This is a genomic window from Streptomyces sp. 4N509B (genome assembly GCF_052245655.1).
Taxonomy (GTDB): domain Bacteria; phylum Actinomycetota; class Actinomycetes; order Streptomycetales; family Streptomycetaceae; genus Streptomyces.
In genome coordinates this window covers 114,938-172,608 of the sequence record NZ_JBQQBZ010000012.1, presented here as the reverse complement: position 1 = coordinate 172,608, position 57,671 = coordinate 114,938, and the positions used below count along the sequence as shown (strand labels likewise).

43 protein-coding genes and 1 pseudogene (1 of these 44 cut by a window edge) are annotated in these 57,671 nt (G+C 74.0%); 10 read left to right on the top strand and 34 right to left on the bottom strand.

The features are described from left to right. On the bottom strand, positions 1-1,910 hold the 5' portion of the coding sequence (locus ACTWP5_RS14470) for a nitrate- and nitrite sensing domain-containing protein (RefSeq protein ID WP_443221319.1). 1,480 nt of this gene lie to the left of the window's left edge; the window shows 1,910 of its 3,390 coding nt (coding positions 1-1,910); the start codon lies at positions 1,908-1,910; its stop codon lies beyond the left edge, outside the window. Positions 1,911-2,480: 570 nt separating this feature from the next. Between ACTWP5_RS14470 and ACTWP5_RS14465 the strand changes: the two genes are divergently transcribed. Further along, positions 2,481-2,684, top strand: coding sequence for a hypothetical protein (locus ACTWP5_RS14465; RefSeq protein WP_443221318.1), 204 nt, complete (start codon positions 2,481-2,483; stop codon positions 2,682-2,684). A 178-nt stretch (positions 2,685-2,862) separates the two neighbouring features. On the opposite strand, the gene ACTWP5_RS14460 is transcribed toward ACTWP5_RS14465, so the two are convergent. The 6 genes from ACTWP5_RS14460 to ACTWP5_RS14435 form a co-directional block, all read right to left on the bottom strand. Continuing rightward, complete coding sequence (locus ACTWP5_RS14460; RefSeq protein WP_443221317.1) at positions 2,863-3,072, bottom strand: acyl-CoA carboxylase subunit epsilon; 210 nt, start codon at positions 3,070-3,072, stop codon at positions 2,863-2,865. Positions 3,073-3,163: 91 nt separating this feature from the next. After that, on the bottom strand, positions 3,164-4,771 hold the full coding sequence (locus tag ACTWP5_RS14455) for an acyl-CoA carboxylase subunit beta (RefSeq protein WP_443221316.1): 1,608 nt from the start codon (positions 4,769-4,771) through the stop codon (positions 3,164-3,166). A gap of 229 nt (positions 4,772-5,000) precedes the next feature. Further along, positions 5,001-6,653 carry a citramalate synthase gene (cimA, locus tag ACTWP5_RS14450; RefSeq protein WP_443221315.1) on the bottom strand — a complete coding sequence of 551 codons (1,653 nt, stop codon included), beginning with the start codon at positions 6,651-6,653 and terminating at the stop codon, positions 5,001-5,003. 265 nt (positions 6,654-6,918) lie between these two features. Then, the gene (locus ACTWP5_RS14445) at positions 6,919-8,031 is read right to left on the bottom strand and encodes a branched-chain amino acid aminotransferase (protein WP_443221314.1); all 1,113 of its coding nucleotides are present in this window, start codon (positions 8,029-8,031) and stop codon (positions 6,919-6,921) included. A 346-nt stretch (positions 8,032-8,377) separates the two neighbouring features. Continuing rightward, the gene (locus ACTWP5_RS14440) at positions 8,378-9,421 is read right to left on the bottom strand and encodes a 3-isopropylmalate dehydrogenase (protein WP_443221313.1); all 1,044 of its coding nucleotides are present in this window, start codon (positions 9,419-9,421) and stop codon (positions 8,378-8,380) included. Between the two features lie 97 nt (positions 9,422-9,518). Then, positions 9,519-9,794: a hypothetical protein gene (locus ACTWP5_RS14435; RefSeq protein WP_443221335.1), complete on the bottom strand. Its 276-nt coding sequence runs from the start codon at positions 9,792-9,794 to the stop codon at positions 9,519-9,521. A 414-nt stretch (positions 9,795-10,208) separates the two neighbouring features. Between ACTWP5_RS14435 and ACTWP5_RS14430 the strand changes: the two genes are divergently transcribed. Next, positions 10,209-11,582, top strand: coding sequence for a rhodanese-like domain-containing protein (locus ACTWP5_RS14430; protein WP_443221312.1), 1,374 nt, complete (start codon positions 10,209-10,211; stop codon positions 11,580-11,582). 338 nt (positions 11,583-11,920) lie between these two features. Here ACTWP5_RS14430 and ACTWP5_RS14425 read toward each other — a convergent pair whose 3' ends face one another. Next, complete coding sequence (locus ACTWP5_RS14425) at positions 11,921-12,199, bottom strand: metal-sensitive transcriptional regulator (protein WP_443221311.1); 279 nt, start codon at positions 12,197-12,199, stop codon at positions 11,921-11,923. A 72-nt stretch (positions 12,200-12,271) separates the two neighbouring features. On the opposite strand from ACTWP5_RS14425, the gene ACTWP5_RS14420 reads away from it, so the two are divergent. Next, on the top strand, positions 12,272-12,844 hold the full coding sequence (locus tag ACTWP5_RS14420) for a rhodanese-like domain-containing protein (protein WP_443221310.1): 573 nt from the start codon (positions 12,272-12,274) through the stop codon (positions 12,842-12,844). A gap of 49 nt (positions 12,845-12,893) precedes the next feature. On the opposite strand, the gene pruA is transcribed toward ACTWP5_RS14420, so the two are convergent. Beyond that, the gene (gene pruA, locus ACTWP5_RS14415; RefSeq protein WP_443221309.1) at positions 12,894-14,540 is read right to left on the bottom strand and encodes an L-glutamate gamma-semialdehyde dehydrogenase; all 1,647 of its coding nucleotides are present in this window, start codon (positions 14,538-14,540) and stop codon (positions 12,894-12,896) included. Positions 14,541-14,596: 56 nt separating this feature from the next. Beyond that, the gene (locus tag ACTWP5_RS14410) at positions 14,597-15,553 is read right to left on the bottom strand and encodes a proline dehydrogenase family protein (RefSeq protein WP_443221332.1); all 957 of its coding nucleotides are present in this window, start codon (positions 15,551-15,553) and stop codon (positions 14,597-14,599) included. A 241-nt stretch (positions 15,554-15,794) separates the two neighbouring features. Between ACTWP5_RS14410 and ACTWP5_RS14405 the strand changes: the two genes are divergently transcribed. Then, complete coding sequence (locus ACTWP5_RS14405) at positions 15,795-17,027, top strand: PucR family transcriptional regulator (protein WP_443221308.1); 1,233 nt, start codon at positions 15,795-15,797, stop codon at positions 17,025-17,027. Positions 17,028-17,270: 243 nt separating this feature from the next. Further along, positions 17,271-18,248 (top strand): glycoside hydrolase family 6 protein, encoded by a 978-nt coding sequence (locus ACTWP5_RS14400; protein ID WP_443221307.1) that lies wholly within the window; start codon positions 17,271-17,273, stop codon positions 18,246-18,248. Between the two features lie 148 nt (positions 18,249-18,396). Here the strand turns inward: ACTWP5_RS14400 and serA are convergent, their stop codons facing one another. From serA to ACTWP5_RS14370, 6 genes are all read right to left on the bottom strand, one after another. Next, positions 18,397-19,995 carry a phosphoglycerate dehydrogenase gene (gene serA, locus ACTWP5_RS14395; RefSeq protein WP_443221306.1) on the bottom strand — a complete coding sequence of 533 codons (1,599 nt, stop codon included), beginning with the start codon at positions 19,993-19,995 and terminating at the stop codon, positions 18,397-18,399. Positions 19,996-20,208: 213 nt separating this feature from the next. Continuing rightward, on the bottom strand, positions 20,209-21,207 hold the full coding sequence (gene ilvC / locus ACTWP5_RS14390) for a ketol-acid reductoisomerase (RefSeq protein ID WP_443221305.1): 999 nt from the start codon (positions 21,205-21,207) through the stop codon (positions 20,209-20,211). Between the two features lie 100 nt (positions 21,208-21,307). Further along, positions 21,308-21,832, bottom strand: coding sequence for an acetolactate synthase small subunit (ilvN, locus tag ACTWP5_RS14385; protein WP_443221304.1), 525 nt, complete (start codon positions 21,830-21,832; stop codon positions 21,308-21,310). Positions 21,833-21,883: 51 nt separating this feature from the next. Further along, a complete protein-coding gene (locus tag ACTWP5_RS14380) occupies positions 21,884-23,728 on the bottom strand; it encodes an acetolactate synthase large subunit (RefSeq protein WP_443221303.1) in 1,845 nt (614 codons plus the stop codon). 288 nt (positions 23,729-24,016) lie between these two features. Continuing rightward, a complete protein-coding gene (locus tag ACTWP5_RS14375) occupies positions 24,017-27,199 on the bottom strand; it encodes a diguanylate cyclase domain-containing protein (protein WP_443221302.1) in 3,183 nt (1,060 codons plus the stop codon). A gap of 240 nt (positions 27,200-27,439) precedes the next feature. After that, a complete protein-coding gene (locus ACTWP5_RS14370) occupies positions 27,440-28,420 on the bottom strand; it encodes a 2-hydroxyacid dehydrogenase (protein WP_443221301.1) in 981 nt (326 codons plus the stop codon). 243 nt (positions 28,421-28,663) lie between these two features. Between ACTWP5_RS14370 and ACTWP5_RS14365 the strand changes: the two genes are divergently transcribed. Further along, positions 28,664-29,866: a PQQ-dependent sugar dehydrogenase gene (locus ACTWP5_RS14365; protein ID WP_443221300.1), complete on the top strand. Its 1,203-nt coding sequence runs from the start codon at positions 28,664-28,666 to the stop codon at positions 29,864-29,866. Positions 29,867-29,931: 65 nt separating this feature from the next. Here ACTWP5_RS14365 and ACTWP5_RS14360 read toward each other — a convergent pair whose 3' ends face one another. The 12 genes and pseudogenes from ACTWP5_RS14360 to ACTWP5_RS14305 form a co-directional block, all read right to left on the bottom strand. Next, positions 29,932-32,952 (bottom strand): helix-turn-helix transcriptional regulator, encoded by a 3,021-nt coding sequence (locus ACTWP5_RS14360; protein ID WP_443221299.1) that lies wholly within the window; start codon positions 32,950-32,952, stop codon positions 29,932-29,934. Positions 32,953-33,010: 58 nt separating this feature from the next. Continuing rightward, positions 33,011-33,217 (bottom strand): hypothetical protein, encoded by a 207-nt coding sequence (locus ACTWP5_RS14355; protein ID WP_443221298.1) that lies wholly within the window; start codon positions 33,215-33,217, stop codon positions 33,011-33,013. Between the two features lie 201 nt (positions 33,218-33,418). Next, the gene (locus ACTWP5_RS14350) at positions 33,419-36,487 is read right to left on the bottom strand and encodes a helix-turn-helix transcriptional regulator (protein ID WP_443221331.1); all 3,069 of its coding nucleotides are present in this window, start codon (positions 36,485-36,487) and stop codon (positions 33,419-33,421) included. Between the two features lie 116 nt (positions 36,488-36,603). Continuing rightward, positions 36,604-36,924, bottom strand: coding sequence for a hypothetical protein (locus ACTWP5_RS14345; RefSeq protein WP_443221297.1), 321 nt, complete (start codon positions 36,922-36,924; stop codon positions 36,604-36,606). Positions 36,925-37,168: 244 nt separating this feature from the next. Next, positions 37,169-38,680: an Asp-tRNA(Asn)/Glu-tRNA(Gln) amidotransferase subunit GatB gene (gene gatB, locus ACTWP5_RS14340; RefSeq protein WP_443221296.1), complete on the bottom strand. Its 1,512-nt coding sequence runs from the start codon at positions 38,678-38,680 to the stop codon at positions 37,169-37,171. Continuing rightward, the gene (locus ACTWP5_RS14335) at positions 38,677-38,943 is read right to left on the bottom strand and encodes a hypothetical protein (protein WP_443221295.1); all 267 of its coding nucleotides are present in this window, start codon (positions 38,941-38,943) and stop codon (positions 38,677-38,679) included. The genes gatB and ACTWP5_RS14335 overlap by 4 nt, the downstream gene beginning before the upstream one ends. Further along, a pseudogene (gatA, locus tag ACTWP5_RS14330) lies at positions 38,940-40,441 on the bottom strand (Asp-tRNA(Asn)/Glu-tRNA(Gln) amidotransferase subunit GatA). The gene ACTWP5_RS14335 and the pseudogene gatA overlap by 4 nt, the downstream one beginning before the upstream one ends. Positions 40,442-40,446: 5 nt before the next feature. Next, on the bottom strand, positions 40,447-40,743 hold the full coding sequence (gene gatC, locus ACTWP5_RS14325; protein WP_443221294.1) for an Asp-tRNA(Asn)/Glu-tRNA(Gln) amidotransferase subunit GatC: 297 nt from the start codon (positions 40,741-40,743) through the stop codon (positions 40,447-40,449). Positions 40,744-41,116: 373 nt separating this feature from the next. Then, on the bottom strand, positions 41,117-43,363 hold the full coding sequence (locus ACTWP5_RS14320; protein WP_443221293.1) for a putative bifunctional diguanylate cyclase/phosphodiesterase: 2,247 nt from the start codon (positions 43,361-43,363) through the stop codon (positions 41,117-41,119). 238 nt (positions 43,364-43,601) lie between these two features. Continuing rightward, complete coding sequence (gene ligA, locus ACTWP5_RS14315; RefSeq protein ID WP_443221292.1) at positions 43,602-45,857, bottom strand: NAD-dependent DNA ligase LigA; 2,256 nt, start codon at positions 45,855-45,857, stop codon at positions 43,602-43,604. Positions 45,858-45,903: 46 nt separating this feature from the next. After that, on the bottom strand, positions 45,904-46,878 hold the full coding sequence (locus ACTWP5_RS14310) for a methionine synthase (RefSeq protein ID WP_443221330.1): 975 nt from the start codon (positions 46,876-46,878) through the stop codon (positions 45,904-45,906). Between the two features lie 214 nt (positions 46,879-47,092). After that, the gene (locus ACTWP5_RS14305) at positions 47,093-47,782 is read right to left on the bottom strand and encodes an SDR family oxidoreductase (RefSeq protein ID WP_443221291.1); all 690 of its coding nucleotides are present in this window, start codon (positions 47,780-47,782) and stop codon (positions 47,093-47,095) included. A gap of 121 nt (positions 47,783-47,903) precedes the next feature. Here ACTWP5_RS14305 and ACTWP5_RS14300 point away from each other — a divergent pair, with 121 nt between their 5' ends. Beyond that, positions 47,904-48,704, top strand: coding sequence for a carbon-nitrogen hydrolase family protein (locus ACTWP5_RS14300; protein WP_443221290.1), 801 nt, complete (start codon positions 47,904-47,906; stop codon positions 48,702-48,704). 115 nt (positions 48,705-48,819) lie between these two features. On the opposite strand, the gene mnmA is transcribed toward ACTWP5_RS14300, so the two are convergent. Both mnmA and ACTWP5_RS14290 read right to left on the bottom strand, forming a co-directional pair. After that, complete coding sequence (mnmA, locus tag ACTWP5_RS14295) at positions 48,820-49,962, bottom strand: tRNA 2-thiouridine(34) synthase MnmA (RefSeq protein ID WP_443221289.1); 1,143 nt, start codon at positions 49,960-49,962, stop codon at positions 48,820-48,822. Between the two features lie 87 nt (positions 49,963-50,049). Next, entirely contained in the window at positions 50,050-51,219 is a 1,170-nt protein-coding gene (locus ACTWP5_RS14290) for a cysteine desulfurase family protein (RefSeq protein ID WP_443221288.1), read from the bottom strand. Between the two features lie 95 nt (positions 51,220-51,314). On the opposite strand from ACTWP5_RS14290, the gene ACTWP5_RS14285 reads away from it, so the two are divergent. Further along, positions 51,315-51,992 (top strand): N-acetylmuramoyl-L-alanine amidase, encoded by a 678-nt coding sequence (locus ACTWP5_RS14285; RefSeq protein WP_443221287.1) that lies wholly within the window; start codon positions 51,315-51,317, stop codon positions 51,990-51,992. Positions 51,993-52,018: 26 nt separating this feature from the next. Here the strand turns inward: ACTWP5_RS14285 and ACTWP5_RS14280 are convergent, their stop codons facing one another. The 4 genes from ACTWP5_RS14280 to ACTWP5_RS14265 all read right to left on the bottom strand — a co-directional run bounded on the left by ACTWP5_RS14280 (position 52,019) and on the right by ACTWP5_RS14265 (position 55,272). Then, entirely contained in the window at positions 52,019-52,672 is a 654-nt protein-coding gene (locus tag ACTWP5_RS14280; RefSeq protein ID WP_443221286.1) for a hypothetical protein, read from the bottom strand. Next, positions 52,669-53,388 (bottom strand): RNA polymerase sigma factor, encoded by a 720-nt coding sequence (locus ACTWP5_RS14275; RefSeq protein ID WP_443221285.1) that lies wholly within the window; start codon positions 53,386-53,388, stop codon positions 52,669-52,671. The genes ACTWP5_RS14280 and ACTWP5_RS14275 overlap by 4 nt, the downstream gene beginning before the upstream one ends. 83 nt (positions 53,389-53,471) lie before the next feature. Next, entirely contained in the window at positions 53,472-54,551 is a 1,080-nt protein-coding gene (locus tag ACTWP5_RS14270) for a peptidoglycan recognition protein family protein (RefSeq protein WP_443221284.1), read from the bottom strand. Positions 54,552-54,702: 151 nt separating this feature from the next. Beyond that, on the bottom strand, positions 54,703-55,272 hold the full coding sequence (locus tag ACTWP5_RS14265) for a TetR/AcrR family transcriptional regulator (RefSeq protein ID WP_443221283.1): 570 nt from the start codon (positions 55,270-55,272) through the stop codon (positions 54,703-54,705). Between the two features lie 291 nt (positions 55,273-55,563). On the opposite strand from ACTWP5_RS14265, the gene ACTWP5_RS14260 reads away from it, so the two are divergent. Continuing rightward, positions 55,564-56,517: an NAD(P)-dependent alcohol dehydrogenase gene (locus ACTWP5_RS14260; RefSeq protein WP_443221282.1), complete on the top strand. Its 954-nt coding sequence runs from the start codon at positions 55,564-55,566 to the stop codon at positions 56,515-56,517. 224 nt (positions 56,518-56,741) lie between these two features. Beyond that, on the top strand, positions 56,742-57,602 hold the full coding sequence (locus tag ACTWP5_RS14255) for a peptidoglycan recognition protein family protein (RefSeq protein ID WP_443221281.1): 861 nt from the start codon (positions 56,742-56,744) through the stop codon (positions 57,600-57,602). Positions 57,603-57,671: the final 69 nt, after the last annotated feature.

The following is a 57,671-nucleotide window of genomic DNA, read 5'->3' as shown; positions in this document are numbered from 1 at the left end:
GCCAGGTCCTCGGGCGACAGGCCGATGCCGGTGTCGTGGATCTCCACCAGGATCCGGCCGTCGGGCAGGGCGTGGCCGGTGACCTTGACCTTGGTCTGGGGGGAGGAGAACGAGGTGGCGTTCTCCAGCAGCTCGGCGAGCAGGTGCACCAGGTCGTTGACGACGCGGCCGGCGACGTCCGTCTTGGGCACGGAGGAGAGCTCGATGCGCTCGTACTGCTCCACCTCGGAGGCCGCGGCGCGCAGCACGTCGACCAGCGGCACCGGCCGCGTCCAACGGCGGCCCGGCTCCTCGCCGGCGAGAACCAGCAGGTTCTCACCGTTGCGGCGCATGCGGGTGGCCAGGTGGTCCAGCTTGAAGAGCGAGGAGAGCTGGTCGGGGTCGGCCTCGCGGGACTCCAGCTCGGATATGAGGGAGAGCTGGCGCTGGATGAGGCCCTGGCTGCGGCGCGAGAGGTTGGTGAACATCGCGTTGACGTTGCCCCGCAGCAGGGCCTGCTCGCCGGCGAGGCGGACGGCCTCGCGGTGGACGTCGTCGAAGGCCTGGGCGACCTGGCCGATCTCGTCCCGCGTGTAGACGCCGATGGGCTCGACCGAGGTGTCGACGTTCTGCGCGTCGGCCTCGGACATCTGCTTGACGACCTCGGGGAGCCGCTTGCGGGAGACCTCCTGGGCGGTGCTCTGCAGGCGGCGCAGCGAGCGGACCATGGAGCGAGCCACGAAGAACGCGCCCAGCAGCGAGATCGCGAGGATCAGCAGGGTGGCGACACCGTTGAGGAACGCCGCCTGGCGGGCCTCGTTCTGCAGGCTCTCCGCCTCGTTGCGCAGCTCCTGGAGGAGGTCCTGCTCGATGCTGTCCATCCGGTCGATCTCGGCGCGGGACTCGTCGTACCACTGTCGGTAGGAGCGAGGCTCGTTCACCATGCCGAGCGGCGAGGCGAAGACGCGCTGGACGTACTGGTTGGCGGAGAGGACGTCACCCACGGAGCTGGTCGTGATCGGGGCGAGCATGTCCGCCGAACGCGTCTGGTCGGGGTAGATCCGCTGGAAGCTCTTGATGGAGTGGTCTTCCTGGCGGTACTCGCTGCGGCCGTAGCGCCAGTCGATGTCCGACAGGCCGACCTCGCCGCCGTCCTCGGAACGGGCGAGGCCGGCGGTGATGATCGCGCGCTGGACCGAGGCCGCCTCCTTGGCCTCGGAGAACGTCGACAGCGCGCGGGTGTACTGGATCATGTGGGTGTTGCTCGTCGCCTGCGCCATGTCGGAGGAGAGCGAGAGCAGCGAGTCGATCAGCTGGTCGTAGAGGATGACGGTCTGGGAGACGTACTCCTCGTCCTGGTACGCCTCCAGCCGGATCTCCTCGATGCTGGACAGCTGCTGACCGATGTCGAGGACCGTCGCGTAGACGCCCCCGAGCGGGCCGTCGCCGCCCTCGATCTCGGCGGCGATCGCGTTGAAGTCGTCGATGGCGGCGTCCGTGAGCTCCCTGGGGCCGGCGACCTCCTCGTTGAGCTCACTCTCGCCGCTGATCAGCGGGCCCGCCGAGCGGTCTCGCTCCTCCTGCAGGCGGGAGGCGAGCTTCGTCGCCTCCTCGGTCATGTCCGTGAGGAGCTGCATGTTCTCCAGCTGTTGGATGTCCTCCAACGAGCTCTGGATGCGCAGCGCTCCGAAGGCGGTCGCGGCCACGACGGGGAGGGCGATCAGGGAGACCAGCCGGGTGCTGATCCGCCAGTTGCGCAGCCGGAGGCGGGAGCCCTCCTGGGCGGGCCGGGGGGCGGCGGCGGGGGCCTCGTCGAGCTCCTTGGCGGGCTCGGGGGTCGCGGCGGACTCGGCGGAGGAGCCGCGGTCCTCGGTGCCGTCCGGCTCCGCACCCTCCGCAGTGCTGCCTTCCCTCTTGAAACGTCCCTGCACTAGCGTCCTTAGGTGGACCTTGAGCGTCTCATCGTGGTCACGGCGAGACGGTGTCGGCTGGGGCACATGCCCCGTCACGGTTGTCTGGGCGACCGACGCGTCGGTGGGGTGGCCGGCCGGTGAGCGTGGCACTGGAGGGGGCCACGCCTGAGCTGCTGTCGCGCGACGGTCCGTGGAATTCCAGCACAGCCACCGAAGTCCAACAAGGGCTCGGAATGGTCCCGTGACATCTATGACGCTGTGCAGGCTGTGGATCACTGGGGGTTTCCGGATGGACGGACAAGCCCGTCATACAGCCCAACTTGACCGAGGAGCGGCGCGGCGCACGTCCGCCCGGGACGGGATGAACCACGGAGATCAGGGCTGATACGTCCCGTTTTGACCCAACGGGCAGTCGTCACGTAATGTCCGTTTTATGCGCAGTCCCAGTGAGCAAGATCACACCGGATGTGTGGCTGATCAGCACCAACGACGGGGTACGCCTCTCTAGTCTGGTGCTTTACAGAATGCCCGGACATGTCAACCGGACCTTCCGTTCGGACTGGTCAGAGGACGGAGAGCAGAGCCCTCGTGAAGAGCACCTTGATCATGCGTACCATCGCCAATCCGCAGCGCACCACCCTGGCACACCTGCGGGACGCCGACGAGCTGACCCCGGCCCCGGCCGCGCGGACCGTCGACCAGGACGCACGTGAGCTGCCCCCCACGACCGCGAACCCCCGGCGGACCGTCCTCGACGAGGCCGCCCAGGAGCCGGCGCTCAGCCTGCCGTGACACCGGGTGCCCCGCGCCCCCGCCCGTGAACGCCCGTGAGGCCCGCTGTGGAGCGGGCCTCACGGGCGTTCACGGCTTTCTCGGGCCTCATCCCCGGGCTACCCCGGGCTTCACGGGCTCTCTGGGCTCCCTGAGGGCTTCCTCCGGGCGTCGGCCGCGCGGCTTCCAGCCCGCCGGCTCAGCCCTGCCAGCTGTGCGGCGCGTGGTAGGACCGCTGCCGCTCCAGGCGCCGCCAGGGGGCGGGCGAGCGGTCGTGACCCGCGGGGGCGGCGGGGCGCCGGGCCGCGCGGGCCATCAGCAGAGCCGTGATGGCGGCCAGCTCCTCCGCGCTGGCCTGGCCCTTCTCCACCCGGACCAGACGCGGCTCACCGTGGGGCTGGTCACTCATCTGAGGCTTCTCCTTCGCGTCTCTGTCGCGCTCGTCGCGTGTCGTCACGTGTTCTCACGTCGCGTGGCGTCGTCGCCCGCGAGGCGGGAGGTCACTGGGGCGGGTTGCCGTGCTTGCGGGCGGGGAGGTCGGCGTGCTTGGTGCGCAGCATCGCCAGCGAGCGGATCAGCACCTCGCGGGTCTCCGCCGGCTCGATCACGTCCTCCACGAGGCCGCGCTCGGCCGCGTAGTACGGGTGCATCAGCTCGGCCTTGTACTCCTTGACCATCCGGTCCCGCATGGCGTCGGGGTCCTCCGCCGAGGCGATCTGCCGGCGGAAGATCACGTTGGCCGCGCCCTCCGCGCCCATGACCGCGATCTCGTTGGTCGGCCAGGCGAAGGTGAGGTCCGCGCCGATCGACTGGGAGTCCATGACGATGTACGCGCCGCCGTACGCCTTGCGCAGCACGACCGAGATCCGCGGCACCGTCGCGTTGCAGTACGCGTACAGCAGCTTCGCGCCGTGGCGGATGATGCCGCCGTGCTCCTGGTCCACGCCGGGCAGGAAGCCGGGCACGTCCAGCAGCGTGATGATCGGGATGTTGAACGCGTCGCACATCTGGACGAAACGGGCGGCCTTCTCCGAGGCCGAGATGTCCAGCACGCCGGCCAGCGACTGCGGCTGGTTGGCGACGACGCCGACGACCTGGCCGTCGAGGCGGGCCAGGGCGCAGATGATGTTGGTCGCCCAGCGCTCGTGGATCTCCAGGAACTCCCCGTCGTCGACGAGCTCCTCGATCACCGCGCGCATGTCGTAGGGCCGGTTCCCGTCGGCCGGGACCACGTCGAGCAGCGACTCGCAGCGCCGGTCGGGCGGATCCTCGCTGACCGCGGGCGGCGGGTTCTCGCGGTTGTTCGACGGCAGGAGCGACAGCAGGAAGCGCACCTCCTCCAGGCACGACTCCTCGTCGTCGTAGGCGAAGTGCGCGACGCCGGAGGTCTCGGCGTGGACGTCGGCGCCGCCGAGCCCGTTGTGGGTCACCGTGGCGCCGCTGACCGCCTGCACCACGTCGGGGCCCGTGATGAACATCTGCGCCGTCTCGCGCACCATGAAGACGAAGTCGGTCAGGGCCGGCGAGTACGCCGCGCCACCAGCGCAGGGACCGAGCATGACCGAGATCTGCGGGATCACGCCGGAGGCGCGGGTGTTGCGCTGGAAGATCCCGCCGTAGCCGGCGAGCGCGGCCACGCCCTCCTGGATACGGGCGCCCGCGCCGTCGTTGAGGGAGACCAGGGGCGCGCCGGCCGTGATGGCCATGTCCATGATCTTGTGGATCTTCGCGGCGTGCGCCTCGCCGAGCGCGCCGCCGAAGATCCGGAAGTCGTGGGCGTAGACGAAGACCTGTCGCCCGTGGACCGTTCCCCACCCGGTGATCACACCGTCGGTGTACGGGCGCCTGGTCTCCAGGCCGAAGCCGGAGGCCCGGTGGCGGCGCAGTGCGCCGACCTCCTGGAAGGAGCCCTCGTCCAACAGGAGCGCGATCCGCTCGCGCGCCGTCAGCTTGCCCTTGGCGCGCTGCGCCTCGGTCGCCTTCTCGCTCGGCCCGCGCAGCACCTCGTCGCGGATGGCGCGCAGCTCCAGCACCCGCCCTCGGGCGTCGGCAGCCGGTTCCGCGGCCGTACCGTTCGCACCGGGCTGCTCGGAAAGCTGATTCGTCATGTACAGACCCTATGAAACGAGGCGCCACTTCGCCCTCGTCAGTTCCGTACAGTCTCGCGGGTCATTTCATGGCCGCGCTGGACAGATCGGCGTCCGGCCACTTGAGCCGTGCAGGGAAGCCACACGCTGGGACGGCGGGACGTTGTGGGATCTCCACAGCGTCCCACCGGGTGCGCGGCGCCGGGGTTGTCGGCGGTGTCCGTGCTGTCGGTGGCGTCTGTGGGGGACGTCAGTCCTCGACGGTCAGGCCCGCCCGCAGCAGGCCGTAGGTGTAGGCGTCGTCCAGCGCCTGCCAGGAGGCGGCGACGACGTTGTCCGCCACTCCCGTCGTGGACCACTCGCTGGAGCCGTCGCTCGTGGTGATCAGGACGCGGGTGGTGGACTCGGTGCCCTGCCCGCCTTCGAGGATCCGCACACGGTAGTCCACCAGGGTCAGCCGGGCCAGCTCGGGGAAGATCCGCTCCAGGCCGTCGCGGAGCGCCTGGTCGAGCGCGTGGACCGGCCCGTTGCCCTCGCCGCTGGCGAGGATGCGCTCCCCCTTCGCCCGCAGCTTCACGGTGGCCTCGTTGGCGACGGAGCCGTCCGCGTGCCGGTCGGTGATGGTCCGCCAGGACTCCAGCTCGAAGAAGCGCTGGGCGCCGGGTGTCAGCTCCTCCCGCATGAGCAGCTCGAACGAGGCGTCGGCCGCCTCGTAGCTGTAGCCCTTGAGCTCCTGCTGCTTGACGCGGGCGACGATGCGGCCGACGAGCTCGCGGTCGCCCGTCAGGTCGTAGCCGAGCTCCTTGCCCTTGAGCTCCACCGAGGCCCGGCCCGCCATGTCCGAAACGAGCATGCGCATCGAGTTGCCCACCCGCTCGGGGTCGATGTGCTGGTAGAGGTCGGGGTCGACCTTGATGGCGGAGGCGTGGAGGCCGGCCTTGTGCGCGAAGGCGGAGACGCCCACGTAGGGCTGGTGGGTCGAGGGCGTCAGGTTGACGATCTCGGCGATGGCGTGGGAGATGCGGGTCATCTCGGCCAGCGCGCCGGGCGGCAGCACCCGCCGGTCGTACTTCAGCTCCAGGGCCGCGACCACCGGGAAGAGGTTGGCGTTGCCCACCCGCTCGCCGTAGCCGTTGGCGGTGCACTGGACGTGGGTGGCGCCGGCGTCGACCGCGGCGAGGGTGTTGGCGACGGCGCAGCCGGTGTCGTCCTGGGCGTGGATGCCGAGGCGGGCGCCGGTCTCCTCCCGCACGGTCCGCACCACGGCCTCCACCCGCGCGGGCAGCATGCCGCCGTTGGTGTCGCACAGGACCACGACGTCGGCGCCGGCCTCGTGGGCGGCGCGGACGACGTCGAGCGCGTACGCGGGGTTGGCCGCGTAGCCGTCGAAGAAGTGCTCGCAGTCGACGAAGACGCGCCGGCCCTCGGCGCGCAGGTGCGCGACGGTGTCGCCCACCATGGCGAGGTTCTCCTCCAGGGTGGTGCGCAGCGCCAGCTCGACGTGGCGGTCGTGGGACTTGGCGACGAGGGTGACGACCGGAGCGCCCGAGTCGAGCAGCGCCCGCACCTGGGGGTCGTCCGCGGCGGCCACGCCCGCCCTGCGGGTGGAGCCGAAGGCCACCAGCTGGGCGTGGCGGAAGCTGATCTCCTCACGTGCCCTGCGGAAGAACTCCGTGTCCCGGGGGATGGCGCCGGGCCATCCGCCCTCCACGAAGCCGACGCCGAAGTCGTCCAGGTGGCGGGCGATGGCGAGCTTGTCGGCGACGGTGAGGGTGATGCCCTCACGCTGCGCGCCGTCCCTGAGCGTGGTGTCGAAGACGTGGAAGTCGTCGCTGAGGGTGGGCGGCTGGGGTGTCCTGGGTGGCTCGGACGTCTCGGGCGGTCTTGGGGCTTCCGTCGTCATGGGGTGGGCTTCTTTCCTGGTCGGGGAAAACGAAAAGACCCCTCGCGGGGTGCGAGAGGTCTGCGCGCGGGCCTGTGGCACGAGGTCCACTGCCGAGTGTGGTGGGCGGGCAGTGGTCACCGTGGGCCGGCGCGCTGGTCACCAATAATCATGGCGAGCGACAGCACGGGAGCAGTTTGGCACACATCCGCTCCCGCGCCACGCTCGTCTCACGATACGGACCGATCATCCCCCCGTGACGCTCCGTTCACGGGCGCTGCGTGGTTCAGCCCACCGGCACGTGGTGCATCCAGCCGTGCTGGTCCTCGTGCCGCCCGGTCTGGATGCCGAGCAGGATGTCCCGCAGCCGCATGGTGACCTCGCCCGGCTGACCGTCGCCGACGGTGAAGGAGGCGTCGGCGGACCGCACCGAGCCGACCGGCGTGATGACGGCGGCGGTGCCGCAGGCGAACACCTCGGTGATGTCGCCGTCCTCGGCGCCCTGCCGCCAGTCCTCGACGGAGATGCGCGCCTCCTGCGTGGCGTAGCCGAGGTCGGCGGCGATCGTCAGCAGCGAGTCGCGGGTGATGCCGGGCAGCAGGGCGCCGGTCAGCTCGGGGGTGACCAGCCGCGCGTCGGCGCCGCGGCCCCGGACGAAGTAGAGGTTCATGCCGCCCATCTCCTCCACCCAGCGCCGCTCGGCCGCGTCGAGCCAGACGACCTGGTCACAGCCGTGCTCGGTGGCCTCGGCCTGGGCGAGGAACGCGGCGGCGTAGTTGCCGGCGCACTTGGCCTCGCCGGTGCCGCCGGGGGCGGCGCGGACGTAGTCCGTGGAGAGCCAGACCGAGACGGGCTTTATGCCCCGGGCGAAGTACGCCCCCGCCGGGGAGGCGATCAGCATGAAGAGGTACTCGTTGGCCGGGCGGTTGATGCCGAGGCCCACCTCGCTGGCGAACATGAACGGCCGCAGGTACAGCGACTGTTCGCCCTCACTCGGGACCCAGGCGTGGTCGTGGGCGAGGAGCACGTCGATCGCCTCGACGAAGGCGTCCTCCGGCAGCTCCGGCATGGCCAGCCGACGGGCGGAGCGCTGGAAGCGCCGGGCGTTGGCCTCGGGCCGGAAGACGGCCACGGAGCCGTCCGCCTGGCGGTAGGCCTTCAGGCCCTCGAAGATCTCCTGGCCGTAGTGGAGCGCCATGGTGGCCGGGTCGAGCTGGAGCGGGGCGTAGGGCGTGAGCTGGGCGTCGTGCCAGCCGCGGCCCTCGGTCCACCGGATGGTGACCATGTGGTCGGTGAAGTACCGGCCGAACCCGGGTTCGGCCATGGCGGCCTCGCGCTCCGTGTCGGCCAGGGCGTGGGCGGAGGGCTTGAGGTCGAAGGTGATGCGGGGCGTCGTCATGGTGAGCGCGTCCTTCACTGGATGTCGCGAGGTGTCTGGCGGACCGCGTGCCCGCCGCCCGCTATGGAGGGCGGTAGTAGGACGTCCGAGCATCGACGGATGCGGCGCCCGGCTCGATTATCGCTCGGGCCGGGGTGGTGTGTCCCTCGAAACGGTGAGCGAGCGGCGAGGAGGCGCCGCGCGGTCCGTGGTGGAAGCGGATCAGGCGGGCCGGGACGCGTGGAGTCTGGCCACACTCGTCGACCGGCCCGAGGGCCCGGCGGCACGTGGTGGGGCCGCGCGGGCCTGTGCCACCGGCGGCCCCACGGGCCGGATGAGGGCCCGGGAGCCGTCCGGTGGACGGGCGCTAGCTGGATACTCGTGCCGCCAGGGCGTCGCCCACGGCGGCGGTGGAACGCGGGCTGCCGGCGTCCCGCTCCGCCAGGTCGGCGGTGACGGCGTCCTCGACGCGGACGGCCTCCGCCTCGTAGCCCAGGTGACGCAGGAGCAGGGCGACGGAGAGCACGGTGGCGGTGGGGTCGGCCTTGCCGGTGCCGGCGATGTCCGGCGCGGAGCCGTGGACCGGCTCGAACATCGACGGGAAGGCGCGGGTCGGGTTGATGTTCCCGGAGGCCGCGAGGCCGATGCCGCCGGTGATGGCGGCGGCCAGGTCGGTGAGGATGTCGCCGAAGAGGTTGTCCGTGACGATCACGTCGAACCGCTCGGGCTGGGTGACGAGGAAGATCGTCGCCGCGTCCACGTGGAGGTAGTCGGTGGTGACCTGCGGGTACTCCTGGCCGACGCGGGTGACGGTGTTCTGCCAGAGGTGACCGGCGTGGACGAGGACGTTGTTCTTGTGGACGAGGGTCAGCTTCCGCCGGGGGCGGGCTGCCGCCCGCTCGAAGGCGTCGCGCACGACGCGCTCCACGCCGTAGGCGGTGTTGACGCTGACCTCGGTGGCGATCTCGGCGGGCGTGCCGGTGCGCATCGAGCCGCCGTTGCCGACGTACGGGCCCTCGGTGCCCTCACGGACGACGACGAAGTCGATCTCCGGGGCGCCGGCCAGCGGGCTCGGGGTGTTCGGGAAGAGCCGGCTCGGCCGGAGGTTCACGTAGTGGTCGAAGGCGAACCGCAGCTTCAGCAGCAGGCCGCGCTCCAGGACGCCGGACGGCACGCTCGGGTCGCCGACGGCGCCCAGCAGGATCGCGTCGTGGCCCCTGAGTCGCTCCAGTTCGGCGTCCGGCAGGGTCTCCCCCGTCGCGTGCCAACGCCGCGCGCCCAGCTCGTACGGGGTGGTCTCCAGCTTCACGTCGGTGGGGAGGACGGCAGAGAGCACCTTCAGTCCCTGCTCGACCACCTCCGGGCCAATGCCGTCACCGGGAATCACCGCGAGATCGATCGTCCGAGCCATGCGCCGACCCTACCGCCCCGTCCCAGGGCCCGAGCCGGCCCGTCCACGATCCGGACGGGCGGCCCAGCGACTCCCTCAGCAGCCGGTCAGCAGCCGGTCAGTGGCCGAACGCGCCGCCGTTGTCCCGGCGGTCGAGGGCTCGCTGGACGGCGGAGACGGCCAGGCGGCGGCTGTCGTCGGAGGACGGGGACCGACGGGCCGCGCGCGCGGGACGGCGCCGGACGGGAGCCGAGTCGGGCCTGTCGACGCCGGTGTCGCCGGTGTCGCCGGCGGCGTCGGGGAGCCCGGGAAGGAGGGTGGGCGTGACAGGGGAGACGGGGGAGACGGGCGGGGCGGACAGCGCGTGCGGGGCAGGCGAGGCAACAGCGGACATCGCGGATCGCTCCGTGTCGTGGCGATGGTGGGGAGCGCCGGGAACGGGCGGGCGTACGGCGCGCGTCGGGGATCGCCCTGTGGTGGCGCCGGGCTCCGGTGGGCGACAACGCCCGTGGCTGGGTGCAGCGAACCGTTCGGCTTCCACAATTCTGCCCCGCTCCAGCCGTGATGTCTCCCCAATTACTCGACCGTCCTAGTATCTGAGACGCCGCCGGGAACGGCGCTGGTCACACCCGGTCCCCACCGCCAGCGCCACCACCGCCGCGACGACGTGGGATGCTCCGCCGTTGGGGTGCGCGCCGGCCGGCCGGCGCGCGCCCCCAACGATTCCCTTCGAACACCCCCGGCGGTATTTCGTCACGGCGATCCTGGACACCCGGGGTGGTGAGAGCCTGACGAGGGAGCGGACACCGTGTACTTCGCCGACGTCCTGGAGATCGAGGACCTGGGCAACCGCGGCTACCTGGCTGGTGGCACCCGGGCGGCGGTCGTGGTCGACCCGCCGCGGGACATCGACCAGGTGATCGCCGCGGCCGCCCTGCGCGGCGTGCGGATCGTGGCGGTCGCCGAGACCCACGTACACAACGACTACGTCACCGGGGGTCTGGAGCTGGCGCGGCTGACCGGCGCCCGCTACCTGGTGCCGGCCGGCGCCTCGGTGGCGTACGCGCGGGTGCCCGTGGCCGACGGGGACGTCGAGGAGATCGAGGACGGCCTGACGCTGCAAGCCGTGGCGACCCCCGGGCACACGCCACACCACACCTCCTACGTGCTGGCGGAGGACGGCCGCGAGAGGGCCGCCTTCACGGGCGGTTCGCTGCTGATGGGCAGCGTGGGCCGCCCCGACCTGGTGGAGCCGCGCCTGACCGAGGAGCTGGCCCGGGCCCAGCACGCCTCCGCGCACCGGCTCGCCGCCGAGCTGGACGACGAGGTGGCGGTGATGCCGACCCACGGGTTCGGCAGCTTCTGCTCCACCGTCCGGGCCGGCGGCGAGCACGGCACCATCGGCGCGGAGAAGACGTCCAACCCGGTGCTGCTCCAGGACCTCGACACGTTCGTCCGGGAGCTGCTGGCCGGCCTCGACGACGTGCCGGCCTACTACGCCCACATCGGCCCGACCAACTCCGCGGGTCCCGCGTCGGTCGACCTCACCCCGCCACGGCCGGCCACCGCCGAGGAGATCGCGCACCGCCTGGCGGCCGGCGAGTGGGTCGTCGACCTGCGCGACCGGGTCGCCTTCTCGGAGGGACACGTGGCCGGGTCGTTCAACTTCGAGGTCGAGGGGCGGCTGGCGACCTACCTGGCGTGGATGATCCCGTGGGGCAAGCCGGTGACGCTGCTCGCGGGCAGCGTCGAGGACCTCTCCCGGGCGCAGCGCGAACTCGCCCGGGTGGGCATCGACCGCCCGGCCGCCGCGTCCGTCGGCACGCCCGCCGCCTGGGCCGGCGGCAGGGCGCCGCTCGCCGCCTTCCCGCGGGCGACGTTCCCCGACCTGGCCGCCGCCCGTGCGCGGGGCGAGGAGATCGTGGTGCTCGACGTGCGCCGTGCGGGCGAGCGCGCGGGCGGCTGGATCGAGGGCAGCGTGCACGTCCCGATCCACCAGGTCCACCAACGACTGAGCGAGGTCCCCGCGGGCACGGTGTGGGTCCACTGCACGAGCGGGACGCGCGCGGCGATCGCCGCCTCCGTCCTGGACGCCGCCGGCCGGGACGTCGTGGCCGTCGACGACGGCTACGACGCAGCCGCCGACACCGGTCTCCGCCTCGTCACACCCGAGCGGCACTGACCCGCGCGTCCGCGCAGCCGCACGGCCGCGCCGTCGGCCGGCCGACGCTCGCCCGGCGGACCGGGCGCACCGCCGTGAGGCCACCGGGGAAGCACCACCGGTGAGCGGCATCCCGTGCTCGTGTCCCCGGACGGCCCGGCGGCCGTACTCCCCCACGGCGCACCCACCGTCCGCTCCCGGACGCCACGCCGGGACGCTCGACGTCCGCACGGCCGGCGCGCGGCGAAACCGGTGGCGGCACCGCCGCGCCGCGTGTGGCGGGGCCGTGCCGCCGGCCGTCGCCGCGCCCGCGGGCGTCGGCACCCTGCCCCGCCCCGACACAGCCGCGCGCGGCGGCCTCAGGCGAGCGACAGGAAGAGCTTCTCCAGCCGGGCCCGCATCCGGGCCGCGTCCCGGGCCTGCGGGTCCTCGCTGGTCAGGCACTGTTGCAGCCCGGTCGCGATGATCGAGAACCCGGCCCGGTCCAGGGCGCGGGAGACGGCGGCGAGCTGCGTGACGACGTCCTCGCAGTCCCGCCCCTCCTCGATCATCCTGATCACCCCGGCGAGCTGGCCCTGCGCACGCCGCAGTCGGTTCAGCGCCGACTTCAGCTGGTCGGCGCTCATGTCGAGTTCCACACACCCTCCTGCCATACCCCGCTGGGTATTTTACCGTGGGGGCGACCGACGCATCCCGAAAGGCACCACCCCGTGCCCCCCTCCATCGCTCTGCCCCCGGCCCGGGTCGCCCCCCGTCTCGGCGAGTTCACCGTCATCGACGTGCGCACGCCGGGCGAGTACGCCACCGGCCACCTGCCCGGCGCCCACAACGTTCCCCTCGACCGCCTGGACGAGGCCGCTGAGGCGCTCACGGCCGCGGCGCGCCGCGCTCCCCTGCTGCTGGTGTGCGCCTCCGGGACCCGTTCCGCCACGGCCCACGCCCGGCTGGCCTCCCTGGGGACGGAGACGGTCACCCTGGACGGCGGCACCAGCGCCTGGGCGGCGGCCGGACACCCGGTCCACCGACCGGCCGGCGCCCGCGCCGTCTGGCCCATGGACCGGCAGGTCCGCCTCGTCGCCGGCTCCCTGGTGGCCGCGGGGTTCCTCGCCGGCCTCGCGTGGCGACCGGCGCACTGGCTGTCCGGAGCCGTCGGCGCCGGGCTGGTCTTCTCCGGCGTGACCAACACCTGCGGCCTCGCCAGCGTCCTGGCCAGGCTCCCCCACAACCGGCCCTCCCCGGACGGGTCGTCCTTCCGGGAGACCCTGCTGCGCCTGGCCCCGTGACCCGGGACGCGCCCTCGCGGACACGGGCCGCCGGCGGCGGGGGCGCCGGTCAGCCCATGTGCGGGTAGCGGTGGTCGGTCGGCGGCACCTGCGTCTCCTTGATGGAGCGCGGGGAGACCCACCGCAGCAGGTTGAACTTCGAGCCCGCCTTGTCGTTGGTGCCCGAGGCCCGCGCGCCGCCGAACGGCTGCTGCCCGACGACGGAGCCGGTCGGCTTGTCGTTGACGTAGAAGTTGCCGGCGGCGTAGCGCAGGCGCTCGCTGGCGGCGGCGGCCACCGCGCGGTCCCTGGCGAAGACGGCGCCGGTCAGCGCGTAGGGCGCCACCGACTCCATCTGCTCGATGACGGCGTCGAACGCGCCGTCGCCGTCGCCCGCGTCGTCGTAGACGTGCACGGCGATGATGGGGCCGAAGTACTCGGTGGTGAAGACCTCGCTCTCCGGGTCGGAGCAGGTGATCACGGTCGGGCGGACGAAGTACCCCTCGGAGTCGTCGTACGTGCCGCCCGCCACGATCTCGCACGTGGGGTCGGCCTTGGCGCGGTCGATCGCGGCCCGGTTCTTGGCGAAGGCGCGCTCGTCGATCACGGCCGCCATGAAGTTCGACAGGTCACTCGGGTCGCCCACCGGCAGCGAGTCCGCCTCCTCCGCGACGGCCTGGCCGAGGCCGCCCTCCCACAGCGAGCGCGGCACGTACGCCCGCGAGGCCGCCGAGCACTTCTGGCCCTGGTACTCGAAGGCGCCGCGGGTGACGGCCGTCCTCACCGCCGCCGGGTCGGCGCTCGGGTGGACGACGATGAAGTCCTTGCCGCCGGTCTCGCCGACGATCCGCGGGTAGTTCCGGTACCGCTCGATGTTGGCGCCGATCTCCCGCCACAGGTACTGGAACGTCCTGGTGGAGCCGGTGAAGTGGACGCCGGCGAGGTCCGGGTGGGCGAGCGCCACCTCGGACAGCTCACGGCCGTCGCCGGTCACCAGGTTGATCACGCCCGGTGGCAGCCCGGCCTCCTCCAGCAGGCGCATCAACAGCACGGCCGCGTGGGTCTGGGTGGGGGACGGCTTCCACACCACCACGTTGCCCATCAGCGCCGGCGCCGTCGGGAGGTTGCCGGCGATGGCGGTGAAGTTGAACGGCGTGATCGCGTAGACGAAGCCCTCCAGCGGGCGGAAGTCCATGCGGTTCCACACGCCCTTGGGCTGGATCGGGGGCTGCTCGGCGAGGATCTGCCGGGCGAAGTAGACGTTGAAGCGCCAGAAGTCGATCAGCTCGCACGGCGCGTCGATCTCGGCCTGCTGGATGGTCTTGGACTGGCCCAGCATCGTGGAGGCCGCGATCCTCTCCCGCCAGGGTCCCGACAGCAGCTCCGCGGCCTTCAGGAACACGGCGGCCCGGTCGTCGAAGGAGAGGGCGCGCCAGCGCGGGGCGGCGGCGAGCGCGGCCTCGATGGCGTCGCGGGCGTCCTCGCGGGTGGCGTGGGCGGAGGTGCCCAGGCGCGCCGCGTGACGGTGCGGCTGGACCACGTCGAAACGCTCGCCTCCCGCCATGCGTCGCACGCCGCCGATGGTCATCGGCAGGTCGATGGGGTTCGCTGCCAGCTCGGCGAGCTCGCGTTCCAGCCGGGCTCGCTCCGGGCTGCCGGGCGCGTAGGTGTACACCGGCTCGTTGACCGGCACGGGGACCTCGGTCACGGCGTCCATGGCGGTACCTCCTTGGGGATGTGGCGGGAAGTCCTGGGCGTCTGGGTGGGGGTCGGTCAGCTCCGGGTGAGGAGGGATCGGGCGAAGAAGGTGAGGTTGGCCGGACGCTCCGCCAGGCGGCGCATGAAGTACGCGTACCAGTCGGTGCCGTACGGCACGTACACCCGCACGCGGTGGCCCGCGTCGGCCAGACGCCGCTGCTCGGCGGCGCGGACGCCGTGGAGCATCTGGAACTCGAACGTCCCCCGGGCGTGGCCGTGGCGCGCGGCCAGCTCCTGGGCGATCGCCAGCAGACGCGGGTCGTGGGTGGCGACCATGGGGTAGGCCGCGCCGCAGAAGAGGATCCGCAGGCAGCGCACGTAGGCCAGGTCCACCGCCCGCCGTGCCTGGTGGGCGACGGACGGCGGCTCGCGGTAGGCGCCCTTGACCAGGCGCACGCGCGCGCCCGAGGCCGCCAGGGACTCGCAGTCCTCCTCGGTCCGGAAGAGGTACGACTGCACCGCCACGCCCGTGCGGGGGAACCGTTCCCGCAGGGCGCGGAGGATCGCCAGCGTGGAGTCCACCGTGGTGTGGTCCTCCATGTCGAGCGTCACCGTCGTGCCCGCCGCCGTGGCGGCCTCCACCACGGGGAGGACGTTCCGGTACGCGAGGTCCTGCCCGCCGGGAAGGGCCTGCCCGAACGCGGACAGCTTCACGGACACCTCGGCCCTCTCCCCCAGCCTCTCACTCGCCAGGGCCTCGACGAGAGCGAGGCAGGCGTCGCGGGTGCGCAGCGCCTGGACGCGGTCGGTGACCTGCTCCCCGAGGTGGTCGAGGGTGACCTCCAGGGCCCCGGCCGCTGCCCCGGCCCGTTCCGGCGGCTGGCCGGTCAGCCGGCGGGTCACGGCGAGGGCGTCGTCGAGGCTCTCCCCCGCGACGAAGCGGTCCACCACCGGTCGTGTGACGGGAGCGGCCGAGACGAGGCGGCGCAGACGGTCGCTGCGCGCGGCGGCCAGCAGCGCGGGGCCCAGCACGGGAACGGTCACGGGCACCTCCGGACAGGCGGGATGGCCGAATGCCTTTCCAGAAAGGTAAGGATCGCCCGGAATTCCCGCCATCGACAGCTGTTCGGGGGCCGTGCGCGGGATATCAGACAGATGTATGAGACTCGGGGGTGTCGCGGAGAACGGGCGACGGGTCGGTGCCGGGAACGGACCCGGAGCCGGAGCCGGGAACCGGCAGCCGAGCCGGGAGCGGAGCCGAGGAGGGCGCGCGGTGCGTGCGGAGTACACGGAGTACCAGGAGCTGGTCGACGAGGTCTGCGCCCTGCTGGAGGTTCCCGCGACGCTGGAGGACCGCGCCTTCGCGCTGATCGCCCACGGCGCGCACGACCGGGCCGACGACCGGCTCGTCGACCCCGTCAGGACCAGGTCGATCCTGCACCGCCGCTCGACGGCCGAGGTGCGGGAGTGGTTCGAGGGCTTCGGCATCGCGCGGGCGCGGCAGCCGGTGCGCATCCCGCCCGAGCCGGCCGCCGGCGTCCTGGTCAGCCGTATCTGCGTGCCCGTGCGGCACGGCGGCGTCGTGTACGGGTACATCTGGCTGCTGGACGACGGGGCGCTGGCGTTGGACGACCCCCGCCTGGTGACGACGGCGGCGCTGGCCGAACGGCTCGGCGGGCTGCTGGCGGCTCGGGCGCGAGAGGACGACCACCTCAGCACGCTGCTCAGGGCCGCGCTGACGGGCGAGGGCGGGGGCGAGGAGGGGCCACGGACGGCGGCCGAGGTCGCCGACGCGCTGGGCCGGGCGGCGCGGGGGCCGTTGGCCGTGGTGGCCGTGCTGCCATGGGGCGCGGAGCGCGGTGTGCCGGCGGCCGTCCCCGGGGCCATCAGCCTGTGCGCCATGCCGACGGGTGGCGGGACGGCGAGCGGCGGGACGGAAGGGAGCGGGGCGACGGCGCCCGCGCTGGCCGCGCTCGCGCACCCGCACGTGGCGCGGGCCGTGGCGGTGCGGCTCGGCACGGACGGCTCGGGGCTCGGGAACGGCGCCGGGGACGACGCCGGCGCCGGGAGCGTCGGAGTCGGCGTCGGGGCCGGGGTCAGCGCGGCCCGCCAGGACCCGGCGGAGCTGGCCGCCGCCTGGCGCCAGGCGCTGGGCGCGGCGCGGGCGGCGCGGGCGGAGCCCCGGTTCGGCGGCGTCGCCGCGTGGGACGAGATCGGGCCCTACCGGCTGCTCACCGCGCTGCCGACGCCGCCGGACGGCGGCTGCGACCCCGCGGTGGCGCCGCTGCTGCTGCCCGAGCACCGGGTCCTGCGGCACACCGCCGAGGTCTTCCTCGACCACGCGGGCCGCGCCACGGAGGCCGCCGCCGCGTTGGGCGTCCACCGGCAGACGCTCTACTACCGGCTCTCGCGCGTCGAACGCCTCACCGGCCTGGCCCTCGACCGGGGCGAGGACCGGCTGCTGCTGCACATGGCGCTCAGGATCGCCCGCCTCGCCCGACCGTAGGCGCCCCCACACCGCCGCCCCGCCGGCGGACCTCGCCAGCGGATCCCGCCGCGGTCCGTCGCCGCGGGCCCCCGCCGCAGCCCATCGTCGAACAAACTGTTTACGGGTGGGGCGGGAGACGCTATGTTCAGCCAGTGGGAGCGCTCCCAAGATCACTGTCCCCCCACGAACGCATCGTCCCGAGAGGAACGAGTCACTGTGCGCACCCCACGAGCCGCAGACTCACCCACCCGGCACCGCCGCGTGGCGCGAACGCGCCTGCTGCTGGCCACGAGCGCTGCCCTGGGCGGCCTATTCGTCTGGTCCGCCGTCGCCGCCGCGCAGGCCGGCCCCGCAGACGAGGCCGGGACGCGGGAGCTACCCGACGACACCGTGTTCTACAACCACCCCGGCTCCGTCCACGACTGGGTGGCCGCCAACCCGTCCGACCCGCGCACCTCGCTGATCGAGGACCGGATCGCCAACACCCCCACCGCGACCTGGCTGTCCTCCTACGATCCGGCCACGGTCACCGCGGACGTCTCCGCCGTCACCTCCGCCGCCGAGGCCGCCGGGCAGGTCCCGGTCCTCGTCTCGTACCAGATCCCCGACCGCGACTGCGGCGGCGCCTCCGCCGGTGGCGCACCCGACCTCCCGAGCTACCTCAGCTGGACCGAGGGCTTCGCGGCCGGGCTCGGCAGCTCGCCGGTCGTCGTCATCCTGGAGCCGGACGCGATCGCCCTCAGCGAGTGCCTGGACGACGCCGGTCGCGCCGAGCGCTTCGGCGCCCTGGCCGAGGCCGCCGACATCATCCACGCCGCGAACCCTGAGGCACGCGTCTACTTCGACGCCGGCCACTCCGGCTGGCACGCGCCCGGCGCGATCGCGGGCCTGCTGCGCGAGGCGGGCGTCCTGGAGAGCGGCGACGGCATCTACTCCAACGTCTCCAACTACAACACCACGCAGAACGAGGTCGCGTTCGTCGACGCGGTCCTCGCCGAACTCGGCGACCCCGAGCTGCGGGGCGTCATCGACACCAGCCGCAACGGCAACGGCCCCGCGCCGGGCGGCGAGTGGTGCGACCCGCCGGACCGACTCGTCGGCGAGTCCCCGAGTGTGAACACCGCCAGCGCCTCCGTGGACGCCTACCTCTGGATCAAGCGCCCCGGCGAGCTGGACGGCTGTGACGGCCCCGCGGGTTCGTTCTCGCCCGACAAGGCCTACGAGCTGGCAGGCGGCTGACGCCTCTCCCACCGCAGCACCCACGCGTCAGCCGTGCTGCCCGGTCCGGTGCCGCCCCTGCCTTCCCGGGCGGCACCGGACCAGCCTTCCTCCGTCGTCCTCGCTCCGCCGGCCGGCGGGCCCGCTCGGCCTGGCGGACGGGGGGCGGTCAGTCCGCGAGGTTCACCGCGCGGGCCGAGGTGGCGCCGATCTCCTGGGCGATCTCGGTCAGCACCGGCACCGGGATCGTCTCGTCCAGGGTGAGGGCGATCAACGCGTCCCCGCCCTCCTCCGCCCGCGCCACCTGCATGCCCGCGATGTTGATCCCGGCCTCGCCGAGGATGCGGCCGAGCGTGCCGACGACGCCGGGGCGGTCGGTGTACCGCAGGAACGCCATGTGCTCCGCCACGGCCAGGTCGACCGTGTGCTCGCCGATGCCGACGATCTTCTGGAGGTACTTCGGGCCGGCCAGGGTGCCCGAGACGGAGACCACCTCGCCGCCGGTCAGGGTGCCCCGCACCGTGATCAGGTTGCGGTGGTCGGGCGACTCCGAGCTCGTGGTCAGCCGCACCTCGACGCCGCGCTCCTGCGCGAAGAGCGGGGCGTTGACGTAGGAGACGGTCTCGGCCACGACGTCCTCGAAGACGCCCTTGAGCGCGGAGAGCTCCAGCACCTTCACGTCGTGCTGGGTGATCTCGCCGCGCACCTCGACGTCGAGGCGGCTGGCCACCTCGCCCGACAGCGCGGTGAAGATGCGGCCCAGCTTCTCGGCCAGCGGCACGCCCGGCCGCACGTCCTCGGCGATGACGCCGCCCTGGACGTTGACCGCGTCGGGCACCAGCTCGCCCGCGAGCGCGAGCCGCACCGACCTCGCCACCGCCAGGCCCGCCTTCTCCTGGGCCTCCCCGGTGGAGGCGCCCAGGTGCGGGGTGGCGACCACGGAGTCGAACTCGAAGAGCGGGGAGTCGGTGCACGGCTCGCTCGCGTAGACGTCGAGCCCGGCGCCGGCGACGCGGCCCTCCTTCAGGGCGCTCAGCAGCGCCGCCTCGTCCACGATGCCGCCGCGGGCGGCGTTGACGATCCGGACGCTGGGCTTGACCTTGTGCAGCGCGTCGTCGCCGATCAGGCCGAGGGTCTCGGGCGTCTTCGGGAGGTGGACGGTGATGAAGTCGGCGGCGGCGAGCAGCTCGTCGAGCGACAGCAGCTTCACGCCCATCTGGGCGGCCCGCGCCGGCTGGACGTACGGGTCGTAGGCGATGACCTTCATGCCGAAGGCCGCCATGCGCTGCGCGACGAGCACGCCGATCCGGCCGAGGCCGACGACGCCGAGGGTCTTGTCGGCCAGCTCCACACCCGTGTACTTGCTGCGCTTCCACTCGCCCTGCTTGAGCGCGGCGTTGGCCTGCGGGATGTTGCGGGCGGTGGAGATGATCAGGCCGCACGCGAGCTCGGCGGCCGTGACGATGTTGGAGGTCGGCGCGTTGACGACCATGACGCCCGCCTTGGTGGCGGCGGGGACGTCCACGTTGTCCAGGCCCACGCCGGCTCGGGCGATCACCTTCAGCCGGCGGGCGGCGGCGATGGCCTGCGCGTCCACCTTCGTGGCGCTGCGGACCAGGATCGCGTCCACCTCGGCGATGGCGTCGAGCAGCTGGTCACGGTCGGCGCCGTCACACTGCCGGATCTCGAAGTCCGGTCCGAGGGCGTCGACGGTGGCGGGTGAGAGCTCTTCGGCGAGGAGTACGACGGGCTTGCTCGGCTTGCTCACGTAAGTCTCACTGTCCTTTTGCGGAAGGCCGCGTCCCAACGGCCGACGGCGATGCGGAGAAGGGGCGACACACCCCTGGGGAGCCGCGTGGAGACGCACGACGCTGTGAGCCTGTGACGCGCTGGTCCGTGCAGTCTATCGGCGCGGTCCCGCCCGACGGCCCGTGCCGGGTCCGCCGGGCGGGACCGGGGTCCTCGCCAGGGGTGAGGAGGGTCAGTCCTGCTCGTCCACCCAGCTCATGAGCTTGCGCAGCTCCTTGCCCGTGGTCTCCAGGAGGTGGTCGCTGTCCGCCTTCTTGTACTCGTTGTACCGGGGGAGGCCGGCGTTGTACTCGGCCATCCAGGCGTTGGCGAAGCTCCCGTCCTGGATCTCCGACAGCAGCTTCCTCATCTCGGCCTTGGTGGCGTCGGTGATGATCCGCGGGCCCGAGACGTAGTCGCCCCACTCGGCGGTCTCCGAGATCGACCAGCGCATCTTCTCCAGGCCGCCCTCGTACATCAGGTCCACGATGAGCTTCAGCTCGTGCAGGCACTCGAAGTACGCGATCTCCGGCTGGTACCCGGCCTCGACCAGGGTCTCGAAGCCGGCCTTCACCAGGGCGGAGGTGCCGCCGCACAGCACGGCCTGCTCGCCGAAGAGGTCGGTCTCGGTCTCCTCGGTGAAGGTGGTCTTGATGACGCCGGCGCGGGTGCCGCCGATGGCCTTGGCGTAGGAGAGGGCGAGGGCGAAGCCGCTGCCGGTGGCGTCCTGCTCCACGGCCGCGATGCACGGCACGCCGCGGCCCTCCTCGTACTGGCGACGCACCAGGTGGCCCGGGCCCTTGGGGGCGACCATGCAGACGTCCACGCCGGCCGGGGGCTTGATGAAGCCGAAGCGGATGTTGAGGCCGTGGCCGAAGAAGAGGGCGTTGCCCTGTTGGAGGTTGTCCCGGACGGACTCCTCGTAGACCCGGGCCTGGATCGGGTCGGGCACCAGGATCATGATCACGTCGGCCTCGGCCGCGGCCTCGGCGGGCGTGGTGACGCGCAGACCCTGCTCCTCCGCCTTCGCGCGGGACTTCGAGCCCTCGTGCAGGCCGACGCGGACGTCGACGCCCGAGTCACGCAGGGACAGGGCGTGGGCGTGGCCCTGGCTGCCGTAGCCGAGGACCGCGACCTTGCGGCCCTGGATGATGGACAGATCGGCGTCGTCGTCGTAGAACAGCTCGGCCACTTTTCGTTGTCTCCTTGGATGGGTTTGCTGGTGGTCCGCCGCTTGGGGGCCACCGTACGCCCGCGGACGCGGGGGGTGGGGGTCGGGTGAGGGCGCGCCGCTAGGCGCTGCGCTCCAGCGCGCGCAGGGAGCGGTCGGTGATGGAACGGGAGCCGCGCCCGATCGCGATGGCGCCGGACTGGACGAGCTCCTTGATGCCGAACGGTTCGAGCATCCGCAGCATCGCCTCCAGCTTGTCGCTGCTGCCGGTGGCCTCGATCGTGACGGCCTCGGGCGCCACGTCGACGGTCTTGGCGCGGAAGAGCTGGACGATCTCGACGATCTGCGAGCGGCTGTCGTTGTCCGCGCGGACCTTCACCAGCACGAGTTCGCGGTGGACGGCCGAGGCGGGGTCGAGCTCGACGATCTTCAGGACGTTGACGAGCTTGTTGAGCTGCTTGGTGACCTGTTCCAGCGGGAGGTCCTCCACGCTGACGACGATGGTGATCCGCGAGACCTCGGGGTGCTCGGTGGTGCCGACGGCCAGGGAGTCGATGTTGAAGCCGCGGCGGGAGAACAGCGAGGTGATCCTGGCCAGGACACCGGGCTTGTTCTCCACCAGGACGGAGAGGGTGTGTTTGGACATAGGGGGCGATCCTCGGGTGGTCGTGCGGGCGCGGCGGGGGCCTTGGGGTGGTCAGTCGTCGGCGTCGCCGAAGTCGGGGCGCACGCCGCGTGCGGCCATGACCTCGTCGTTGGAGGTGCCGGCCGCGACCATCGGCCAGACCATGGCGTCCTCGTGGACGATGAAGTCGACGACGACGGGCTGGTCGTTGATGGAGTTGGCCTTCTCGATCACCGCGTCCAGCTGGCTCGGGTCCTCGCAGCGCAGCCCCACGCAGCCCATGGCCTCGGCCAGCTTCACGAAGTCCGGGATCCGGGTGCCGGTGTTGGTGGCCTCGCCGTTCGCGCCGGGGCCGTCCCGCAGCACCGTGTTGGAGTACCGCTGGTTGTAGAACAGGGTCTGCCACTGGCGGACCATGCCGAGGGCACCGTTGTTGATCACCGCGACCTTGATGGGGATGTTGTTCAACGCGGCGGTGGCCAGCTCCTGGTTGGTCATCTGGAAGCAGCCGTCCCCGTCGATGGCCCAGACCGTCCGGCCCGGCTGGCCGGCCTTGGCCCCGAGCGCCGCCGGCACCGCGTACCCCATGGTGCCGAGGCCGCCGGAGTTCAGCCAGGTGCCCGGCTCCTCGAAGCGGACGTAGTGCGCGGCCCACATCTGGTGCTGGCCGACGCCGGCGGTGACGATCGTGCCGGCCGGGGCCAGCTGGCCGATCCGCTCGATGACCTGCTGCGGCGACAGGCTGCCGTCGGCCGGCAGGTCGTATCCGAGCGGGTACCTCTCCAGCCAGCGGCGCAGCTGCACCCACCAGGCGTCGAGGTTGGGGCGGGGGCTCTCGGCCACGACGGAGGCCAGCTCGGTCATGACCTCCTTCACGTCGCCGACGATCGGCACGTCGGCGGTGCGGTTCTTGCCGATCTCGGCGGGGTCGATGTCGGCGTGGACGATGGTGGCGTGCGGCGCGAAGGAGTCGATCCTGCCGGTCACGCGGTCGTCGAAGCGGGCACCGAGGGCGACGATCAGGTCGGCCTTCTGCAGCGCGGTCACGGCCGCGACGGAGCCGTGCATGCCGGGCATGCCCAGGTGCTGGGGGTGGCTGTCGGGGAAGGCGCCCAACGCCATCAGCGTGGTCGTCACCGGCACGCCCGTCAGCTCCGCGAGGGCCAACAGCTCCGCCGAGGCCCGCGCCTTGATGACGCCGCCGCCCACGTAGAACACGGGCCGCCTGGCCTGGCTGATCAGCCGCGCCGCCTCGCGGATCTGCTTGGCGTGCGGCCGGCTCACCGGCCGGTACCCGGGCAGCTCGGCCACGGGGGGCCAGGAGAAGGTGGTCTGGGCCTGGAGGGCGTCCTTGGCGATGTCCACCAGCACCGGTCCCGGCCGGCCCGTCGCCGCGATGTGGAAGGCCTCGGAGATGACCCGCGGGATGTCCGCCGGGTCGGTCACGAGGTAGTTGTGCTTGGTGATCGGCACGGTGATGCCGCAGATGTCGGCTTCCTGGAAGCCGTCGGTGCCGATGAGGTTGGTGGCGACCTGGCCGGTGATGGCGACCAGGGGCACGGAGTCCATGTGGGCGTCGGCGATGGGGGTGACCAGGTTCGTCGCCCCCGGGCCCGAGGTGGCCATGCAGACCCCGACGCGGCCGGTGGCCTGGGCGTAGCCGGTGGCGGCGTGGCCGGCGCCCTGCTCGTGACGGACCAGGACGTGCCGGAGCCTGGTGGAGTCCATCAGCGGGTCGTAGGCGGGAAGGATCGCCCCACCCGGGATCCCGAAGACGACCTCGACGCCGACCTCCTCCAGCGAGCGGATCAGGGACTGGGCGCCCGTGACGTGGTGCGCGACGGTGGCGGGCTGCTGCGCGCCGCCTCGGGGGGCCCTCGGCTGCGGCTTGGGAGCCCCGGTTGCCTGCTCGGTCATCGACGGTCCTTCATGCGGTGAGGGTGGTGGGGCGGGGGTGGGAGCGGGGTGAGCCCGCTGAGGGTGGCGGGCTCGACGAGATGGCGTCAGTGCAACAAAAAACCCCTCGTGCCGTGAGGCATGCGAGGGGAGCGCGTCGTTGGTCCGCGGGGTGTCGCGGGCTCAGTCGACGCGCCGTCCAAGTACGAGAATCCGGGTGCGCATGGATCAAACACTGCTCTCCCCTCCGTGGGCGTGTCAAGCGAGCAGAACGTGGTCTCACTATGTGGTCACGAGATGGTCGTCACGTCACAGGAGGGCGGAGGCCCGAGGGCTGCTGTCGATCCCCGGCGGCACGGGGATCCTGCCCCTGCGGAGCACCTGCCAGAGCCGGCCGGCGTCCAGTGGCTCGCACAGCGCCCTGCCCCTGACCTCGACGCACCCCAGGGAGTGGAGGACCGCGGCCTGTTCGGGCCGGTCCACTCCGTCGGCGAGCGAGGCGACCCCGAGGTCGGCGGTCATCCGCAGCAGGGCGGCGGTGATGATGCGCAGCGTGGAGGACTCCGGCAGGCCGTCGGTGAGCTCGCGGTCGAGCCGGACGGCGTCGACGGGCAGCGCGCGCAGGGCCGTGGGCGGCGTGCCGGCGCCTCCGAGACCGCCGAGGGCGAAGCGGACCCCGAGGCGGGAGAGGTCGGTCAGGCGGCGGCGCGGCTCGTTCGCGGCGAGAACGGGCGTGGCCTCCGGCAGCTCGAAGGTGAGGGCCTGCGGGGGCACGGCGTGCTCCGCGAGGAGCGCCTCGACGCGGGCGGCCGCGAGGGCGCGGTCACGGAACCAGGCGACGGGCAGCAGGACGTACACCGGGGCGACCAGGCCCTGCCGGTGCCGGATGCCGGCCGCGGCGACGGCGGCCGCCAGCAGCCCGCCGGGCCCCTCGGGGAGCGGGACGGGCGCGGGCGCGGTCCGTGCCGCGTGGTCGCGCCGGCAGGCCCGCAGGAAGCCCAGGCGCCTGGAGGCCTGGCCGTGGGCGGAGGGCCGGCGCGGCACGACGCAGACCCCGGTGACCCGGCCGTCGGCCAACTCGACCATCGGCTGGTGCAACAGCATGACCTCGGCGGGGAGGAAGAAGGGCGCGTCGTGCCGGTGGGGGGCGAGGTCGGGCGGCGCGGGGACGTGGTCTCCCGCCAGGCGCGTGACGCCGGTGAGAGCCGCCGGGGCGGCGGGGGCGCCGTGCTCCCTGGGGACCTCGCGGTCGCCGTCGTGGCCCTGGTCGGCGGGGCCGCCCGTCGCCGCCGCGGCGGCATGGTCGTGGTGGCGTGGCCTCGGTGCGGGCCGCTGCCGGGGAGGGACCTCGGCGACGGGGGCCCCGTGGTGCCGCGGGACGCGCTGCTGGCGTGGCACCGTCGCCGCGAGGTGTCCCTCGCCCCGGTAGGTGACGGGGGACGGGACGCTCGGCGGCGGGAGCGCCGGGGTGGGGGCCGGTGGCTCGCCGCCGACGACCTCGGAGGCCGGCCCGGCCGGCTCGCCGCCGGCGGCCGGGCGGACCCACGCCCGCGCGGGGGGCGGCGCGTACAACTCGACCCTGGCCTTGCCGGCCTGTTTCGCCCGGTACATGGCCTCGTCGGCGTTGCGCATCAGCGTGGCCGGGGTGCTGCCCGGCTCGGCGAAGGCGACGCCGATGCTGGCCGCCACCCGCAGCTCGTGCCCGTCGATGCGGTACGGCTGCGAGAGGGCGACGCGCACCCGGTCGGCGATCTCCAGGACACGCTGGTCGCGGGGCCGTGCCTCGGCGTCCGCGTGGCCGAGGATGAGCGCGGCGAACTCGTCGCCACCGAGGCGGGCGGTGGTGTCCCCGGCGCGGACGGACTCCCGCAGCCGCAGCCCGGCCTGGACCAGCAGCGTGTCCCCCGCCTGGTGGCCCGCCGTGTCGTTGACCGCCTTGAAGCCGTCGAGGTCGATGAAGAGGACCGCGGCGTCGGCGTCGCCCTCCCGGCCGCCCTCCAGCGCCTGCCGCACGCGTTCGATGAAGAGCGAGCGGTTCGGCAGGTCGGTGAGGACGTCGTGCGAGGCGCTGTGCTGGAGCTGCGCCTGGAGCCGCACCCGCTCCGTGACGTCGCGGCTGTTGAGGAGCAGGCCGTCGTCGTGGCGGTTGACGCTGGACTCGATGTTCAGCCAGTGTCCCGCGCCGTGCCGGACGCGGTACTCGATCCTGGTGGATGGCTCGTGCGCCGCCGACTCCGACAGGAAGCGGCGCAGCTCCGCGAGCACGTGCCCCAGGTCGTCGGGGTGGACGAGCGCGGACAGCTCGGTGCCGATCAGCGGATCGGCCTCCTGTCCGTACACACCCTCGGCGGCGGGGCTGACGTACCGCAGCCTGCCGTCGGTGTCCGCGATCATGATGACGTCGCTGGAGCCCTGGACGAGGGAGCGGAAGTGGCTCTCCTGCTCGGCGAGCTCGTGGGTGAGCTTCATGTTGTCCGTGAGGGTGATGCCCTGACGCACCAGCAGCGCCAGGACCACGCCGGAGGCGATCAGCACCACCGCGCGGCCCACCTCGCGACCGCTGACGCTGGTGACGAGGATGCTCAGCGTGCAGACCGCGGCGGCCAGGTACGGCGCGAGCGCGGCCAGGGAGCAGGCCAGCGGCCCGAGGTGCGCCCTGCGGGTCCGCTCGAGGACGGACACCAGGCTCCGCGGCGATCCCGCGCTGACCCAGGGAGCGCACGCGAGCAGCAGCGAGCCGGCGAACCAGCCGGCGTCCAGCAGCTGCCCCGAGCTGTAGTGCTCGCGCAGCACCGGGGAGGTGAAGAGCGCGTCGCACAGCACGGTGAGGCCGAAGGCGCCGATCGCGACGTTGACCGCGGAGCGCTGGGCGCTGCCCCGCCGGAAGTGGAGCACCATCACGACGCTGACGAGCGCGATGTCCAGCAGTGGATAGGCGAGCGCGAGCGCCGCGCGGGTCACGGACTCGCCCTCGACGTCGGCGGTGTGCGCCAGGGCCACGCTCCAGGAGAGCGTCAGCAGCGAGCCGCCGATCAGCCAGGCGTCCAGGGCCAGGCAGACCCAGCCGGCGCGGCTGACGGGCCGTTTGGCGAGCATGAGCAGACCGATGATGGCGGCGGGCGCGAAGAGGAGGAAGCAGACGTCCGCCAGGGAGGTGCGCGGCACCGGCGTTCTGAGGACCACCTCGTACCAGCCCCACACGGCGTTCCCCAGGGCGAGCATGAGGGAGGAGACACCGAAGAGGACCCAGGCGGGGCTGTCCGGCCCGGCGAGGGACCGCGCGTACCACAGGCAGGAGGCGGCGGCGAGCAGCGCGGCGGCGCTCAGGCCGAAGTCGCCCATGACGCGGGCGAGTCCCGGTGATCCCCAGCCCAGCACGGCGCCCACGCCGTACCCGACACAGAGCACGGCGAGCGTCAGGCGAACGACGGGGCCACCCGGTGGCCGACCACCGCCGAGCCGGGGGCGCCCCGTGCGACCCCGGGCCTTCACCGCTCGCTCCTCCCGAGAAGCGGAGGGCGGCGGAAGACCGCCGCGTGGTCGTCGTGAGATCGGCAGATGGTCCGTCCGCCAAGCATGACTGTCGCCCCCCTTACGTCGGTCCGGGGATCGCCCCGCTACCGACGATACACCAAGCCGTAACTCAGCGACACCCCCCTACTACTCAACGTGATGATCTGGGGAAAGCCTCGCCGCCGCTCCGGAGGACGGTGGGCCCGACCAGCGCGTTCGCTACCGCGACGCGACCACGTAGCGCAGCGGCTCCCCCGCCGCGAAGCGCGTCAGCTGCTGGAGCAGCAGCCGCTCCGCCCGTGGCCTGAAGGCGGTCGACGGCCCGCCGACGTGCGGCGTGACCAGCGTGCCGGGCGCGCGCCAGAGCGGGTGGTCCGCGGGCAGCGGCTCGGGGTCGGTCACGTCCAGAGCTGCCCGCAGCCGGCCGGACTCCAGCTCGGCCAGCAACGCGTCGGTGTCCACGATCGCACCACGCGCCACGTTCACGAGCAGGGCGCCGTCCGGCATGCGGGCGAGGAGCGCGGCGTCCAGCAGGCGGCGGGTCTCGTCGGTGAGCGGGACGGCGACGATGACCACCTCGGCCCTGGGGAGGAGGGCGGGCAGCTCGGCGAGGGCGTGCACCGGTCCCCGGGGGGTGTCGCGGGCGGTCCTCGCGACGCGGATCACCTCGGCGACCTCGAAGGGCCCCAGGCGGTCCTCGACGGCCGAGCCGATCCCTCCGTAGCCCAGGAGCAGCACCCGGCGGTCGGCCAGGGAGGGGTGGAAGGCCGGCGGCTCCCACCGGCCCTCGGACTGCGCGCGTACCGCGCCGGGGATGTCGCGCAGCGCGGCGAGCGTGAGGGCGAGGGCCAGTTCCGCCGTGCTGGCGTTGTGGAGCGGGCCCGCGTTGCACAGCACCGATCCCGGGGGCATCCGCGGCACGGCGGGCAGGACCTGGTCCACCCCCGCGGTGAGGGTCTGCACCGCGCGCAGCCGTGGCATGTGGGGAATGGGGCGGACGCTGACGGAGGGGCCCTTCAGGTACGGCACCACGTACAGCGCGCAGCGCGCGGGGTCGGCGGGGAAGTCCTCCTCGCCGTCCCAGACGACGTAGCGCAGGGAGCCGTCACGCTCGCCGGGCAGCACGGCGGGGTCGCCGGGCGTGTCGGGGTCGGTGGGGCGGAAGGGAAGCCAGACGTCGCTGGGGCCGGGTGTCGTCATGAGGCCCAGGCTAAGGGCTGGCCCGCGAGCGCCACCGGGTCAGGGAGTGGCGTCCTGTGGCCTCGCCGGCACGGCGGAGGAGGCACTCAGCCCGGCGGGCTGGCGACCGACGTCAACGCGGCAGGGGGAGTCGCAGGGCGTCGCGAGCCCGCCGGGGCTGCGGGCCAGCCCTTAGGCTGGCGAAGGTGGGCGGGACGTCCACGTGTGCCGTTCCCCGTGGGACCGACGGCCGGGAGGATGCTGATGGTGTGGCGACGCGGTGGGGCGCGAGCCGGGGCGGCGATGGCGGGCGTGGCCGCGCTGTCGGCGCTGCTGGCGGGCTGTTCCTCGGACGAGGAGCCCTCCGGCGGGGGCGGCGGGCGCGAGACGTCCGAATCCGGCGCCGACGGGCGGGACTCGGCGGGGCCGACGGGGCCCGCGGAACCGACGGCCGCGCCGGGGCGCGGTGGGGCCGAGGTGGTGGAGACCGTCGCCGAGGGGCTGCGCGCGCCGTGGGGCGTCGTTGCTCTCCCCGACGGGGACTTGCTGGTGGGCCTGCGGGAGGGCACGATCCAGCACGTCGCCGCCGACTCCGGCGAGGTCACCCCGGTCGGGCCCGTGCCCGAGGTCGTGGAGAGCGGGGAGGGCGGGCTCCTGGGCCTGGCGCTGCCGCCCGAGCCGACGGAGCGCGGCGCCCTCGACCTGTACGCGTACCACACCACGGCCACGGACAACCGGGTCAGCCGCCTGCGGTACGAGCCGTCCGACGCGGGAGGCGGGAGCCTGGGGCCGGCCGAGACCGTGCTCGACGGCATCCCCCGGGGCGAGGTGATCCACAACGGCGGCGGCCTGGCGTTCGGCCCCGACGGCATGCTGTACGTCTCGACCGGTGACACGGGGGACTCGGGGCTGGCGCAGGACGAGGAGTCGCTGGCCGGCAAGATCCTGCGCGTCGAGCCCGACAGCGGGGAGCCACCCGGGGACAACCCCGATCCGGGCTCGCCCGTGTACTCGACGGGCCACCGCAACGTGCAGGGGCTGGCCTGGGACGCCGAGGGTCACCTGTGGGCCTCGGAGTTCGGCGACGACCGGTGGGACGAGCTGAACCTGATCGAGCCGGGCGGCAACTACGGCTGGCCGGAGCACGAGGGCAGGGGCGGCGCGGACGAGGGATTCGTCGACCCCGTGGTGCAGTGGCCGACGTCCGAGGCCTCGCCGAGCGGGCTGGCGTACAGCCAGGGGTCGCTGTGGATGGCGGCGCTGCGGGGCGAGCGGCTGTGGCGCGTCCCGCTGGACGGGACGGAGCCGGCCGCGGAGCCGCGGGCGTTCTTCGAGGGCGAGTTCGGCCGCCTGCGGGCGGTCCTGCCGGTCGGGGCGGACGAGCTGCTGCTGGTGACGAACGAGACCGACACCCGTGGTACTCCCACCCGTGACGACGACCGGATCCTGCGGATCAGGGTCGACTGAAAGGGGCCTGACGACACGCCGTCAGCCCCCTAACATCCGCACGCCCGTCACGCCCGTCACGCCCGTCACGGCTGGGAGACCGGCTCCTCGCCGACGATGCCGAGGCGGTGAGCGAGGGCGGCGGCCTCACCGCGGCCGGAGACCGCCAGCTTGGCCAGGATGTTCGACACGTGCACACTCGCCGTCTTCGGGGAGATGAACAGCTCCTGCGCGATCTGCCGGTTGCTCCGGCCGGCGGCCACCAGGGCCAGCACGTCCCGCTCCCGTCGCGTCAGGCCGAAGTCCTCCCCCTCCTCGCCACCGTGGGCCACCGAAGCCGACCGCCCGGCCTCCGCCAACGGCAGCCGGGCCCGCTGGGCCAGCCGCTCCACCTCCGCCGTCAGCGGTGCCGCGCCGAGCCGGCCCGCGGCCTCCCACGCCTGCCGCACCAGTCGCCCGGCCTGGGCGCGATCCCCCTGGGCGACCAGGGCCTCCGCCCAGCGTGCCCTGGCCCGTGCGAGCAGCCAGGGACGGGAGAGGCACTCGAGGGCAGCGCACACCGCGGCCCAGTCCTGCGCGGTCTCCCGCCCCTCGGCGCGCCGCAGCTCGGCCTCGACGAGCGCGGCGTGCGCCTGCCACACGGGATAGAAACGGGGGAGCCCGGCGGCGAACTCCCTGACCGTGGCTATCGCCTCCGCCCGTCCGGGCTCGGCCGCCGGCACGCCGACCGCCTCCGACTCCGCCACCGCCGCCGCGTACACCAGCGGCCAGGTGTAACAGCCGGTCCCGGGGGTCAGCCCGGCCGCGTGTGCCTCGGCCAGCAGCCGCCGTGCGTCGAGGATCCGGCCCTGGGCCGCGGCGAGCAGCAGCCGCGCCTCGCCGGCGGTGTGGGCCTCCTGCACCGCCCGGCTGTGCCGCGCGTACTCCGTGCCCATCAGCTCCACGGCCGCCTCGGCGGCGCCGACGTTCCCGCGGGCCAGCTCGAGCCTGGCCATGCGCTGCGCCGCCGCGTACACCCGGCCGTGGGCGACGTGACGGGCCCTTGCGATCTCCTCCTCGGCCTCCTGCCAGCGCCCGAGGGAGAACAGCGCGTCCGCGCGGTTCCCGTGGAGCCAGGCCTGGGCCTCCCGCAGCCCGTACTGGTGGGCCAGCGCGACGCCCTCCTCCCCCACCTCGACGGCCTCCTGGGAGCGGCCCATCTCCTCCAGGTGGGAGCAGAGGTTCACGTGGCTGCGGGGAAGCGCGCGCACCAGACGCGCCTCGGCGACCCTGCGCGCCGCGGCCCGCAGGTCGGCCAGGCCGGCCTCGCCCTCCCCCGTCAGGACCAACAGCCCGCCCCGGCTGATCAGGGCGTGCAGCTCCTCCTCGTCGTTCCCCACCTGGTCGGCCAGCTCGACCGCACGCTCGGCGAGCGCGAGGCTCTCGGGGCGCGGGTCGAAGACGACCGCCCACGTGGCCGCCTCGTTGGCCACCCGGGCGTGGACGGGCGAGGGCGGGAAGGGCGCCAGCAACTCCTGGGCGGCGGCCAGCTCCGCCCAGCCGTCGCCGCGCACGAAGTACCGCGTGAGGCGCGAGGCCTGGGCGAGGAACCACGCCGAGCGCACCGGGTGGCGCATGCCGTCGAGCGCCCGCAGCGCCCTGTTGACCAGGGACAGGCCGCGCTCCGGCTGGCCGGCGAAGCGGGCGGCGAGCGTCATCTCGGCCAGGATGTCGAGGTGGATCAGCTCCTCGTCATCGCAGTCGCACAGCGGATACGACTCGGCGTCCTGGGCGGGCCGCAGCTGGCGCCTGAGCTCGGGCGGGGCCTCGTCCCAGAGCTCCAACGCCCGCTCCAGCAGCTGGATCTGCTCGGCGTACGCGTGGCGGAGGCGGGCGGCGCGGGAGGCGTCGAGGACGGCGGGCAGCGCCTTGGCCGCGTCCCGCGCGTGGTACCAGTAACTCGCGAGGCGGGAGGGACGCTCCTCGGCCGGCACCAGGGTGGGATCGTCCTCCAGCGCTCTGGCGTACCGGCGGTTGAGGCGGCTGCGCTCGCCGGGGAGCAGGTCGTCGTCGACGGCCTCGCGCATCAGCGCGTGCCGGAAGCGGTAGGTGTCGTCCTGGTCCGCCACGAGGATGTTGGCGCCGACGGCGGGCCGCAGCGCCTCGATCAGCTCGTCCTCCTCCAGGGACGCGACGGCGCGCAGCAGGCCGTGCTCGACGCGGGGGCCACCCTGGGCGAGGAGCCGCACCACGCGCTGGGCGGCGCCGGGCAGGGACTCCACCCGCACCAGCAGCAGCTCTCGCAGCGAGTCGCTGATCATCCCCGGGCTGCCGGTGCCACAGGTCAGCTGGGTGGTGAGCTCCTCGGCGAAGAAGGCGTTCCCGTCGGAGCGGCGGAAGACCTCGTCGCTCAGCTCGCGGGACGGCTCGGTGCGCAGGATGCCGGCGACCAGGTCGCGCACCTCCTCCCGGGTCAGGCGCGGCAGCTCCAGGCGCCGCACGGTGCGCAGGCGGTCCACCTCGGCGAGGAAGGGCCGCAGCGGGTGCCGGCGGTGGATGTCGTCGGAGCGGTACGTCGACACCAGCAGGACGCGGCCGCGCTGGAGTGAGCGGAAGAGATACCCGAGCAGCTCGCGGGTGGAGCGGTCCGACCAGTGCAGGTCCTCGACGGCGACGACGAGGACGCGCTCGGCGGTGAGCGTCTCCAGGAGCCGTGCGGTCAGCTCGAAGAGCCGACCGCGCACCTCGTCGTCGTGGGCGGGGCTGACCGCGAGCCCCGGGTCACCGAGCTCGGGGAGGAGACGGGCCAGCTCGCCGCCGAAGCCGGCGGCGGCCCGCGTCAGCTCCTCTCCCAGCTGGCGGTGGAGGGCCCGCAGGACGGTGGCGACCGGCGCGAACGGCAGCCCGTCCGCGCCCGCGCCGACGCACGCTCCCACGGCGGTCAGGGCCCCCTCGGCCTCGGCCTGGGCGAGGAACTCCTCCAGCAGCCGGCTCTTGCCCACCCCCGCCTCGCCGCCCACCAGCACCGCCTGCGGACGCCCCTCACCGGCGTGCGCCAGGGACGCGGCGAGCGCGGCGCGCTCCTGCTGGCGGCCGACGAAAACAGGGCTGACCGTGGTGGACTGCATGTCTCGCAGGATCGCATACGACTCTGACATCACCCCCGCCTGTCGCGCCGGGGCCACCTCAGGCACCCGTTCCCCAGCGAAGCCGGGGCCGGCGGCGCCGCGTCGTGGACCGCGCGCGGGGCACGGGACGCGGATCCTCCCGGGTGGCGGACTCCCGCTCCCGGCGGGCGGCCCGCGTCTGCCGTGCGAGCCGCTCCACCTCGGCCTCGGCGCGGAGGCGGTCGATCCGGTCCTGGACGATGATCGGGGTGTAGTGCGCGGTCATGGTGACGCCCTCCTCGTGTGCTGGGAGCCGTGGGCTCCGGACACGGAAAAGACTCGTCGCCAAGGTGGGGGCGGCACATCGGGTCATCGCCCGAATCAGCCGGCCGGTGGGGTCCTCAGTCCTCCTCCTCAGGTGCCTTAGGGACCGGGGCGGCCCCCTAAGGCTGTCGGCTGGGAACTGGGCGGAAGCCGGGGACAGCCTTCAGGGAGCCTGGGGGGTCCGCGCCGGGCGGGACGCCGGGGACGGCCCGGCAGCCTCGGGCGGTGGCGCGGCCGGCACGGCCGGCACGAGCCTGAGCCGGTGGGCGAGGGCGGCGGCCTCGCCACGGCCGGAGACCGCCAGCTTGGCCAGGATGTTCGACACGTGCACGCTCGCCGTCTTCGGGGAGATGAACAGCTCCTGCGCGATCTGCCGGTTGCTCCGCCCCGCCGCCACCAGCGCCAGCACCTCCCGCTCGCGCCGCGTCAGCCCGAAGGGATCGGCGGGCGGGGGCGCGGACGCCGTCCTCCCCTCCGCCAGGTCGAGGCCGGCCCGGACGGCCAGGCGCTCGATCCGCTCGCGAAGCGGTGCCGCGCCCAGGGCGGCGGCGACCGCGTGTGCCCGGCGCAGCGGCTCCGAGGCCGGCTCGCGACCGGCCGCGCCCTCCGTGGTCAGCAGCGCCTCGGCCCAGCGGTAGCGGGCCCAGGCCAGGTGGTACGGCAGCTCCAGCGGCTCCAGCGCGCTGACCGCCTCGGCCCAACGGGCGGCGCTGTCGCCGCCGTCGGCGCTGATCAGCTCGGCGTCGACCAGATGACCGAACGCGCGCCGGAGCGGCACGTTCCGCGGCGCGGACTGCAGGGCGTGACGGATCTCGCGCAGCGCGGCGGGACGCCCCGGCTCCGCGCCGGGCAGGCCCCGGCCGTCCGCCTCGGCGCCGGCCGCGGTGAACAGCAGCTCCCAGCGGAGGGAGGAGACGAACGCGGGGATGGGCGCGTCGACCGCCCTGTGGAACGCCTCCCTGGCACGGTCGAGGTCGCCCTCCTCGCTCGCCAGGGCGATCTCCAGGCGGGCCAGCTCCAGGGCGAGCCCGCGGTCGGAGTCGAGCCGGGCGTCCTGGCCGTTGGCCAGCGCCGTGCGGACGCCGTCGAGGTCGCCGCGGAGCAGCGCCAGCCGCCCGGCCATCAGCGTGGTCCACACGCGGGGGTTGACCGAACGGGCCTGCTGCCGCGCGGCCGTCAGGGTGGCGGCGGCCTCGTCCCAGCGGCCGAGGTTCAGCAGCATGTACGCCTTGTTCGTCCCCAGCCAGCCTCGGGTGTCGGCGAGGTCGTACCGGTCGGCGAGGTCCATGCCGCGCGCGGTGATCTCCAGCCCTCGCTCGAGGTCGCCCACCTCGGCGAGGGTCGCCGCGAAGTTCACCAGGGTGCGGCCCAGCTGGCCCGTCTCGTGCCGCGCCACCACCTCGTCGAGCACGGCGGCCATCTCCGTCAGCCCGCCCTCGATGTCGCCGGCGTCGGTTCGCAGGCAGGAGAGGGTCATGCGGGCGTACAGCTCGGTGCTCTTCGTGCCCACGAGGCGGGCCAGGGAGACCGCCCGCTCGGCCGCCTCGAAGGTCCCCGGGCTGAGGGCGGCGCTGGTCATCGTCCGCAGGGCCGCGGCCTGCGCCTGCACCTGGGCGTGCACGGCCGAGGGCGGCAGGCCGCGCAGCAGCTCCGCGGCCCGTTCCAGCTCCGCCTGGCCGTCGACCTGGCCGACGAGGTCTCCGATGCGGGCGCGGTAGGTGAGGAACCAGGCGGCTCGCAGCGGCTCGGCCGCCTCGTCCAGCGTCCGCAACGCGCGCCTGCTGGCGGCCAACGCGCGGCCCATCTGTTCGGAGAGCACGCCGGCCAGGGTCGCCTCGGCGAGCAGGTCCACCTCGTCGAGCGGCTGGTCCTCGCGGACCGGGTACGCCGTGAGGCGGTCCACCGGCCGCAGCCCGTCGCGGACCTCGGGCGGCACGCTCTCCCACAGCGTCATGGCGCGCTCCAGCAGCGTCAGCTGCTCCGCGTACGCGTACCGGCGGCGGGCGCTGACGGCTGCGGTCAGCACGGCGGGCAGCGCCCTGGCGTGGTCGCCCGCCTGGAACCAGTGGCTGGCGAGGCGGGCGGCGTGCTGCTCGGCGGGGACGAGGTGCGGATGGCGTTCGAGTGCCTCGGCGAAGCGGCGGTGGAGGTGGGTCCGCTCGCCCGGCAGCAGGTCGTCGACGACGGCGTCGCGCATCAGGGCGTGCCGGAAGCGGTACCCGTCGCCTTCGGACGTGGCGACCAGGACGTTCGCGTCGACGGCGGCGCGCAGCAGGGCGAGCAACTCCCGCTCCGGGCGGCCGGCGACCGCGGCGAGCAGCCCGTGCTCGACGGAGGAGCCGCCCTCGGCGACCGTGCGGACCACGTCCTGCGCGTCCTCGTCGAGTGCCTCCACGCGGACCAGCAGGAGCTCGCGCAGGGGTGCGCTGAGGCCGGCGGTGGGCTGGCCGCTGGTGGTGAGCTCCTCCACGAAGAACGGGATGCCCTGGGAGCGTTCGAAGACGGACCTGGCGGTGCCGGGTGGCGGCGCGGTGCCCGTGATGCCGGCGATCTGCGCGGCGACCTCCTCCCGCGTGAGGCGGGCCAGCTCGATCCTGCGGACGGTGCGCACCCGGTCGAGCTCGGCGAGGAAGGGCCGCAGCGGGTGGCGACGGTGGATGTCGTCGGAGCGGTAGGTGACCAGGACGAGGAGGCGGGAGGGCTGGAAGGAACGGAAGAGGTACCCGAGCAGCTCGCGGGTGGAGCGGTCCGACCAGTGCAGGTCCTCGACGGCGACGACCAGCAGGCGCTCGGCGGCCAGCCGCTCCAGCAGCCGGGCCGTGAGCTCGAAGAGCTGGACCCGCTCCAGCTGGGCGTCGGCGACCGGAGCGACCCGGCCCAGCTCGGGGTGGATGCGGGCCAGCACACCCTCCTGACCGGCGGCGGCCTCGGCCAGCTCGGGGCCCAGCTGCCGATGGAGCGAGCGCAGGACGGCGGCCAGCGGCGCGAACGGCAGACCGTCCGCGCCCAGCTCGACGCAGCCGCCGACGGCGGTGACCGCGCCGGCGGCGCGGGCCGTGGCGAGGAACTCCTCCAGCAGGCGCGTCTTGCCTATGCCCGCGTCCCCGCCGACGACGAAGACCTGAGGCTCGCCCTCCCGCGCGCGGGCGAGGCCGTCGGCGAGCACGGCGAGCTCTCCGCCACGGCCGACGAAAACGGGACTGACGTTGGAGGATTCCACGTCGACGAGCATCGCATGGGCCTCCGACATCGCCGTGGGGCCGTCGGCGCCCACGGCTCCCTCGGGCCCCCCGTGGCCCTCGTGGCCCGGCTCCACGCTCAGCGCGGCCACCCGGTCCCAGCCCGTCGTCACGCGGCCGTGGCGAAGCCGCCCCGCGGGCCCTTCCCACGCGTGGCGCCGCTCGCGCCGGAAGCCCCGGTCGTCCCGGAGTCCTCCGTGGCCCCGGGGGCCTCGGCGGCTCCGGCGCTCCCCGAAGCCCCGGTTCGCTCGGGTGCCGCGGTCGTCCCGGTCACGTCGACCCGCGCTTTCTGCCCACCACCGGCCCGGCCTCGGCCCCGGCCCCAGCGCGAGGTGGCCCCGAGGCGGGCCCGCCTGCCCTGCCGGTGCTCCTCGGCCCGCCGCTGAAGCTCCGCGGCGCGGTCCTGGTGCAGCTCGTACTGGAACATCATGGGTCTCTCCCCTGGGCTCGTGGCCTTCGTCTTTCTCCGTGCTGACGACCACGTTCCTCTCCCAGGTGGGTCCCCCACATCGGGCAGGTGCCCAGTTCGGAAGGGGCCACGAGCTCAGACGAGTGCCCCCGGCGGTCGGTTCGCGACCGCCGGGGGCCTTAGATCGTTCCGGTGTCCGTCTGAGGAGGGCCTAAGGGCCTCAGACGCAGGCCCGCGGGCGCGGGCCCGCGGGCCTGGGAGGGCCTCAGGAGGAGACGCCGAGCCGCTCCAGGATCAGCTCCCGCGCCCTGGCGGCGTCCGCCTGACCGCGGGTGGCCTTCATGACCGCCCCGACGAGCGCCCCCGCCGCGGCGACCTTCCCGCCACGGACCTTCTCCGCGATCGCGGGGTTGGCCGCGATGGCCTCGTCCACGGCCTGCCCGAGGGCGCCCTCGTCGGAGACGATCGCGAGGCCGCGTGCGGCCACCACCTCGTCCGGCGTGCCCTCGCCCGCCAGCACCCCGTCGATGACCTGCCGGGCGAGCTTGTCGTTGAGCGACCCCTCGGCGACGAGCGCGGCGACGCGGGCGACCTGCTCGGGCGTGATGGGCAGCGAGCCCAGCTCGACGCCCTCCTCGTTGGAGCGACGGGCCAGCTCGCCCATCCACCACTTGCGGGCCGCGGTGGCGTCGGCACCCGCCGCGATGGTGGCGACGATCGGCTCGATGGCGCCCGCGTTGAGCACGGACTGCATCTCGTGCGCGGAGATCCCCCACTCCTCCCGCAGCCGGGTGCGGCGGGCCAGCGGCAGCTCGGGCAGCTCGGACCGCAGCCGCTCGATCCACGCCCGCTCCGGCGCCACGGGGACGAGGTCGGGCTCGGGGAAGTACCGGTAGTCCTCGGCCTCCTCCTTGGTGCGGCCCGAGGTGGTGGTGCCGTTCTCCTCGTGGAAGTGCCGCGTCTCCTGGACGATGGTGCCGCCGGCCGACAGCACGGCCGCGTGCCGCTGGATCTCGAAGCGCACCGCCCGCTCGACGCTCCGCAACGAGTTGACGTTCTTCGTCTCGCTGCGGGTGCCGAAGGTCTCCGTGCCCCGCGGCCGGAGGCTGAGGTTCACGTCGCAGCGCAGCTGGCCCATCTCCATGCGGGCGTCGGAGACGCCGAGGGTGCGGATCAGCTCGCGCAGCTCGGCGACGTAGGCACGGGCGACCTCGGGGGCGCGCTCGCCGGTGCCGACGATCGGCTTCGTGACGATCTCGATCAGCGGGATGCCGGCGCGGTTGTAGTCCAGCAGGGAGTGCGAGGCGCCGTGGATGCGGCCGGTCGCGCCGCCGACGTGGGTGGACTTGCCGGTGTCCTCCTCCATGTGGGCGCGCTCGATGCCGACCCGCAGCACCTCGCCGTCGGCGAGCTGGACGTCGAGGCCGCCGTTGAACGCGATGGGCTCGTCGTACTGCGAGATCTGGTAGTTCTTCGGCATGTCCGGATAGAAGTAGTTCTTCCGGGAGAAGCGGCACCAGTCGGCGATCTCGCAGCCGAGGGCGAGCCCGATGCGGACGGCGGACTCCACGGCCACGGCGTTGACCACCGGCAGCGATCCCGGCAGGCCCAGACAGGTCGGGCAGACCTGGGTGTTGGGCTCGGCGCCCAGGGTGGTGGCGCAGCCGCAGAACATCTTCGTCCTGGTGCCGAGCTCGACGTGGACCTCCAGGCCCATCACGGGGTCGAACGAGGCCAGCGCCTCGTCGAACGAGACCAGCTCCTCGGTGGTGGTCACGGTGCGGCCTCCAGTTCTGCGGCCGCGTTCCTCGCCTCGGCCTCGGCTTCCCTGATGCGGCGGATGTCGCGGGCCAGCAGGGCGACGGTGGTCACCAGCGCGGCGGCCGAGACCACGGCGTCGGCGAGGCGGAGCGTGTCGTTCTCGGCGCGCGCCTTCCTGATCTGCTTCACCACGCCGAACGCTCCGAAGAGCGTGGAGCCGAGGGAGAGGTAGGTGCTGGCCTTGGACTTCGGCTTGTCCTGCTTCGTCTTCTTGCTCACAGCGCGGGTGCCTCCTCCAGCAGTGGGTGTCCCCAGCGTGCCTCGAACGCCGCCTCGACCGCCGCACCGACGCGGTAGAGCCGGTCGTCGGCCAGGGCGGGGGCGATGATCTGGAGCCCCACCGGCAGCCCGTCCTCGGGCGCGAGGCCACAGGGCACGGACATCGCGGCGTTGCCCGCCAGGGGTGAGGGGATGGTGCACAGGTCGGCGCGGTACATGGCCATCGGGTCGTCGACGCGCTCGCCGATGGGGAACGCGGTGGTGGGCGTCGTCGGCGAGACCAGCACGTCGACCTGCTCGAAGGCCCGGTCGAAGTCGCGGCTGATGAGGGTGCGCACCTTCTGGGCGCTGCCGTAGTACGCGTCGTAGTACCCGGCCGACAGGGCGTAGGTGCCCAGCATGACGCGCCGCTTGACCTCGGCGCCGAAGCCGGCCTCGCGGGTGAGGGAGGTGACCTCCTCGGCGGAACGGGTGCCGTCGTCGCCGACGCGCAGTCCGTACCGCATCGCGTCGAAGCGCGCGAGGTTGGAGGAGCACTCCGAGGGGGCGATGAGGTAGTACGCGGCGAGCCCCTTGTCGAAGCTGGGGCAGGAGACCTCGACGACCTCGGCGCCGAGCTCGCGCAGCAGCGCCACCGACTCCTCGAAGCGACGGATCACGCCGTCCTGGAAGCCCTCGCCGCCGAACTCGGTGACGACGCCGATGCGCGTGCCCGCGAGCGAGACGGTGCGGGCGCCCTCGCGCGCGGCCTCGACGACCGGCGGGACGGGGACGTTGACCGACGTGGAGTCGAGCGGGTCGTGCCCGGCGATCACCTCGTGCAGCAGCGCCGCGTCCAGCACCGTGCGGGCGCAGGGCCCGCCCTGGTCGAGGGAGGAGGAGAACGCGATCATGCCGTACCGCGAGACGCCGCCGTACGTCGGCTTGACGCCCACGGTGCCGGTGACGGCGGCGGGCTGGCGGATGGAGCCGCCGGTGTCGGTGCCGATGGCCAGCGGCGCCTGGAAGGAGGCGAGGGAGGCGGACGAGCCGCCGCCGGAGCCGCCGGGGATGCGGGTGAGGTCCCAGGGGTTGGCCGTGGGGCCGTAGGCGCTGTTCCGGTGGACGATCCCATGGCGAACTCGTCCATGTTCGTCTTGCCGAGGATGACGACGCCGGCGTCCTTCAGGCGGCGCGTCACCGTGGCGTCGTAGGGCGGGATCCAGCCTTCGAGGATCTTCGAACCGCAGGTGGTGGGGACGCCGGTGGTGGTGAAGATGTCCTTGAGCGCCAGCGGCACGCCGGCCAGCGGGCCGAGGCGCTCGCCGCGGGCGCGGGCGGCGTCGACGGCCCGCGCCTGGGCGAGGGCGCCGTCGCGGTCGACGTGCAGGAAGGCGTGGACCTTCTCGTCGACGGCGTCGATGCGGGCGAGGTGCGCCTCGGCGACCTCGACGGCGCTGACGGTGCCGTCGGCGACGTGGGCCGCGAGGTCGGCGGCGGTGAGACGGGTGAGGTCCATGGCGGTCACTCCTCCCCCAGGATGCGCGGCACCTTGAAACGCTGCTGCTGCTCGGCGGGGGCGCCGCCGAGGGCCTGCTGGGGGGTGAGGCTGGTCCGGACCTCGTCCGGGCGCGTGACGTTGGTCAGCGGCAGCGGGTGGGAGGTGGGGGCTACGTCCGCGGTGGCGACGTCGGCGACGCGGGCGACCGCGCCGATGATGTCGTCGAGCTGTCCGGCGAAGTGGTCCAGTTCGTCGGCCGTCAGCTCCAGACGCGCCAGCCGGGCGAGGTGGGCTACCTCCTCGCGCGTGATGCCTGGCATACGGCGATCCTCAGGTGCTCGTGATCGGGCTCATGGATGGGCCTCATGGATGGGTGTGCGCCCATCCTATGAGGGTGGCGAGGCCGGCCGCGCGCGCATTCCCCTCCGGGCGAGACGGTTCCGGTGCGGCCGGGGGCCGGCGGGCGGGCGCCGGGCCCGGGGCCGTTGCCTCTCCCCGCGCTGCCCCACGGCGCGAGAGCCCTCGCGGGGCGGAGGAACCGGTCGGTCCCCGCGGGCCGGCGGCCGACGACAGGACGGCGGGGGCACCGGCCCGAACCTCACGAAGGGTCAGGCGAGGGGAACCGCTGCAGGTCGCGCGCCCGCCGCGAGCCCGCCGGGGGTCGCGGCGGGCGCCGGGGACGTGGGACGGCCGTCAGCGGACGGGCTGCCGGGGGGAGGCGTCGGGCGCCTCGGCGGACGACGTCGCCGCCGGGGCGCTCGTCCCGACGACCTTCCGGGAGGCGGGCGGCACCGGCCGCGGGACGGCGTCGGCCGCGTCAGCCGCGTCGACGTCGGGGACGTCGCGCGTGACGGCCGGGGTGTCGGGGCCGGAGCCGCGGGCGAGCAGCCACGCGGTGGTCTCGCCCGCCGGCATCGCGGCGGCCACCAACCAGCCCTGCACCGCGTCGCACCCCAGGTCGCGCAGCCGCTCCCACGTCTCGTCGTCCTCGACGCCCTCGGCCACGACCACCAGGCCGAGCGAGTGGGCCAACTCGACGGTGCAGCGCACGATCTCCGCGTCCTCGCTGTCCACCGCGAGCCCCTCGACGAAGGAGCGGTCGATCTTCAGCTCGCTGACCGGCAGGCGCCGCAGGTGCACCAGCGAGGAGTACCCGGTGCCGAAGTCGTCCAGGGACATCCGCACCCCGTGGCTCGCGAGGCCCGAGAGGGTGTCGGCGGCCTGCTGCGGGTCCTCCAGCATCACGTGCTCGGTGATCTCCAGCTGGAGCGACCCGGCGGGCACGCCGTGCCGGGCGAGCCGGGCGGCGACGGCGCCCGCGAATCCGGGCGCGAAGACGTCGCGCGGGGAGACGTTCACCGCAACGGGGACGGTCAGGCCCGCCCTGCGCCAGCGGGCGACCTGGCCGAGCGCCTCCTCCAGCACGTACTCCGTCAGCCGGGGCATCAGGCCGGAGGTCTCGGCGATGGTGATGAACTCGTCCGGCGGGACCCGACCGCGGTCGGGGTGCTCCCAGCGGACCAGCGCCTCCAGGCCGGCCACGGCGCCGTCGAAGCGGACCTTCGGCTGGTAGTGCAGGTCCACCTCGCCGTTGTCCAGGGCGTGGCGCAGGTCGCCCAGGAGGGCGAGCCGGTCGGGGGTGTTCACGTCACGGCGGGACTCGTAGACCTCGACGCCGGTGCGGTCGCGCTTGGCCGCGTACATCGCGACGTCGGCGCGGCGCAGCAGGTCCTCGGCCTCGGCCGCGTGGTCGGGGTGGACCGCCACGCCCGCGCTGGCCTCGACGACGAGGGTCAGGCCCTCCAGGTCGAGCGGGGCTCCGAGGGAGGCGACGAGGGCGCGGGCGGCGCGCTGGGCGGAGGTGGCGGAGTCGACGCGGGGCAGCAGCACGGCGAACTCGTCCCCGCCGAGGCGGGCGGCGACGGCTCCCGGCGGCAGCGCGCCGCCGCGCGGCGTCGCCGAACCGTCGCCGCGGACCTCCCGCCGTATGCGGTCGGCGACCTGCAACAGCAGCCGGTCGCCCGTGAGGTGGCCCAGGGTGTCGTTGACCGCGCGGAAGCTGTCGAGGCCTATGAGGATCAGGGCGCAGCGGCCCTCCCCCCGCAGCCGGGCCTCCTGGAGGGCGGCACGGGTGCGCTCCATCAGCCACTGGCGGTTGGGCATCCCCGTCAGCGGGTCGAGGAGCTGCTCCTCGGCGCGGGCCCTGGCCATCCACAACGTGCAGTCGAGGGCGATCAGCGGCACGGCGAACAGCGGCAGCACCACCGGCTTGTGGACGGCGACCACGACCATGAGCGGCGCGATGCACAGCAGGGCCACGGCCACCAGTCCGTGGCTGAGCAACGCGCCGGCGGCCGGCGAGGGGATGCCGCCGGGCGGGGCCACGCACAGCCACAGCAGCGTGCGGGAGACCAGGAGGTACGCGAGGGCGGCCACCAGCAGCTGGGGCAGCGTGGTCAGCTGCCAGTCGGCGGGCTCCCAGGGGTTCTCGACGCTCGGCCTGGCCCCGCCGACGGCCAGGGTGAGGGCGGCGGCGCCCACGCCGAGCAGGTCGATGGCGCCCTGGAGCGCGGCCTGGGGGCACCGCTCCAGACGGGCGGTGCCCACCAGCGTGACGACGGCGAGGCTCACGAGCACGGCCGGTACCCAGCCGTAGAGCAGCAGGATCGTCAGGGTTAACGCGGACCCCGAGCCGCTCGTGCCCCACCAGCGGTCCCGGCCGAGCGCGACGAGGTGGGCGACGATGATGCCGGTGAGCGCGGCGAAGACCATGCCCTTCTCGCCCGCGGGGAAGAGCGCGTGCCCGGCGGCGAGGACACGGCCGAGGCCGATGAGCAGCGCGACGCCGGCCGAGGTGAGCAGCGTGACCCGAAGGACGCGCGACTGCCAGGTGTGGGCAGGCGAAAGGCGGATGTTGCTCCCCGAGGGGGCTGACTGCATGCGGGGTCCCTCCCACGGCCGTCTCGCCCACCTGACGCAGGCACAGCACCCAACCCTAGGTCGCCGGCCGCTCTCGTGGCAGAGATCTCGACGCGCCTACACGGAAGCGATACGACTGGTCACCTTCCCCGCCGTCGCGGTGACATGCCGTCAGCGCCGCGCCCCGACGGCGCGCGGGCCTCCTACAACCCCCGCGCTCCGGCTCCACATCTCCCGCCACGGCGCGCGACCGAGCCCGCTAACCGTCCGACGCGGCCTCCGACACGGCGTCCGCCTCGGGTCCCGTCCCGGGTTCTGTTCCGGGTTCCGTCTCGGATTCCGTAGCGTCGGCGGCGACGTTGCTCGCCGTGGCGCGGGCGGCGTCGGGCCCCCGCTCCAGCAGCACGACGAACCCGTCCTCGTCGAGGATCGGCACCTTCAGCGACACCGCCTTGTCGTACTTCGAGCCGGGGCTGTCCCCCACCACGAGGAAGTCGGTCTTCTTCGAGACCGACCCCGTCACCTTCGCGCCACGGCTCTGGAGCTCCTCCTTGGCGCGGTCCCTGGTGAAGCCGGCGAGGGTGCCGGAGACCACGGCGGTGACGCCGGCCAGGGGGCGCGGTCCCGCGTCGGCGTCCCCCTCCTCGGCCAGGCGCACGCCCGCCGCGCGCCACCGCTCGACGATCTCCCGGTGCCAGTCCACGGCGAACCAGTCCTTCAGCGAGGCGGCGATCGTCGGCCCGACGCCCTCGGTGGCGGCCAGCTCCTCCTCGCTGGCCTCCGCGATCCGGTCCAGCGAACGGAACTCACGCGCCAACGCCTCGGCCGCCACGGGCCCGACGTGGCGGATCGACAGGCCGGTCAGGATCCGCGCCAGCGGGCGCTGCCTGGCCGCCTGGATGCTCTCCAGCATGGCCAGGGCGTTCTTCTTCGGCTCGCCCTGCTGGTTGGCGAAGAACGTGACGACCTTCGGCTCGCCGGTCTCCGGGTCCCGCTTGGGGAGGCCGGTGTCCTGGTCCAGCACGTACGACTTGATGGGCAGCAGCTCCTCGACGCTGAGGCCGAACAGCCCGCCCTCGTCCTTCAGCGGCGGCTCGGCCGGCTCCAGCGGCTGGGTCAGCGCCGTGGCCGCGACGTACCCGAAGTGGTCGATGTCCAGGCACTTGCGGCCGGCGAGGTAGAACAGGCGCTCGCGCAGCTGCGCGGGGCAGGAGCGGGCGTTGGGGCAGCGCAGGTCGATGTCCGCCTCCTTCATCGGCCGCAGCTCGGTGCCGCACTCGGGGCAGTGGCTCGGCATCACGAACTCCCGCTCGCTGCCGTCCCGCAGGTCCGCGACCGGGCCCAGGATCTCGGGGATGACGTCCCCGGCCTTGCGCAGCGCGACGGTGTCCCCGATGAGCACGCCCTTGGCCTTGACGACCTGCTGGTTGTGCAGGGTGGCGAACTCGACCTCGGAGCCGGCGACGGTCACGGGCTCGACCACCGCGTACGGGGTGACACGGCCGGTGCGCCCGACGCCGACGCGGATGTCGACGAGCCTGGTGTTCACCTCCTCGGGCGGGAACTTCCAGGCGATGGCCCAGCGCGGCGCCCGCGAGGTGCTGCCCAGCCGGCCCTGGAGCGGGATCTCGTCGAGCTTGACCACGACACCGTCGATCTCGTGCTCCACGGCGTGCCGGTGCTCGCCGTAGTACGCGATGAACTCGCGCACGTCCTCGATCGAGTCCACGACGCGGCTGACGCGGGCCGTGGGCAGGCCCCACTCGCTCAGCAGCTCGTACGCCTGGGAGAGGCGGTCGATGGTGAAGCCCTCGCGCGCGCCGATCCCGTGGACCACCATCTGGAGCGGCCGGCCCGCCGTGACCTTCGGATCCTTCTGTCGCAGCGAGCCCGCCGCCGCGTTCCGCGGGTTCGCGAACGGGCGGTCCCCGGCCTCGACGAGCCGGGCGTTGAGCTCCTCGAAGCGCTCCATCGGGAAGAAGATCTCGCCGCGGACCTCCACCAGCTCGGGGACGCGGTCCCCCGCCAGCCGGTGCGGGACCTCGCCGATGGTGCGGACGTTGGGCGTGATGTCCTCGCCGGTGCGGCCGTCCCCGCGCGTGGCGGCGCGGGTGAGGCGGCCGTGCTCGTAGGTGAGGTTCACCGCCAGGCCGTCGACCTTCAGCTCGCACAGGAAGTGGTACGGGATGCCGGCGAGCTCCGCGGCGACGCGGTCCGCCCAGGCGTCGAGCTCCGTGTCGTCGAAGGCGTTGTCCAGCGAGAGCATGCGCTCGCGGTGGCTGACGGAGGTGAACTCCGTCTCGTACGCGCCCGCGACCTTCTGCGTCGGCGAGTCCGGGGTCCGCAGCTCGGGGTGCTCCTCCTCCAGGGCCGTGAGCTCCCGCAGGAGCGCGTCGAACGCCGCGTCGTCGATGATCGGACCGGTGACGTAGTACCGGAAGCGGTGCTCCTCGACCTGCTCGGCCAGTCGTGCGTGTCTCTCCCGCGCCTGCGGCGGTACCGTCTGCTCCGACACCGTGTCGTCTCCCGTCCTCTCCCGTGCCCCGACGTCCCCCGGGACGTCACTCAGGGGTGTCCGCCAGGGATCGCGCCGCCCGCACGCAGTGCTCCAGCGCGGCCCGCGCGTACGCCGGTGACGCGCCGGCCAGACCGCAGGCCGGGGTGACCGTCACGGCACGGGCCAGCAGCTCGGGCGAGAGCCCCAGCCTGCGCCACAACCTCCTGACACCCCCGACACTAGCGGCGGGGTCTGACAATTCCGCGGGCGTCACGCCGACACCCGGCACGACGCCGGCGAAGAGCGCGGTGCCGCCCTCCACGGCCTCCCCGACGGCGTCGTCGTCACGCTCGGTGATGAGCGCCGCGTCGAAGGAGACGGCCGCCGCACCCGCCCGCCGCAGCAGTCCGAAGGGCACGCCGGGCGCGCAGCAGTGCACCACCACCGGGTCCTGGCCGGCCACCGTGAACAGGTCCCGCAGGCTCTCCTCGACGACGGCCGCGTCGACGGCGCCGTGGCTGCGGTACCCGCTGGCGGTGCGGACCCGCCCGCGCAGCACCGCCGGGAGGGAGGGCTCGTCGAGCTGGAGCACGACGCGGGCGCCGGGGACGCGGCGCCGCACCTCGGCGAGGTGGCCGCGCAGTCCCTCGGCGAGGGAGGCGGCGAGGTCGCGACGGGCCCCCCCGTCGCCGAGCATCGCCTCACCGTTGCGCCGCTCCAGCGACGCCGCCAGCGTCCAGGGCCCGACGGCGGACACCTTCAGCGCGCCCTCGAAGCCCTGCGTGAACTCCTCCAGCGCGTCGAGGTCCTCCCGCAGCCAGGACCAGGCGCGGCGGGTGTCACGGCCGGGGCGGTCGCTGATCCGCCAGCCGCTGGGTTCGAGGTGGGCGTAGAGCTCCGCCAGCAGCCCGAGGGACCGGCCCGTCATGTCCGCTCCCGGGCCGCGGGCGGGCAGCTCCGGCAGGTACGGCAGCGCGGGCAGCGAGCCGGTGACGATCCGGGCGGCCTCCCGGGCGTCCTCGCCCGGCATCGAGCCGATCCCCGTGGCGGCGGCGGGTCCCCACGGGTGCCCGGTGGAGGGCCGGCCGGCCGCCCCGTCCCCGTCGGGGGCTTCGTGCCCGGGGCCGCCGGCCGCCGTGGGGCCGTGGGTGGGGCCGTGGGTGGGGCCGTGGATCGGGCCGTCGGTGGAGCCGTTGGTGGCGTCGGTCGTGGCGTTCACGCTGTGCAGCGTACGGCGGGGGTGCGGCGGCCGGTCAGCCGGCGGGTCGGACGCTGAGGTCGGTGACCTCGGAGCCGGGCGGGAGGTCGAGCGCCGTGAGGATCGTGGTGGCCACCGAGTCGGCCGTCATCCACCGCTCCGGGGCGTACTCCCTGCCCTCCTGCCGGTGCACCTTCTCCTGCATCGGGGTGGCGGTGCGTCCGGGGTAGACGGTGGTGACGCGCACGCCGTGGCCGGCCTCCTCGGCACGGAGGGCGTCGGCGAGCGCGCGCAGCCCGTGCTTGCTGGCGGCGTAGGCGCTCCACTGCGCGCTGGCGCGCAGGCCGGCGCCGGAGTTGACGAAGACGACGTGGCCGCGGGCGGCGCGCAGCTGGGGCAGCAGGAGCCGGGTCAGCTCGGCCGGGGCCACGAGGTTGGCGGCGAGGGTCTTCTGCCAGACCCGCGGCGTCAGATCGCCGACCTCGCCGAGCTCGACGACGCCGGCGACGTGGAGCAGGGAGTCGACGCGGTCGGGGGGCGACTGGTGGCCCAGCGCCCAGGAGAGCCGTTCCGGCTCGTCGAGGTCGCCCACCAGCGTCCGGGCGCCGGGGAAGCGGGCGGCCAGCTCCCTGGCCCGGCCCGCGTCGCGTCCCCACAGCCACAGCTCGTCGCCGCGGTCGGCCAGCCGTCGGGCCACGGCGGCGCCGATGCCGGAACCCGCTCCTGTGATCACGTGTACAGCCATGCGGACATCCTGCCGCAGGGGGAGGTAGGTTCCGGCAGGGGCTGCCCGGGAAGGACCGGCTTCCGGCAGGCCTGGCGAACAGACGAACAGACGAACAGGCGTGGCGAAGGAGAGTGGCGGTATGCGGATCGCGTTGGGCCAGCTGGCGTCCGGCACCTCGCCGGAGGAGAACCTCCGGACCATCGCCGAGCGCACCGAACGGGCGGCGGAGCACGGCGCGCGGGTCGTGGTCTTTCCCGAGGCCGCGATGGCGCGGTTCGGGATCCCGTTGGGCCCCGTGGCGGAGCCGCTCGACGGGCCCTTCGCGACGCGGCTGCGGCAGGTGGCGGAGCGGGCCGGGGTGCTGCTGGTGGCCGGCATGTTCACGCCCGCGGCCGACGGCCGGGTCCGCAACACGCTGCTGATCACCGGGCGCGGCGTGGACACGCACTACGACAAGCTGCACCTCTTCGACGCGTTCGGCTTCGCCGAGTCGGCGACGGTGGCGCCGGGCGGGCGGGCGGTCACCGCCGAGGTCGACGGCGTCGTGTTCGGCTTCGCCACCTGCTACGACGTGCGTTTCCCCGAGTTGTTCACGCGCCTGGCCGACCTGGGGGCGCGGGTGATCGTGCTGCCGGCCTCGTGGGGCGCGGGCCCCGGCAAGCGCGAACAGTGGGAGCTGCTGGTGCGGGCGCGGGCGCTGGACGCCACCTGCTGGGTCGCCGCCTGCGGGCAGGCCGATCCGGCGACGGTCGGCGAGCCGCCCGAGACGTCGGCGCCGACGGGGATCGGGCACAGCATGGTGGTCTCCCCCCTGGGGGAGGTGCGGGCACGGCTGGAGGGCGAGCCGGGGCTGCTCGTCGCGGACGTGGATCCGGAGGAGACGCGGCGGGCGCGGGCGCTGGTGCCGGTGCTGGCCAACCGCCGGCCCGACGTGCTGTGAGGGAGGACCACGGCGTACCGGACCACGGCGTACCGGACGACGGCGCGTCCGACGGGCGGCGGGTGGTGGTGGGACGACGGCGGGCGGCCGGGTCGACCGCGGGCCCCGCGACGGCTCAGCGGGCCGCGGTGCGCTCCGCGGCGCCGCGCGCCCGCTCGGTGCCGGCGATGGTGGCGGAACCGACCACCCGCGTGCCGTCGTAGAGCACGACGGCCTGGCCGGGCGCCACGCCCCGCACCGGCCGGTCGAAGCGGACCCGCAGCTCGCCGTCGACCGCCTCGGCCGAGACCGGGACCTCCGCGCCGTGCGCCCGCAGCTGCGCGCCGTACCGTCCGGTGCCGGTGGGGGCCGCCCCGCACCAGCGCGGACGCACCGCCGTCAGGCCGACGACGTCCAGCGCCTCGGCCGGGCCGACGGTGACGGTGTTCGTCACCGGGGAGATGTCCAGCACGTACCGCGGCTTGCCGTCGGGCGCGGGCCTGCCGATGTGGAGGCCCCGGCGCTGGCCGACGGTGAAGCCGTGCGCGCCCTGGTGCGTGCCGATCCGGTGGCCCTCCTCGTCGACGATGTCCCCCTCGGCGGAGCCGAGGTGGCGGGCGAGGAAGCCGCGGGTGTCGCCGTCGGCGATGAAGCAGACGTCGTGGCTGTCGGGCTTGCGCGCGACGGCCAGGCCCCGCCGCTCCGCCTCGGCGCGGACCTCGTCCTTCGTGGCGCGGGTGTCGCCGAGGGGGAAGAGGGCGTGTGCCAGCTGCCGCTCGTCGAGCACCCCGAGGACATAGCTCTGGTCCTTGGCGGCGTCGGCGGCGCGGTGCAGCTCGCGACGGCCGTCCGGGCCGCGCCGCACCGTGGCGTAGTGGCCGGTGCAGACGGCGTCGAAGCCGAGGGCGAGCGCCTTGTCCAGCAACGCCGCGAACTTGATCTTCTCGTTGCACCGCAGGCAGGGGTTCGGGGTGCGGCCCGCGCGGTACTCGGCGACGAAGTCCTCGACCACGTCCTCGCGGAACCGCTCGGCCATGTCCCACACGTAGAACGGGATGCCGACGACGTCCGCGGCCCGCCGGGCGTCGCGGGCGTCCTCCAGGGTGCAGCAGCCGCGGGCTCCGCTGCGGAAGGACCGCGGGTTCGCCGACAGCGCGAGGTGGACCCCGGTGACGTCGTGTCCGGCCTCGACGGCGCGCGCGGCGGCCACCGCGGAGTCCACACCGCCGGACATGGCGGCGAGCACACGCAGCGGTCGGCTGGTCGGCTGGTCGGTCATCGGGGGCTCCCATCGCGGCACGCGCACCAGCCTACGACCCGCCACCGACAGCGCGCCTCCACGTTCGGGTGGCGGGCGGCGGCGCGGTCAGCCGAGACCGGCGCCGCGGGCGCGTTCGACCGCGGGCCCGATGGCCTCGGCGAGGGCGACGACGTCCTCCTTGGTGGAGGAGTGTCCGAGGGAGAAGCGCAGCGTGCCCCGGGCCAGTTCGCGGTCGGCGCCGGTCGCGAGCAGCACGTGGCTGGGCTGGGCGATGCCCGCGGTGCAGGCCGAGCCCGTGGAGCACGCGATGCCCTGGGCGTCGAGGAGCAGCAGCAGCGAGTCGCCCTCGCAGCTGGGGAAGGCGAAGTGCGCGTTGGCCGGGAGGCGGCCGGCCGGGTCCGGGTCGCCGCCGAGCACGGCGTCGGGAACGGCCGCCGTCACGGCGGCGACCAGCTCGTCGCGCAACGCGCCGACCCGCTCGGCGAACTCCTCGCGCCGCTCCACGGCCAACGCCGCCGCCGCCGCGAACCCGGCGATCGCGGGAACGTCGAGCGTCCCCGACCGCACCTCGCGCTCCTGCCCGCCGCCGTGGAGCACGGGCGTCGGGGTCCACTGCCGCCCCAACAGCAGCGCGCCGATGCCGTACGGCCCGCCGATCTTGTGTCCCGAGACGGTCAGGGCGGCGAGACCGGACGCCTCGAAGTCCACCGGCACCTGTCCGACGGCCTGGACGGCGTCGGCGTGGAGGGGGACGTCGTGCGCGGCGGCGACGGCGGCGAGCTCGGCGACCGGCATGACGGTGCCGATCTCGTTGTTCGCCCACATCACGGTGGCCAGCGCGACGTCGTCCGGATTCCGCTCGATGGCGGCCCGCAGGTCCTCAGGGTCGACCCTGCCGTGCCGGTCCACCGGCAGCCACTCGACGGTGGCGCCCTCGTGGTCCCCGAGCCAGGTGACGACGTCGAGCACCGCATGGTGTTCGACCGGGCTGGCCAGCACCCGGACGCGGCGCGGGTCGGCGGCGCGGCGGGACCAGTACAGGCCCTTGACGGCGAGGTTGTCCGCCTCGGTGCCGCCGGAGGTGAAGACGACCTCGCTGGGGCGGGCGCCGAGGGCCGCGGCCACCGCCTCCCTGCCCTCCTCGACGACGCGACGGGCCGCCCGGCCGGCCGCGTGGAGGGCTGAGGCGTTGCCGGTCGCGCGCAGCTGGGCCGTCATCGCCGCGATGGCCTCGGGGAGCATCGGGGTGGTGGCGGCGTGGTCGAGATACGGCATGACAGGGCCGATTCTACGGTCGTCCTGGAACCGCTCCCGGCGGACGGGCGTTGTTTCAGCCGAGACGATCACAGTGTCGCCGGCGAGAGGTCACGATGGGTGAGCATGCGGGAGGACGCGGGAGTCCGGGTCGGGCGGGTCCCGGCCGCCGCACCGTCGTGCTGGGCGGCGCCGCGGTGGCGGTGGGAGCGGGTGCCTTCGCCGCCCGCGAGGTGCTGGAGCGCTGGTGGTGGCGGTACTCGGGGGACGAGGTCGACCGGGTGGAGGGCGAGGTGGACCACCCGGGCGCCGAGTGGGTGCCCGCCTCCTCGGGGAACTACCGGCGGGCCAACCGCCCCCGGGACTACGCGATAGACCGCGTCGTCATCCACATGCCGGAGGCCACGTACGCGATCACGCTGCAGGTCTTCCAGGACCCGTCCCACGGGGCCTCCACGCACTACGTGATCCGCTCGGAGGACGGGCACGTGGCGCAGCTGGCCCGCGAGCTGGACGTGGCGTACCACGCGGGGAACCTCTCGTTCAACGAGCGCAGCATCGGCATCGAGCACGAGGGCTGGGCGGACGACCCGTCGTACCTGACGGACGCGATGTACGCCTCCTCGGCCCGGCTGGTGGCCGGGATATGCGCCCGGTACGCCATACCGGTGGACCGGCAGCACATCGTGGGGCACAACGAGGTGCCGGAGGTCGTCCGGATCTGCCCCGGGCCGCACTGGGACTGGGACCGGTACATCGGCCTGGTCCGTGAGGCGGCGACCCGGGGCGTGTGACCACGGGGTGGGTGGTCGGGAGGGCGTCAGTCCGAGGGCGTCGCGTCGGGGTGGACGTCCACCGGACGCTCGAACCCGTCCACGGGCATCGGCTCGCACGGATCGGGGTCGCCCTCGACGAAGTGGAAGACGTCGTGGCGCCGCCCGTCCAGGGACAGCTTCTCGACGACCATGGTGTCGCTCGGCGCCAGCTCGTACACGTGGTCCTGCTCGGGCCCGTTCTCCGTCCAGATCACGGTGAGCTCCTCGCCGGTGCCGTCCTCCGAGTCGTCGAACCGGAAGGACTCCATCGCGACCACGGCGCCCTCGCCGAGTGGCTCGACACACCGCATGCCCGGCTCCTGGTTCAGGACCTCGACGCTGACGCCGGCCTCGCGCACCTCCTCCACCAGGCGCGCCTGCTCCTCCGTGTCCATGGTCAGGTCGAAGAGGGACACGCTCACCGAGCCGTCGGGGTGGGCCTCCACCGCGTAGGCGGCGGGGGCCGGCGAGCCGGGCAGCGCGACGACGGTCGTCGCGGTCGCGGCGCACGCTGTGGCCAGGGTGAACACGGCGCGGCGGGGGGTGACGAGCCGGCGCCGGGTGGCCGCCCGGGACGGGGCCTGACCCTCTCCCAACACCGTGCGCTCCACCTCCTGCTGGAGCTCGGTCAGCAGGCGGTCTTCGAAGGTCGAGGTCATGCGTTCCCCCTCTGGGTCGCGAGTCGTGGTGAGGACGGCGTGGCCGGTACGGCCGGCGTGGATGGCGTGGAGGGCGTGGAGGGTGAGGACAGGCCGGACTCCGCCCGTCCGGCACGGTCCGGCACGGCGCTGCCGGGCACGGCACTGTGGGGCACGGGACGCTCCGGTTCGCCGACGGTGCTGGTGCGGAGCGCCTTCCTGGCGCGATGGAGCCGCACGCGGGCCGTCACCGGTCGGATCCCGAGTGCGGCGGCGGCCTCCGCGACGGTCAGCTCGTCGACGGCGACGAGCTCGACGACGGCGCGCTCCCCCTCGGGCAGCCGTGCCAGCGCGGCCAGCGCGCGGCGCCCCGGACTCTCGGCGTCGAGCTTGTCCTCCAGCCGCGAGATGTCGTCGGCCTCCAGCAGGCGGCGGCCGGCGATCCGGCTGCCCAGCCTCGCCTCACGCGCCGAGCGCCGGCGTTCGGCGGAGACGACGTTGCGCGCGACGCCGTAGAGCCAGGCCCGTTCGCTCCCCCGGCGCGGCCGGTAGGTGTGGGCGGAGTGGATCACGGCGACGAAGACGTCGGCGACGAGGTCGGCGACCGTGTGCGGGTCGGTGACGCGACGCGCCACGAAGCGCGTCACGGCGTCGACGTGCCGGCGGTAGAACTCCTCGAATATCGCCGGGTCGGCGGCGTCGACCGGCCCGCCGCGGGTTTCCTGGGGTGTGCGCAAGAGGCTCTCCTGTCCTCGTCCTGCCTTACACCCTCTACTTGGCGGGACGGGCGGAGAGCGTTACCTCGACCGCGTCACGCCGGTCAGCCGGGCCAGTACAGCGACTCGGCGCGGGCCCAGGTGACGACCAGCGGATCGTCACCGTAGTGGAAGACCTCGGGGCGGACCCGGCCGCGGTCGCTGGCCGAGATGAATCCCGACCAGGTGTAGACCGCGTGGAGACCGCCGCCGGAGTGCACCGGCGAGTCGATGGGCAGGCTGGCCGTCCGCACGAAGCCGCCGTCCCGCTCGCGGTAGTTGGCGAGCCGGATCTGGAACTCCTGCCCCTTGGCCAGACCGTCCACGCGGACGGCTATCGAGGCCGTGTAGTGGCAGGGACCGTGGAGGATGCTGGAGGTGGCCTGCTCCAGGTCCTGCCAGGCGCCGTCGGTGTGGCGTCGGTTGAACGTCAGCGTGGTCCACTCGTTCGGCTGGATGGTGCGCCGGTAGTCGTCGTTGGTGCCGAAAAGCGCCCTCTTGGGCATCTCGTCCTCCTCGTCTGGGCTCCAGTCCGCGGGGTGCTCCAGCCGCTCGGCGACACGCCTGCGGATGTCCGCCATGGAGACGCCGGGACCGCGCGGGTCGACCTTGCCGGGCTGCCACTCCAGGTGGCCGATGACGGAGGTGGTGCCGTCCTTGCCCCAGCCGTGCGCGCGGCAGATCGCGGCCGAGGCGCGCACGGCGGCCTCCACCTGTTCGGGCGGCCACGGGTCGACGTTGTCGCCGCGGTTGACGCACTCGAAGCCGTAGAAGTGAATGTTGCCGTCGGTGTCGGTGTCGTTGTCGGCGGGGAGATCACGCTCGGCGATCACGGCGGCCAGCACGTCGCCGTCGCCGCTGCCCGCGTGGTTGGCTCGCCCGTTGCCGACGAGGTAGCAGGTGCCGTCCTTGGCGATGACGCCGTGACACAGCGGTCCCGGCAGGGTGGAGTGGCCGTCGTAGCACAGGTCCACGGTGGAGGCGGTGCCCTCGGTCACGGTGTGATGGATCATCACGCCGTGCACGGGCCCGAAGGACCCGACGTGGTTGCGGTTGTTCGTCCGCCATTCCCGGTGCTCGACGACCCTGACCCCCTCGTCCCTCAGGGCCCTGAGCAGACGGTCGGCGGACAGTGGAGATGCCATGGCTGACTTCCGTTCGGCTGCGCTGACAGGAGCGATGGCACTACGTGATGTATATCCACCCTTACCCCGTCCCACGGCTGCCATGGGCCGAACGGGCGATGACGGGACAGACGACGACGGGAGCGCGCCCGAGGGGTGCGCCGGGCGCGTGTCAGGTCGAGGGCTGCCAGCCGTTCGCCCTCGCGATGACGGCGGCGGCGAGGTCCGCGGAGCGGAGGGCGACCTCGCGGGGCGGCAGGGGTCGGTCGTTCTCCAGCCACCAGGTGATGGAGGCGGCGAACATCGACGAGAGCACCGTCGGCAGCAGGCCGGGCGTGGACTCGTCCCGGGGCGGCGGGAAGTGGGGCGCGACCATGTCCGCCAGCGCGGCGCGCATCCGCTGGGCGAACCACGGGCTGCCGCGCCGGCCGAGCAGCGCCCCGTACATCCGGTGGTAGGCGTCGAGGTGCTCGAAGAACGCCGACCACCGCTCCAGCGGCGGCCGGCCGTCGGCGCCCATCGAGTCCTCCAGTCGCGCCATCGCCTCGTCGAAGATCTGCTCCACGAGGTGGTACTTGTCGCGGTAGTTGCGGTAGAAGGCGGCCCGGCTGACCATCGCGCGGTCGGTGATCTCGGAGACCGTGACCCGGTCGAACCCCCGCTCCTCGACGAGGTCCACCAGGGCGTCGCGCAGCAGTTTCCGCGTGCGTCGCACCCGCAGGTTCTCGACTGGCTGAGACACTTCGTCCTCCCTGTCTCGTTCGGGACGATCCCGCGAAACCGCAGCTTGTGAGGTGTCACACGGCTCGTGGAGACTCTCGACGAGGGCAGCCGAGACCGATCGGGACAGGCTGTCTCGCTCGCGATGGTCTGTCAATCCCGCGCGGCGGGAGACGGCGGCACGGCGCCGGGGGGTGGCCTTCCCCGGACGAGACCCGCCCCGACCGTCCGCGCTGACCCACCGACCCGCTCCCACTCCGACCCACCCGACCCGTGACCCGGCCGTCCAGGCCAGAAGGACGAGGACACCGCGATGGCGAACCAGATGCGCGCCGCCCGCTACCACCGCTACGGCCCGCCCGAGGTGCTGCGGGTCGAGGATGCCCCGCTGCCGCGACCAGGCCGCGGGGACGTCCTGGTGCGGGTGCGGGCGACCAGCGTCAACCCGTCCGAGACCCTGGTGCGCGCCGGAAAGCTGCGGCTGCTCAGCGGCTTCCGCTTCCCGAAGGGCACCGGCCAGGACTTCGCCGGCGAGGTCGTCGCCGTCGGCCCGGGGGCCAACCCCGGTCTGGTGGGCGGGCGGGTGTGGGGCACCCGCCTGGGACTCGGCAGCGCCGCGGCGGCCGAGTACGTCAGCGTCCCGGCGCGCCTGGTGGCCGCCGCGCCCGACGGGCTCGGGCCGCGGGAGGCCGCCGCGCTGCCGACCGTCGGCCTGAGCGCCCTGATGGCGCTGCGAATGGCGCGCGTGCGGGACGGAAGCACGGTGCTCGTGGTCGGCGCCAGCGGCGGCGTGGGCAGCGCGGCGGTGCAGCTCGCCCGCGCGGCGGGCGCCGAGGTCGCGACGGTCTCCTCGCCCGCCAACACGGACTTCTGCGTGGAGCTGGGCGCCCACACGGCGTACGCGTACACCCAGCCGGACGCGCTGGGCACCGCCACGTTCGACGCCGTCGTCGACCTGCACGGACGCGGGCTGGCGGCGTACCGCCGCAGGGTCCGCCGCGGCGGCCGGATGGTGTCGCTGTCACCGCGTGCCATGGCCTACGCCCTGGGGTCGGCGCCGCGCCCCGGCCCGACGGTGCGCCTGGGCCAGCTCAGGCCGAAGGCGGCCGACCTCGACCTGCTGGCCCGCCACGTCGCCGCGGGCGAGCTGCGCGCGGTCGTGGACCGGGTCTACCCCCTCACGGACATCGCGGCGGCCCACCGCGACCTGGAGACGGGACACAGCCGCGGCAAGCGCGTCGTCGCGGTGACCGACGACCAGTGGTGAGGGGCGCAAGGACCCGCCGGAGTCTCCCAGGGGTCGCGGGGGCTGCGCCGGACGGGTTTCCCGCGCGTGGCGGACACGCGCGCGTCTGCGCCGGGCACGACGTCACGGCATACGTTGGGCTGTGTCCGCATGTGTTCAGCATGTGTTCGCACCCACCGCCCGGGCCGGGCGGCCGTCCGCTGCCCTCCCCCGCGCGGGCCCACCACCAGAGGAAGGGACGTCCCGTGGCGACTCCGCTGAAGCCCGACCCCCTGCTGAAGGTTCTGCGCGACGAGGGCCTGCGGGTGGTCGAGGTCCGCAGTTGGCGCACCCACAACCGCGACCACGTCGGGCCGTGGGGTCCGGTGAACGGCGTGATGCTCCACCACACCGCCCCACACGAAGATCCGGTGACCCTCTGTTACGTCGGCCGGGCCGATCTGCCGGGCCCGCTGTGCCACGGCGTGATCACGAAGGACGGCGTCGTGCACATGGTCGGGAACGGCCGCGCCAACCACGCCGGCGGCGGCGACCCGGACGTGCTGGCGGCCGTCCGCGCCGAGTCCTACGGCGAGCGTCCGCCCCCGCCGACGGAGCACGCGGGCTCGCCGGGAGCGGTCGACGGCAACGCACCCTTCTACGGCTTCGAGTGCCACAACGACGGCGACGGCGAGGACCCGTGGCCCCCCGCCCAACAGGACGCGATGGTGCGCGCCGCGGCGGCGCTGTGTCGGGCGCACGGCTGGTCGGCGAAGTCCACGATCGGGCACCTGGAGTGGTCCGACCAGAAGATCGACCCCCTGGGCCTGTCCATGGTCACGCTCCGCGCGCGGATCGCCGAACGGCTCGCGCACGCGGCGAGCTGGAACCCCGAGAGCCCGGCGCAGGCGCCCACGCCGCCCTCCGCGCCGCGCCCGGACGGCGTCACGCTGAGCGAGGAGGACGTGCGGCGCATCGCGGACGCCGTGGTGGCGCGGAAGATCAGGGTCGAGGACGGCGAGCTGGCGTTGGGCAGCGTCGTGCTGCGCGCGTACACCAACGCCAGGGAGGCGAAGGAGGCGGCGCTGCGCGTCGAGGCCGGCGTCAGGCGGCCGCCGCGCGGCTGAGCCCGGCGGGCGGCGGAGGGACCCCGGCCAGGGCCCTGGGCTGTCGGGCCCCGGCCGCCGGACCAGGGG

Coding starts and splice junctions, on each gene's coding strand:
- ACTWP5_RS14460 (WP_443221317.1), bottom strand. CDS start 3,072: ATGAGTGACCAGCCCCACGGTGAGCCGCGTCTGGTCCGGGTGGAGAAG.
- ACTWP5_RS14455 (WP_443221316.1), bottom strand. CDS start 4,771: ATGACGAATCAGCTTTCCGAGCAGCCCGGTGCGAACGGTACGGCCGCG.
- cimA (WP_443221315.1), bottom strand. CDS start 6,653: ATGACGACGGAAGCCCCAAGACCGCCCGAGACGTCCGAGCCACCCAGG.
- ACTWP5_RS14445 (WP_443221314.1), bottom strand. CDS start 8,031: ATGACGACGCCCCGCATCACCTTCGACCTCAAGCCCTCCGCCCACGCC.
- ACTWP5_RS14440 (WP_443221313.1), bottom strand. CDS start 9,421: ATGGCTCGGACGATCGATCTCGCGGTGATTCCCGGTGACGGCATTGGC.
- ACTWP5_RS14435 (WP_443221335.1), bottom strand. CDS start 9,794: ATGTCCGCTGTTGCCTCGCCTGCCCCGCACGCGCTGTCCGCCCCGCCC.
- pruA (WP_443221309.1), bottom strand. CDS start 14,540: ATGGACGCCGTGACCGAGGTCCCCGTGCCGGTCAACGAGCCGGTGTAC.
- ilvN (WP_443221304.1), bottom strand. CDS start 21,832: ATGTCCAAACACACCCTCTCCGTCCTGGTGGAGAACAAGCCCGGTGTC.
- ACTWP5_RS14380 (WP_443221303.1), bottom strand. CDS start 23,728: ATGACCGAGCAGGCAACCGGGGCTCCCAAGCCGCAGCCGAGGGCCCCC.
- ACTWP5_RS14370 (WP_443221301.1), bottom strand. CDS start 28,420: ATGACGACACCCGGCCCCAGCGACGTCTGGCTTCCCTTCCGCCCCACC.
- ACTWP5_RS14365 (WP_443221300.1), top strand. CDS start 28,664: ATGGTGTGGCGACGCGGTGGGGCGCGAGCCGGGGCGGCGATGGCGGGC.
- ACTWP5_RS14360 (WP_443221299.1), bottom strand. CDS start 32,952: ATGCAGTCCACCACGGTCAGCCCTGTTTTCGTCGGCCGCCAGCAGGAG.
- ACTWP5_RS14355 (WP_443221298.1), bottom strand. CDS start 33,217: ATGACCGCGCACTACACCCCGATCATCGTCCAGGACCGGATCGACCGC.
- ACTWP5_RS14350 (WP_443221331.1), bottom strand. CDS start 36,487: ATGCTCGTCGACGTGGAATCCTCCAACGTCAGTCCCGTTTTCGTCGGC.
- ACTWP5_RS14345 (WP_443221297.1), bottom strand. CDS start 36,924: ATGATGTTCCAGTACGAGCTGCACCAGGACCGCGCCGCGGAGCTTCAG.
- gatC (WP_443221294.1), bottom strand. CDS start 40,743: ATGCCAGGCATCACGCGCGAGGAGGTAGCCCACCTCGCCCGGCTGGCG.
- ACTWP5_RS14320 (WP_443221293.1), bottom strand. CDS start 43,363: ATGCAGTCAGCCCCCTCGGGGAGCAACATCCGCCTTTCGCCTGCCCAC.
- ACTWP5_RS14305 (WP_443221291.1), bottom strand. CDS start 47,782: ATGGCTGTACACGTGATCACAGGAGCGGGTTCCGGCATCGGCGCCGCC.
- ACTWP5_RS14300 (WP_443221290.1), top strand. CDS start 47,904: ATGCGGATCGCGTTGGGCCAGCTGGCGTCCGGCACCTCGCCGGAGGAG.
- mnmA (WP_443221289.1), bottom strand. CDS start 49,962: ATGACCGACCAGCCGACCAGCCGACCGCTGCGTGTGCTCGCCGCCATG.
- ACTWP5_RS14290 (WP_443221288.1), bottom strand. CDS start 51,219: ATGCCGTATCTCGACCACGCCGCCACCACCCCGATGCTCCCCGAGGCC.
- ACTWP5_RS14285 (WP_443221287.1), top strand. CDS start 51,315: ATGGGTGAGCATGCGGGAGGACGCGGGAGTCCGGGTCGGGCGGGTCCC.
- ACTWP5_RS14280 (WP_443221286.1), bottom strand. CDS start 52,672: ATGACCTCGACCTTCGAAGACCGCCTGCTGACCGAGCTCCAGCAGGAG.
- ACTWP5_RS14270 (WP_443221284.1), bottom strand. CDS start 54,551: ATGGCATCTCCACTGTCCGCCGACCGTCTGCTCAGGGCCCTGAGGGAC.
- ACTWP5_RS14260 (WP_443221282.1), top strand. CDS start 55,564: ATGGCGAACCAGATGCGCGCCGCCCGCTACCACCGCTACGGCCCGCCC.